The 55,999-nt window shown below is 71.6% G+C and carries 54 protein-coding genes; 30 read left to right on the top strand and 24 right to left on the bottom strand.

The genetic code is table 11. The features are described from left to right. Window positions 1–99 precede the first annotated feature (99 nt). The gene (locus tag IE069_RS06235) at window positions 100–519 is read right to left on the bottom strand and encodes a VOC family protein (protein WP_189349274.1); all 420 of its coding nucleotides are present in this window, start codon (window positions 517–519) and stop codon (window positions 100–102) included. Window positions 520–669: 150 nt separating this feature from the next. Between IE069_RS06235 and IE069_RS06240 the strand changes: the two genes are divergently transcribed. The 4 genes from IE069_RS06240 to IE069_RS06255 all read left to right on the top strand — a co-directional run bounded on the left by IE069_RS06240 (window position 670) and on the right by IE069_RS06255 (window position 5,209). Further along, entirely contained in the window at window positions 670–1,995 is a 1,326-nt protein-coding gene (locus IE069_RS06240; protein ID WP_229790980.1) for a GAF domain-containing protein, read from the top strand. Window positions 1,996–2,113: 118 nt separating this feature from the next. After that, window positions 2,114–3,637 carry an acetaldehyde dehydrogenase ExaC gene (exaC, locus tag IE069_RS06245; protein WP_189349275.1) on the top strand — a complete coding sequence of 508 codons (1,524 nt, stop codon included), beginning with the start codon at window positions 2,114–2,116 and terminating at the stop codon, window positions 3,635–3,637. A 73-nt stretch (window positions 3,638–3,710) separates the two neighbouring features. After that, window positions 3,711–4,736: an alcohol dehydrogenase AdhP gene (gene adhP, locus IE069_RS06250; RefSeq protein ID WP_189349276.1), complete on the top strand. Its 1,026-nt coding sequence runs from the start codon at window positions 3,711–3,713 to the stop codon at window positions 4,734–4,736. 71 nt (window positions 4,737–4,807) lie between these two features. Further along, window positions 4,808–5,209, top strand: coding sequence for a DUF779 domain-containing protein (locus tag IE069_RS06255; protein WP_189349277.1), 402 nt, complete (start codon window positions 4,808–4,810; stop codon window positions 5,207–5,209). Between the two features lie 9 nt (window positions 5,210–5,218). Here IE069_RS06255 and IE069_RS06260 read toward each other — a convergent pair whose 3' ends face one another. Next, a complete protein-coding gene (locus IE069_RS06260; protein WP_189349278.1) occupies window positions 5,219–5,980 on the bottom strand; it encodes a VOC family protein in 762 nt (253 codons plus the stop codon). Between the two features lie 53 nt (window positions 5,981–6,033). Continuing rightward, on the bottom strand, window positions 6,034–7,227 hold the full coding sequence (locus IE069_RS06265; RefSeq protein ID WP_189349279.1) for an MFS transporter: 1,194 nt from the start codon (window positions 7,225–7,227) through the stop codon (window positions 6,034–6,036). Between the two features lie 189 nt (window positions 7,228–7,416). Between IE069_RS06265 and IE069_RS06270 the strand changes: the two genes are divergently transcribed. Beyond that, window positions 7,417–7,908 (top strand): GtrA family protein, encoded by a 492-nt coding sequence (locus IE069_RS06270; RefSeq protein ID WP_189349280.1) that lies wholly within the window; start codon window positions 7,417–7,419, stop codon window positions 7,906–7,908. A 78-nt stretch (window positions 7,909–7,986) separates the two neighbouring features. Here the strand turns inward: IE069_RS06270 and IE069_RS06275 are convergent, their stop codons facing one another. Next, window positions 7,987–9,252, bottom strand: a complete 1,266-nt coding sequence (locus tag IE069_RS06275) for an FAD-dependent oxidoreductase (protein ID WP_189349281.1) — start codon at window positions 9,250–9,252, stop codon at window positions 7,987–7,989. Window positions 9,253–9,419: 167 nt separating this feature from the next. Between IE069_RS06275 and IE069_RS06280 the strand changes: the two genes are divergently transcribed. Then, the gene (locus tag IE069_RS06280) at window positions 9,420–10,325 is read left to right on the top strand and encodes a carbohydrate kinase family protein (RefSeq protein WP_189349282.1); all 906 of its coding nucleotides are present in this window, start codon (window positions 9,420–9,422) and stop codon (window positions 10,323–10,325) included. 9 nt (window positions 10,326–10,334) lie between these two features. On the opposite strand, the gene IE069_RS06285 is transcribed toward IE069_RS06280, so the two are convergent. Genes IE069_RS06285 through IE069_RS06315 form a run of 7 tightly spaced genes read right to left on the bottom strand, consistent with a single transcriptional unit; the run spans window position 10,335 to window position 16,007 of the window. Beyond that, entirely contained in the window at window positions 10,335–10,898 is a 564-nt protein-coding gene (locus IE069_RS06285; protein WP_189349283.1) for a MarR family winged helix-turn-helix transcriptional regulator, read from the bottom strand. Between the two features lie 48 nt (window positions 10,899–10,946). Next, window positions 10,947–11,807 (bottom strand): prenyltransferase, encoded by an 861-nt coding sequence (locus IE069_RS06290; RefSeq protein WP_229790981.1) that lies wholly within the window; start codon window positions 11,805–11,807, stop codon window positions 10,947–10,949. Continuing rightward, window positions 11,804–12,121, bottom strand: coding sequence for a lycopene cyclase domain-containing protein (locus IE069_RS15590; RefSeq protein WP_308425378.1), 318 nt, complete (start codon window positions 12,119–12,121; stop codon window positions 11,804–11,806). Before IE069_RS15590 ends, IE069_RS06290 begins: the two co-directional genes overlap by 4 nt. Next, on the bottom strand, window positions 12,118–12,438 hold the full coding sequence (locus IE069_RS06300) for a lycopene cyclase domain-containing protein (protein ID WP_189349284.1): 321 nt from the start codon (window positions 12,436–12,438) through the stop codon (window positions 12,118–12,120). Before IE069_RS06300 ends, IE069_RS15590 begins: the two co-directional genes overlap by 4 nt. Next, window positions 12,435–14,024: a phytoene desaturase family protein gene (gene crtI, locus IE069_RS06305; protein ID WP_189349285.1), complete on the bottom strand. Its 1,590-nt coding sequence runs from the start codon at window positions 14,022–14,024 to the stop codon at window positions 12,435–12,437. Before crtI ends, IE069_RS06300 begins: the two co-directional genes overlap by 4 nt. Then, window positions 14,021–14,896 carry a phytoene/squalene synthase family protein gene (locus tag IE069_RS06310; protein WP_189349286.1) on the bottom strand — a complete coding sequence of 292 codons (876 nt, stop codon included), beginning with the start codon at window positions 14,894–14,896 and terminating at the stop codon, window positions 14,021–14,023. Before IE069_RS06310 ends, crtI begins: the two co-directional genes overlap by 4 nt. A gap of 1 nt (window position 14,897) precedes the next feature. Continuing rightward, on the bottom strand, window positions 14,898–16,007 hold the full coding sequence (locus tag IE069_RS06315) for a polyprenyl synthetase family protein (protein WP_189349287.1): 1,110 nt from the start codon (window positions 16,005–16,007) through the stop codon (window positions 14,898–14,900). 171 nt (window positions 16,008–16,178) lie between these two features. Here IE069_RS06315 and IE069_RS06320 point away from each other — a divergent pair, with 171 nt between their 5' ends. The 5 genes from IE069_RS06320 (at window position 16,179) to IE069_RS15715 (ending at window position 21,194) form a co-directional block, all read left to right on the top strand. Beyond that, window positions 16,179–16,994 carry a TspO/MBR family protein gene (locus IE069_RS06320; protein WP_229790982.1) on the top strand — a complete coding sequence of 272 codons (816 nt, stop codon included), beginning with the start codon at window positions 16,179–16,181 and terminating at the stop codon, window positions 16,992–16,994. Beyond that, the gene (locus IE069_RS06325) at window positions 16,991–18,451 is read left to right on the top strand and encodes an SDR family oxidoreductase (RefSeq protein ID WP_189349288.1); all 1,461 of its coding nucleotides are present in this window, start codon (window positions 16,991–16,993) and stop codon (window positions 18,449–18,451) included. Before IE069_RS06320 ends, IE069_RS06325 begins: the two co-directional genes overlap by 4 nt. Then, window positions 18,448–18,972 (top strand): isopentenyl-diphosphate Delta-isomerase, encoded by a 525-nt coding sequence (idi, locus tag IE069_RS06330; protein WP_189349289.1) that lies wholly within the window; start codon window positions 18,448–18,450, stop codon window positions 18,970–18,972. The genes IE069_RS06325 and idi overlap by 4 nt, the downstream gene beginning before the upstream one ends. 143 nt (window positions 18,973–19,115) lie before the next feature. Continuing rightward, the gene (locus IE069_RS06335; protein WP_189349290.1) at window positions 19,116–19,979 is read left to right on the top strand and encodes a sulfurtransferase; all 864 of its coding nucleotides are present in this window, start codon (window positions 19,116–19,118) and stop codon (window positions 19,977–19,979) included. 84 nt (window positions 19,980–20,063) lie between these two features. Beyond that, complete coding sequence (locus IE069_RS15715; RefSeq protein ID WP_189349291.1) at window positions 20,064–21,194, top strand: hypothetical protein; 1,131 nt, start codon at window positions 20,064–20,066, stop codon at window positions 21,192–21,194. A gap of 13 nt (window positions 21,195–21,207) precedes the next feature. On the opposite strand, the gene IE069_RS06345 is transcribed toward IE069_RS15715, so the two are convergent. Next, window positions 21,208–21,852, bottom strand: a complete 645-nt coding sequence (locus IE069_RS06345) for a dihydrofolate reductase family protein (RefSeq protein WP_189349292.1) — start codon at window positions 21,850–21,852, stop codon at window positions 21,208–21,210. Between the two features lie 153 nt (window positions 21,853–22,005). Between IE069_RS06345 and rlmN the strand changes: the two genes are divergently transcribed. Continuing rightward, on the top strand, window positions 22,006–23,229 hold the full coding sequence (rlmN, locus tag IE069_RS06350; RefSeq protein WP_189349293.1) for a dual-specificity RNA methyltransferase RlmN: 1,224 nt from the start codon (window positions 22,006–22,008) through the stop codon (window positions 23,227–23,229). Between the two features lie 70 nt (window positions 23,230–23,299). On the opposite strand, the gene IE069_RS06355 is transcribed toward rlmN, so the two are convergent. Continuing rightward, entirely contained in the window at window positions 23,300–24,241 is a 942-nt protein-coding gene (locus tag IE069_RS06355) for a sugar phosphate isomerase/epimerase family protein (RefSeq protein WP_189349294.1), read from the bottom strand. Between the two features lie 141 nt (window positions 24,242–24,382). After that, a complete protein-coding gene (locus IE069_RS06360) occupies window positions 24,383–25,591 on the bottom strand; it encodes an ROK family transcriptional regulator (protein ID WP_189349295.1) in 1,209 nt (402 codons plus the stop codon). Between the two features lie 252 nt (window positions 25,592–25,843). Here IE069_RS06360 and IE069_RS06365 point away from each other — a divergent pair, with 252 nt between their 5' ends. From IE069_RS06365 to IE069_RS06400, 8 genes are all read left to right on the top strand, one after another. After that, window positions 25,844–26,800, top strand: a complete 957-nt coding sequence (locus IE069_RS06365; RefSeq protein WP_189349296.1) for a sugar phosphate isomerase/epimerase family protein — start codon at window positions 25,844–25,846, stop codon at window positions 26,798–26,800. Window positions 26,801–26,849: 49 nt separating this feature from the next. Continuing rightward, window positions 26,850–28,100: an inositol-3-phosphate synthase gene (locus IE069_RS06370; RefSeq protein ID WP_229790983.1), complete on the top strand. Its 1,251-nt coding sequence runs from the start codon at window positions 26,850–26,852 to the stop codon at window positions 28,098–28,100. Then, on the top strand, window positions 28,097–28,987 hold the full coding sequence (locus IE069_RS06375) for an SCO3242 family prenyltransferase (protein ID WP_189349297.1): 891 nt from the start codon (window positions 28,097–28,099) through the stop codon (window positions 28,985–28,987). The genes IE069_RS06370 and IE069_RS06375 overlap by 4 nt, the downstream gene beginning before the upstream one ends. Then, window positions 28,984–30,498: an EboA domain-containing protein gene (locus tag IE069_RS06380; protein ID WP_189349298.1), complete on the top strand. Its 1,515-nt coding sequence runs from the start codon at window positions 28,984–28,986 to the stop codon at window positions 30,496–30,498. Before IE069_RS06375 ends, IE069_RS06380 begins: the two co-directional genes overlap by 4 nt. Window positions 30,499–30,509: 11 nt before the next feature. Next, entirely contained in the window at window positions 30,510–31,388 is an 879-nt protein-coding gene (locus IE069_RS06385) for a TatD family hydrolase (RefSeq protein WP_189349299.1), read from the top strand. Then, window positions 31,388–32,512 (top strand): metabolite traffic protein EboE, encoded by a 1,125-nt coding sequence (gene eboE / locus IE069_RS06390; protein WP_189349300.1) that lies wholly within the window; start codon window positions 31,388–31,390, stop codon window positions 32,510–32,512. The genes IE069_RS06385 and eboE overlap by 1 nt, the downstream gene beginning before the upstream one ends. 56 nt (window positions 32,513–32,568) lie before the next feature. Then, window positions 32,569–33,996: an alkaline phosphatase family protein gene (locus IE069_RS06395; protein ID WP_189349301.1), complete on the top strand. Its 1,428-nt coding sequence runs from the start codon at window positions 32,569–32,571 to the stop codon at window positions 33,994–33,996. A gap of 236 nt (window positions 33,997–34,232) precedes the next feature. Continuing rightward, window positions 34,233–36,425, top strand: a complete 2,193-nt coding sequence (locus IE069_RS06400; protein WP_229790984.1) for a PQQ-dependent sugar dehydrogenase — start codon at window positions 34,233–34,235, stop codon at window positions 36,423–36,425. A gap of 108 nt (window positions 36,426–36,533) precedes the next feature. Here IE069_RS06400 and IE069_RS06405 read toward each other — a convergent pair whose 3' ends face one another. The 4 genes from IE069_RS06405 to IE069_RS06420 all read right to left on the bottom strand — a co-directional run bounded on the left by IE069_RS06405 (window position 36,534) and on the right by IE069_RS06420 (window position 41,680). Beyond that, window positions 36,534–37,823, bottom strand: coding sequence for an ROK family transcriptional regulator (locus IE069_RS06405; protein ID WP_229790985.1), 1,290 nt, complete (start codon window positions 37,821–37,823; stop codon window positions 36,534–36,536). A 93-nt stretch (window positions 37,824–37,916) separates the two neighbouring features. After that, a complete protein-coding gene (locus IE069_RS06410; protein ID WP_189349303.1) occupies window positions 37,917–39,011 on the bottom strand; it encodes a polyprenyl synthetase family protein in 1,095 nt (364 codons plus the stop codon). Between the two features lie 96 nt (window positions 39,012–39,107). Then, window positions 39,108–40,163 (bottom strand): ABC transporter permease, encoded by a 1,056-nt coding sequence (locus IE069_RS06415; RefSeq protein ID WP_189349304.1) that lies wholly within the window; start codon window positions 40,161–40,163, stop codon window positions 39,108–39,110. Beyond that, complete coding sequence (locus IE069_RS06420; protein WP_189349305.1) at window positions 40,160–41,680, bottom strand: sugar ABC transporter ATP-binding protein; 1,521 nt, start codon at window positions 41,678–41,680, stop codon at window positions 40,160–40,162. Before IE069_RS06420 ends, IE069_RS06415 begins: the two co-directional genes overlap by 4 nt. A 152-nt stretch (window positions 41,681–41,832) precedes the next feature. Here IE069_RS06420 and IE069_RS06425 point away from each other — a divergent pair, with 152 nt between their 5' ends. From IE069_RS06425 to IE069_RS06435, 3 genes are all read left to right on the top strand, one after another. Beyond that, on the top strand, window positions 41,833–42,876 hold the full coding sequence (locus IE069_RS06425; protein ID WP_189349306.1) for a substrate-binding domain-containing protein: 1,044 nt from the start codon (window positions 41,833–41,835) through the stop codon (window positions 42,874–42,876). A gap of 87 nt (window positions 42,877–42,963) precedes the next feature. Then, window positions 42,964–44,112 carry a Gfo/Idh/MocA family protein gene (locus IE069_RS06430; protein WP_189349307.1) on the top strand — a complete coding sequence of 383 codons (1,149 nt, stop codon included), beginning with the start codon at window positions 42,964–42,966 and terminating at the stop codon, window positions 44,110–44,112. 64 nt (window positions 44,113–44,176) lie between these two features. Continuing rightward, window positions 44,177–45,178, top strand: coding sequence for a sugar phosphate isomerase/epimerase family protein (locus IE069_RS06435; RefSeq protein WP_189349308.1), 1,002 nt, complete (start codon window positions 44,177–44,179; stop codon window positions 45,176–45,178). A gap of 60 nt (window positions 45,179–45,238) precedes the next feature. Here IE069_RS06435 and IE069_RS06440 read toward each other — a convergent pair whose 3' ends face one another. Together IE069_RS06440 and IE069_RS06445 are read right to left on the bottom strand one after the other, a co-directional pair. After that, complete coding sequence (locus IE069_RS06440; RefSeq protein WP_189349309.1) at window positions 45,239–45,715, bottom strand: hypothetical protein; 477 nt, start codon at window positions 45,713–45,715, stop codon at window positions 45,239–45,241. Between the two features lie 82 nt (window positions 45,716–45,797). Further along, window positions 45,798–46,193: a hypothetical protein gene (locus IE069_RS06445; RefSeq protein ID WP_189349310.1), complete on the bottom strand. Its 396-nt coding sequence runs from the start codon at window positions 46,191–46,193 to the stop codon at window positions 45,798–45,800. Window positions 46,194–46,345: 152 nt separating this feature from the next. Here IE069_RS06445 and IE069_RS06450 point away from each other — a divergent pair, with 152 nt between their 5' ends. After that, window positions 46,346–46,819, top strand: coding sequence for an SRPBCC family protein (locus tag IE069_RS06450; RefSeq protein WP_189349311.1), 474 nt, complete (start codon window positions 46,346–46,348; stop codon window positions 46,817–46,819). A 29-nt stretch (window positions 46,820–46,848) separates the two neighbouring features. Here IE069_RS06450 and IE069_RS06455 read toward each other — a convergent pair whose 3' ends face one another. The 3 genes from IE069_RS06455 to IE069_RS06465 form a co-directional block, all read right to left on the bottom strand. After that, window positions 46,849–47,346, bottom strand: a complete 498-nt coding sequence (locus tag IE069_RS06455) for a septum formation family protein (protein ID WP_189349312.1) — start codon at window positions 47,344–47,346, stop codon at window positions 46,849–46,851. A gap of 107 nt (window positions 47,347–47,453) precedes the next feature. Further along, window positions 47,454–47,702 (bottom strand): PLD nuclease N-terminal domain-containing protein, encoded by a 249-nt coding sequence (locus IE069_RS06460; RefSeq protein WP_189349313.1) that lies wholly within the window; start codon window positions 47,700–47,702, stop codon window positions 47,454–47,456. Window positions 47,703–47,711: 9 nt separating this feature from the next. Continuing rightward, on the bottom strand, window positions 47,712–49,091 hold the full coding sequence (locus tag IE069_RS06465; RefSeq protein ID WP_189349314.1) for a TIGR01777 family oxidoreductase: 1,380 nt from the start codon (window positions 49,089–49,091) through the stop codon (window positions 47,712–47,714). Window positions 49,092–49,185: 94 nt separating this feature from the next. Between IE069_RS06465 and IE069_RS06470 the strand changes: the two genes are divergently transcribed. Both IE069_RS06470 and IE069_RS06475 read left to right on the top strand, forming a co-directional pair. Continuing rightward, window positions 49,186–50,553, top strand: a complete 1,368-nt coding sequence (locus tag IE069_RS06470; protein ID WP_189349315.1) for a cryptochrome/photolyase family protein — start codon at window positions 49,186–49,188, stop codon at window positions 50,551–50,553. A gap of 36 nt (window positions 50,554–50,589) precedes the next feature. Continuing rightward, window positions 50,590–51,408 carry an SDR family NAD(P)-dependent oxidoreductase gene (locus IE069_RS06475; RefSeq protein ID WP_189349316.1) on the top strand — a complete coding sequence of 273 codons (819 nt, stop codon included), beginning with the start codon at window positions 50,590–50,592 and terminating at the stop codon, window positions 51,406–51,408. 66 nt (window positions 51,409–51,474) lie between these two features. Here IE069_RS06475 and IE069_RS06480 read toward each other — a convergent pair whose 3' ends face one another. Further along, a complete protein-coding gene (locus tag IE069_RS06480; protein ID WP_229790986.1) occupies window positions 51,475–52,692 on the bottom strand; it encodes an aminotransferase-like domain-containing protein in 1,218 nt (405 codons plus the stop codon). Between the two features lie 248 nt (window positions 52,693–52,940). Here IE069_RS06480 and IE069_RS06485 point away from each other — a divergent pair, with 248 nt between their 5' ends. The 4 genes from IE069_RS06485 to IE069_RS06500 all read left to right on the top strand — a co-directional run bounded on the left by IE069_RS06485 (window position 52,941) and on the right by IE069_RS06500 (window position 55,968). Then, entirely contained in the window at window positions 52,941–53,351 is a 411-nt protein-coding gene (locus IE069_RS06485; RefSeq protein ID WP_189349317.1) for a four-helix bundle copper-binding protein, read from the top strand. Window positions 53,352–53,380: 29 nt separating this feature from the next. Further along, window positions 53,381–54,076, top strand: a complete 696-nt coding sequence (locus tag IE069_RS06490) for a class I SAM-dependent methyltransferase (RefSeq protein WP_189349318.1) — start codon at window positions 53,381–53,383, stop codon at window positions 54,074–54,076. Between the two features lie 175 nt (window positions 54,077–54,251). After that, on the top strand, window positions 54,252–55,409 hold the full coding sequence (locus tag IE069_RS06495) for an aminotransferase class I/II-fold pyridoxal phosphate-dependent enzyme (protein ID WP_189349534.1): 1,158 nt from the start codon (window positions 54,252–54,254) through the stop codon (window positions 55,407–55,409). A 40-nt stretch (window positions 55,410–55,449) separates the two neighbouring features. Next, window positions 55,450–55,968 (top strand): hypothetical protein, encoded by a 519-nt coding sequence (locus tag IE069_RS06500; protein WP_189349319.1) that lies wholly within the window; start codon window positions 55,450–55,452, stop codon window positions 55,966–55,968. The last annotated feature ends 31 nt before the right edge of the window (window positions 55,969–55,999 follow it).

The raw sequence follows: 55,999 nt of genomic DNA on the forward strand, positions 1-55,999 counted from the left end.
CCGCCTCGCACGCCACAACGCGCGAAACGGACGCCCCGATACCCAATAGTTCAGCAGTCTCCTAGGGCGGCACGCTGCCCCGGCGGCTATCCGGCCTGGTCAGCCCTGCATGGCCTCCGGGTCCATCCAGGCGACCTCCCAGACGTGCCCGTCCGGGTCGGCGAACGCGCCCTGGTACATGCCGGGGAACGGCGCGTCGGCCTCGCGGTAGGCGGAACCGCCGCCGGCGACCGCCTTGGACATCAGCTGGTCGACCTCGTCGGACGACTCGCAGGACAGGGCGTTGAGGACCTCGTGGGCTCCCCGGGCGCCGGGCAGGTGCGGGGCGTCCGACTCGACGAGGAACGTCGCGAAGTACTCCCGCTTGAGGACCATGATGGTGATGACGTCGGAGATGACCCAGCTGGAGGCGTTCTCGTCGGAGAACTGCTCGTTCTTGGTGAACCCGAGCGCGCCGTAGAAGGCATCCGCCGCGGCCAGATCATCGGTGGGCAGGTTGACGAAGATCATTCGACTCATGAGGCCAACTATGGCACCGTGCGACGCGCTTGCCTAGACCCCGGAGACGCTCTGGCCGGGCGGAGTCGGCGGGCATAGACTGCAGTGCGGGCGTGTGACGCGCGCCACGTGTCGAGCCGGCCCGTGGCACCCGAGGTCGAGAGGAACGCGATGAGGATGACGACGCCGGCGCAGCCTGCGCTCCAGCGCTCGGCCCGCGCCGCGCACGGCGTCCTGGGCGACGTCGGCGCCGGCAGCGCCTTGGATCTCCTCCGCCCCGTGGTCGGCGACTCGTGGCGTCGGTCGCTCGGATTTCTGACTCCGGGCCGGATCGAACCGCCCGTCGCCCTCGCCTCCGGCGACCTCGCGGCCTACCTTCGAGACCATCCGCTCTCCGCGGTGCTCCCCGTCATCACGCGCCTGCTCGTCGAGCCGGCACGCGACACCGGACTACTCGTGGCGGTCGGGGACGCGGACGGCCGACTGCTGTGGGTCGAGGGCGACGACGACGCCGTCCGCCGTGCCGAGGCCATGGCCTTCGTCCCCGGGGCCGACTGGTCCGAGCGCGCCGTCGGCACGTCGGCACCCGGCACCGCCCTGGCCACGGGCCGCGGCGTCCAGGTCAGCGGGGCGGAGCATTTCAGCGAGATCGCGCACCGGTTCAGCTGCACGGCCTCGCCGATCCACGGCCCGGACGGGCGCCTGCTCGGCGTCGTCGACATCACGGGTGGTCCGGAGGCCGTCGCCGTCCACTCGCTGAGCCTCGTGAGCGCCGCCGTCGCCGCCGCCGAGGCCGAACTCCGCCTGGCGGCGTTCCGCGGGGACGCGCCGCGCTCGGCTCCCGCGTCGCGCAGCCGCACGGCACCGGCGAAGACGCCGACCCTGAGCGCGCTCGGGCGCGACGACGTCGAACTCGCGTGCGCCGGCGGCACGCTGACGTTGACGGGGCGGCACGCGGAGATCGCCACCCTGCTCGCGTGGCACCAGTCGTCGAAACACCACAGCAGGCATCCGGGAGGCGGGCTCAGCGCGGACGCCCTGGCGGTCGAGCTCCTGGGCGAGGACGCGCGGACCGTGACCCTGCGCGCCGAGATCGCCCGGCTGCGCCACGTGCTCCGAGGATCCGGCCTCGACCTCGAACTCGCGTCCCGGCCCTACCGGCTCGAACCGGCACCCGGGTGCGACGCCCGGAACGTGCTCGAACTCGTCGGACAAGGACGGTATCGGCAGGCCCTCGCGCTATACCACGGGCTCCTCCTGCCCCGTTCGGACGCGCCCGGGATCCGGGCGATCAGGGGCGAGGTCTCCGGCGCGCTGCGCGAGGCGATGCTCGCCGACGCCGGGCCCGAGGTCCTCACCGACTACCTGGAGCTGCCCGAGGCCGCCGAGGACGTCGACGCGCTGGCCACGGCGCTGCGGATCCTGCCGCCGCGATCGCCGCGCCGCGCCGTCGTGCTCTCCCGCCTGGACCGGCTCGACGCGCAGCGCCGCTCCTGACGCGCCGGGATCGGGCCGGTGCAACCCGGCTGCAACGTTGGCCGGCGTAACTTCGGCAGGGCAAGCACGCGAGGCCGGTCGAAGCAGACCGGCGGGCACGCCGACGAAGGAGTCAGCCATGACCGTCTACGCCAATCCGGGAACCGAAGGTTCGCTCATCACCTTCAAGACCCGCTACGACCACTACATCGGTGGCGAGTGGAAAGCGCCAGTGAAGGGCCAGTACTTCGAGAACGTCACGCCGGTGACCGGCAAGGTGTTCTGCGAGGTGGGCCGCGGCACCGCGGAGGATATTGAGGCCGCGCTGGATGCCGCTCACGCCGCCGCACCCGCCTGGGGCAAAACCAGCCCGGCCGAGCGCGCCCTGATCCTGCACCGCATCGCGGACCGCATCGAGGAGAACCTCGAAATGATGGCCGTGGCCGAAACCTGGGACAACGGCAAGGCCATCCGCGAGTGCCTGAACGCCGACCTGCCGCTGGCAGTTGACCACTTCCGCTACTTCGCCGGTGCAATCCGCGCCCAGGAAGGCAGCCTCTCCCAGCTCGACGACGACACCACCGCATACCACTACCACGAGCCGCTGGGCGTGGTCGGGCAGATCATCCCGTGGAACTTCCCGATCCTCATGGCCGTCTGGAAGCTCGCCCCGGCGCTGGCAGCGGGCAACGCCGTCGTGCTGAAACCGGCCGAGCAGACCCCGGTCTCGATCCTGGTACTCATGGAGCTGATCGGCGACCTGTTGCCAGCCGGCGTGCTGAACGTGGTCAACGGCTTCGGCGTGGAAGCGGGCAAGCCGCTGGCATCGAACAAGCGCATCCGCAAGATCGCCTTCACCGGCGAGACCACCACCGGCCGTCTGATCATGCAGTACGCCTCCGAGAACCTGATTCCGGTCACCCTGGAGCTGGGCGGCAAGTCCCCTAACATCTTCTTCGAGGACATTGCCTCCAAGGACGATGCCTTCTACGACAAGGCCCAGGAAGGTTTCACCCTGTTCGCGCTGAACCAAGGCGAGGTCTGCACCTGCCCATCGCGTGCACTGATCCAGGAAAGCATCTACGAGAAGTTCATGGGAGATGTCGTGGCCCGTACCAAGGCCATCAAGCAGGGCCACCCGCTGGATACCGAGACCATGATGGGTGCCCAGGCCTCTAATGACCAGCTGGAGAAGATCCTGTCCTACATGGACATCGGCAAAGCCGAGGGTGCCAAGGTGCTGCTTGGCGGCGGCCGCGCGGATCTGGGCGGGGAACTGTCCGGCGGCTTCTACGTGCAGCCGACCATCTTCGAGGGCACTAATGACATGCGCATCTTCCAGGAGGAGATCTTCGGTCCGGTGGTCGCGGTGACCAAGTTCAAGGACTACGACGACGCGATCTCCATCGCCAACGACACCCTGTACGGACTGGGTTCGGGCGTGTGGAGCCGCAATGGCAACGTGGCCTACCGTGCCGGCCGCGCCATCCAGGCCGGACGCGTGTGGGTCAACCAGTACCACGCCTACCCGGCGCACTCGGCCTTCGGCGGATACAAGTCCTCGGGTATCGGTCGCGAGAACCACCTGATGATGCTGGACCACTACCAGCAGACCAAGAACCTGCTGGTCTCCTACTCGGAGGACAAGCTCGGCTTCTTCTAAGCCGGGGAAGCACCATCCCACCCGAACCGCCCGGTTCGGAGATCCATCCCACGAACTTCAAAGGACAACGAACATGAGTACCATGAAAGCCGCAATAGTCGAGAACTTCAGCGATGACCTGAAGGTAGGGGAGATCCCGATCCCGCAGCCCGGACCGGGCCAGGCCCTGGTCAAGCTCATCGCCTCCGGCGTCTGCCACACCGACCTGCACGCCGCAGAGGGCGACTGGCCGGTCAAGCCGAAGCTTCCGCTGGTCCCCGGGCACGAGGGCGTGGGCACCGTAGTCGCCGTCGGCGAAGGCGTCACCGAGGTCGAAGAGGGCGATGTGGTCGGCAACGCCTGGCTGGCCAGCGCCTGCGGCAGCTGCGAATACTGCCGTACCGGCTGGGAGACGCTGTGCGAATCCCAGTCCAACGGCGGCTACTCGATGGACGGCTCCTTCGGCCAGTACATGCTGGTGGACGCGAAATTCGCCGCCCGCATTCCCGAGGGCTCCGACCCGCACGAGATCGCCCCGGTGCTCTGCGCGGGGGTGACCGTCTACAAGGGGTTGAAGATGACCGGGGTGCGCCCGGGCCAGTGGGTCGCGATCTCCGGCATCGGCGGGCTGGGGCACATCGCGGTGCAGTATGCGGTGGCCATGGGCATGCGCGTGGTCGCCATCGACGTGGCCGACGACAAGCTCGCGCTGGCCACCAAGCATGGGGCCGAGCTGACGGTGAACGCGTTCGCGCAGGACCCGGCCGAGATCATCCAGGAGAAGGTCGGCGGGACCCACGGGGTGCTGGTCACCGCCGTGCACCCGGCAGCGTTCGGGCAGGCCATTGGCATGACCCGGCGCGGGGGAACGATCGTGTTCAACGGCCTTCCCGCCGGCGACTTCCCTGCCCCGATCTTCAATATCGTCCTCAAGGGCCTGACCATCCGCGGCTCGATCGTCGGCACACGCCAGGACATGATCGAGGCGGTGGACTTCTATGCGGCCGGCAAGATCAAGCCGACCTTCCACACCCGTCCACTGGAAGACATCAACGCGGTCTTCGACGAGATGCGCCACGCCAAGATCGACGGGCGCGTCGTCATCGACTACGCTGCATAGCCCGGTGCGCGGCCCGGCGGGAGCTTCCTGCCGGGCCGCGCGCAGCGGCCCACCATGAACAGGAGCAGGCCATGAGCACCGTCACCGAAACGCGCGCCGCCATCGAGGGAGAGGATTTCTCCCGGGTGGCTTTCACCTCCGACGCCCTTCAGCTGCTGCGCAAGCTGTGGGGGATCCATGGCCCGCTGATGTTCCACCAGTCCGGAGGCTGCTGCGACGGGTCCTCGCCGATGTGCTATCCGGCCGGTGAATTCCGCACAGGCGGATCGGACATCCTGCTCGGCGTGCTCGCCCTGGACGATGCCGAGGGTGCCGCTTTGGGCGAGATCGAGTTCTGGATGTCCGCCGAGCAGTTCGCCTACTGGAAGCACACGCACCTGACGGTGGACGTCGTCGACGGCCGCGGGTCCGGATTCTCGGTGGAGGCCCCGGAGGGCAAGCGCTTCCTCATCCGCAGCGAGCTCATGGGCTGACCCGGCCGGCTACCGAGCCGGCGGCATGATGATCTGGAAGGCGTTCCCGTGCGGGTCCGCGACCGTGGCCAGCCGGCCGAACGGGGAGTCGTCCGCGCCGTCGAGCACCGTTCCGCCCAACGTCGTGACCTGTTCCATGGCGGCGTCGACGTCAGCCACCTGGAAGTAGATCCGCCAGTACGGGTCGGTGCCCGACGGGAAGATCTCGGAGGCGTCGCACAAACCGGCGGTCGCGGCGTCCTGCGGCCAGTTCGTCGCGTAGGCGAGCCCGCCGTCCATCATCTGGTTCTCCCAGCCGAAGACGGAGGCGTAGAAGTCGCGGTCGGCGTCGAAGGACGTGGACATCTCCTCGAACCAGACGGGCGTGCCGTCCGTGAGCGGCTGCTCGAAGCCGTCGAACGATTCCGCCTGCCAGATGCCCAGCGACGCCCCGGAGGGTGCGGCCACGATGGCGACCCTGCCGAGCTCGCCGATCTGCATCGGGTCGAACAGGACCCGGCCGCCGGCCGCGGTGGTCCGCTTCACGGCCTTGGCCAGATCGTCGGTGCCGAGGTGCACGGTCCAGTCGGTGGGCACGTTCTCGTCGTCCGGGATTCCGGGGGAGGCCCCGCCGATGATGCGGCCGTCCGCCGAGCGGATCATCCGGTAGTTGCCCAGCTCGGGGCCCTGGTCCTCGAAGGTCCAGCCGAACAGCGTCCCGTAGAACGCTTCGCAGGGCTCGGGGTCGGGGAAGTAGATGTCGATCCAGACGGGGTTTCCGGTGCTGGCCATGGTGCGGTCCTTTCGGGGCGGTCCGGGTGCTGGTCTCCTCATCTTCGCGCGGATCAGTCCGCGGGGCCAGAGGGGCGGACCTGCCGTCTCGCGGCCAGCGGCAGCGTGAGCAGGGAGAAGACCGCGCAGGCGATGAGCGCGGCCGAGAACGACCAGCCCGCCGCGAGTGCGCCGACGAGCACCGAACCGAGGCCCGTGCCGGTGTCGAACCCGACGTTCCAGGCGGCGCTGGCGATCCCGTAGTCGCGCCGGTGCACGGCCGTGAACGCCTCGACGAGGGTGAGGTTCTGCAGCCCGCCGTAGCTGACGCCCACGATCGCCATGGAGACCAGCAGCAGCACGACGGCGGTGCTCTCCTCGTCGGCCACCGCCCACGCGCCGAGGCCCAGGCCGATGACCGTCAGCACCACGAGCGGGAGGATGAAGGCGTGCGCCCCGAACCGGTCCGCCAGATGGCCGAAGCGCCACCGGGCCAGCGCGGCCGTGGCGGTCAGCAGGAGGAGACCGGCCGTCGTCGCGCCCGCGTCGGAGCTCATCTGCGGGGTGAACGTGATGAACGCTCCGCCGGCGAGCGTCACGGCGAGCAGCAGGGCCATGGGCCGGGCCAGCGGCAGGAAGCGCCGCCGGGTCACCGGCACGTCCGTGGCAGGGGCGGGGGCCTCGGGCAGCGCGTGCAGGTGCTTGGCCAGCCGCAGCGCGGGCGGCACGCTCAGCAGCGGCAGCGCCCCGAGGATGAAGACCGGCCAGAAGCCGATGTTGAGGGCCACCCACGGCGCGAGCGGCAGCAGGGCGAGCTGCGGGACGGCGATCGCCAGGCCGTACGCGCCGATCGCCTTGCCGCGGCGGCCCGGCTCCACGAGCTCGGCGACGGCGGTGCTTCCGGCGACCGTCAGGACGCCGAAGCCGAGCCCGCGCACCGCGGACAGCGCCAGCACGGGGGCCAGCTCGGGGGAGAGGGCGAACAGCAGCGGCGGCAGCCCGAGCAGGACCATGCCGGTCGCCAGCACCGGCGCCCACCCGAAGCGGCGCAGGGCCCAGGGGACGAACGGCTGCGCGAGCACCGTGAACAGCATCAGCACGCCGTTGACGAGGCCGGACCCGCCGGCCCCGGCGCCGCCCTCCAGGGTCCAGAGCGGCGCGGTGGGCATGAGGGCGGAGAATCCGGAGAAGCCGAAGCCGGTCATCAGCAGCAGGGCGGGCATTCCGGGCATGCGCCAGACGGGCGGCGGCGACACGTTGTTGCTCATGCTCTGATTGTGTCAGTTCAGGAGGGGAGCGGGAGACGGGCGCCGGCCGTGGTCGGAGCGGCTCGACGCGCTCCCTGTGATCGAATGGGGGTGTACTGGGTCGGAATCGAGCCGGGCTGCTCCGGCCGCCAAGCCGATCAACGTGCCACCCCTTGTCGAAAACCGGGCCCGGGCCCACTGGAAGGAACTGTGCGACAACTGGCGAATCGCATCACGGGTCTCGTCGAGCTCCTCTGGAGGGAAGTGGCGAAGTTCGGGCTCGTGGGCGGCCTGGGCTGGATCATCGACAACGGAATCTACGCTCTGCTCTGGCACGGCCCCATGGCGGACAGCACGATCAAGGCCCGGGTCGTGTCCACGGGACTGGCCGTCCTGTTCTCCTGGTTCGCGAACCGGTACTGGACGTTCCGCCACCGGCGCTCGGAGCGTGTGTGGAAGGAATTCTTCCTGTTCCTGACGATGAACGGGATCGGCCTGCTGATCGTCCTCGTCTGCCAGGTGGTCTCCAGGTATGTCCTGGGGTTCCAGTCGTTCACGGCGGACTTCGTGGCGGGCGGGGTCGTCGGCCTCATCCTGGGAACGATCTTCCGCTTCCTGGCCTACCGGTTCTTCGTCTTCAACGAGGAGCTCGATGAGGACCCCGGGTTCTCGCACGACCACGAGGGGCTCGGCGCCCATTGACCGGACCCCAGCGATGAGGTCTCGACAACCGCCGAGCCGAGCGGCGTCTAGTCCGCCGCCCGGGGCCGCCGCGCGCCGTCAGACATGCGCCCCCGGCTCGGGCCGGTACGGCGGGCGGCGGGCGGCCGCCGGGGCGTGCTCGGGACGAAGCCCCACCGCCGCCGCGTACGCCGGGACCGCCGTCAGCGCGGGGAAGCGCTCGACGAGCCGGGCCAGCGCTTTCGGCGCCGCGAACTCGACGCCGTCGCGCATGATGCGGGAGAGCCCGCGGTGCAGCAGCCGCTGCATGGTCTGGGTGGCGACGGTCGGGGGAGTACGACGGCGCTGCACGGCCGCGACGTCGCGGTTGCCGATGGTCCCCGCGAGCAGCGGTCGCGCCAGCATCCGGGCCGCGGCGACGCCGTCCTGGATCGCCAGGTTGATGCCGACGCCGGCGATCGGGGACATCGCGTGGGCGGCGTCCCCGATGCACAGCAGCCCCTTCGCGTGCCACCGCTCCAGCCGGGTGAGGCGGACGTCCAGCAGCTTCACGTCGCCGAAGTCCAGGGCCGCGGCCGCGTCCGGCAGCTCCGGGTAGGCGGCCGCGACGTCCCGTCGCAGTGCGTCGATGCCCTCGGCGCGCAGACGTCCGTCCGCGCCCTTCGGGATGATCCGGGCCACCTGCAGGTAGCCGCGCCGCGGGATGCCCACGTAGAGCTGGCCGGCGATGCCGCGCGGCAGCAGCGACTCGGCGATCAGCCGGTCCCCGCCCTCCGCGGTGGGCAGCCGGAACCACCAGACGTCGGCGTCGACGGGGAAGTCGCGGACCGGCAGCGACGCCTGATGCGCCGCAGTGGACCACCGGCCGTCGGCCGCCAGGGTGAGGTGCGCGCGGACCTCGCCGGCGCCGTCGTCGTCCTGGAACCGGGCGCCGACCACCTGGTCGCCCTCGAAGACCAGGCCGGTGACCTCGGTGCGCAGGCGCAGGGTGAAGTTCGGCTCGCGCTCGCCGGCCGCGGCGACGAGGTTGAGGAAGTCCCACTGCGGGATCATCGCGATGTAGGGGTGCTTGAGGCGGATCCGGCGCAGGTCGCCCACGCGGACCGTGCCGCCGCCGGCGAGGGGGAGGTTGACCTCCTGGATGCGGCTGTGCGGCAGCTCGTCGAACGCGTCGAAGAGACCCAGCTCGTCGAGCAGTTCGAGCGTGGTGGGGTGGACGGTGTCGCCGCGGAAGTCGCGCAGGAAGTCTCCGTGCTTCTCCAGCACGGTCACCGGGACCCCGGAGCGCGCGAGGAGCAGGCCGGCGATCATGCCCGCCGGGCCGCCGCCGATGATGAGGCACGTGGTGCGCTGTCGAGTCGTCATGGTGGACCTCCGGACCCGACGCTAGCCGCGCGCGCCGGGCGCGGCAAGGCCCGATTGTGACAGGGCGTCGTGACGGCCCCCACCCGCGCTGGGTACCCTTGGGCGGAACTCTCCATCCGACAGCGAGGTCGCTCGGAGGACCCGCTACCTACAAGAGGAGGCCCGGCATGCCCAAGTTTCTCGTCGTCGGCGAAGCCCTGATAGACGTCGTCCACGCCCCGGACGGCACCGTCGAAGAACACCCCGGCGGCAGCCCCGCCAACGTCGCGCTGGGTCTCGGCCGCCTCGGACAGGACGTCGAGCTGGCGACCTGGATCTCCGACGACGACCGCGGCCAGGTCATCTCGGAGCACCTCGCCGACTCGCACGTGGCCGTCACCGACGCCTCGCGCGGCGCGGACGCCACGAGCGTCGCGATCGCCCGCCTGGACGACGACGGCGGCGCCTCCTACGAGTTCGACGTCAACTACCGTCTGCCCGACCTCGGCTCCGTCGAGGCGTACGCGTACGTGCACACCGGGTCCATCGCGGCCGTGGACGACGACGCCTACGAGGTGACCGTCGCGGCCCTCGCGGCCGCCAAGGCCGCCGGCGCCGTCGTCTCCTACGACCCGAACCTGCGCCCGTCGCTCATGGGCGACGTCTCCGTGGTGCGCCCGCGCGTCGAGCGGCTCGTCGAGCTCGCCGACATCGCGAAGGTCAGCGAAGAGGACCTGGCCTGGCTGCGGCCGGGCGAGGACATCGCCACGGTGGCCGCCGAGTGGGCCAAGACGTGCCAGTTCGTGGTGGTGACCCGCGGCGGCGACGGCGTGATCGCCCTGCACCACGACGGGACCGAGATCGACGTTCCCGCCCAGCCGTCCGACGTCGTCGACACCGTCGGCGCGGGCGACTCCTACATGTCTGGGCTGCTCGACGGGATCGCGCGCATGACGGGCCGCGAGACCGCACGCGACCGGCTGGCGGGCCTCGGCCCGGCCACGCTGCGCGGCATCCTGGACCGGGCCGCGCACATCGCGGCCATCACGGTCTCCCGCGCGGGCGCGAACCCGCCGTGGGAGGACGAGGTCTAAAGCCCGGCGTCACCCGTCGGCGGCACCCGGCCCGGCCGCGTCCAGGCTCTCGGCCATGGCGCGGGCCGTCTCCTCGAGGAAGCGGATGACCGTCTCGCGTTCGCCGGCGGACAGCCGGGCCGCCGGGCCGAACCGCGCCGCGTGGTGCTTGCCGACCGAGACCCGGGCAGCCTGCCGGGTCTCGTCGCTGACGTGCAGGCTGACGGCTCGCCGGTCCGTGGGGTGGCTCGAGCGGGAGATGTGGTCTCCGGCCTCCAGCCGGTCGAGCAGCTTGGTGGTCGACGCCGTGCTGACGCCCAGGTGGCGCGCCAGCATCCCGGGCGTGCAGACCGTGCCCGTGTTGGCGCTGGTGATCAGGAAGTGCAGCGCGCGCATGTCCGTCTCCTTGAGCTGCATGTAGCGCTGCGAGGCCGCGGAGATCCTGCGCTCGACCGCGCGGAGCCCGCCCATGGCCTTCATCAGCCGGTCGATCTGCTGCAGATCCCCGGGAGCCAGGTCGCCGCGGTCGATCAGCAGATGCTGGGGGTCGCTGCCGTCGAGGCTGTACATCGCGTCGGACGGATCGGTCGGCATGGGATTCGTGCTCCTGTCGGTTCTGCTGTCCACCGATGGTAGTCCCGCTCAGAATCCGCTGCGAACGTGCGTCCACAGCAGCAGGAGCGTGAAGAGGAACCCGGTGGCGTAGTTCAGCCAGAGGAAGACCCGCCAACCGGACCGGGCCGCAGCCGAGGTCTCGTCGGTGAGGCGGGCGAAACGCAGCGCGTTGACGGCGTACGGCACGCAGAGCAGGCCAGCGAGCGGCCCCGGGGCGGGGACCGCCAAACAGAGTATGCCGGCCGCGGCATAGAGCGCGCCCGACGCGATCACGGTCACGCGGGCGCCGGCGATCGTCGCCACTGATCCCAGGTGCGCGGCCCGGTCGGGGAGGATGTCCTGCACGGCGCCGAAGGCGTGGCTGGCCATGCCCCAGCAGAAGAACGCGGCGAACGCGGCCACCGGCCCCTGCTCGAGGCGGCCGTCGGCGAGCAGCCACCCGTACACGGCCGGGGAGACGAAGTGGGTGCTCGAGGTGATCGAATCGACCACCGGCCGCTCTTTGAAGCGGAGCCCGGGCGCGCTGTAGGCGACGACGGCGGCCAGCGAGACGACCAGCGCCGCCGCGGCCGCGGGCCCGCCGGAGGCGAGCAGCACGGCGGCGATCGGGACGGTGGCGATCCCCGAGGCCCAGAGGATCCGCCGGTGGCGCGCCCGCGGGACCACGGCGCCCTCGACGCCGCCCTTGCGCGGGTTGAGCAGGTCGGATTCGTAGTCGAACACGTCGTTGATGCCGTACATCGCCAGGTTGTACGGGACGAGGAAGAAGGCCGTGCCGAGGAGCAGCAGCCAGTCGATGCCGCCGCCGGCCAGCAGGTAGGCCGCGGCGAACGGGTAGGCGGTGTTGACCCAGGACACCGGGCGGGAGGTCGCGATCAGGTCCTTCACGGCCGGTCCCGCTTCCCGGCGAGCAGGACCCAGAGGGCGGGCAGCAGGATCGCCGCGGCCACCGGGTAGGCGAAGTCCTCCAGCGGCGCGAGCCCGATGCCGTGCCCGCTCAGCGTCTCGGGCGTGTAGCCGAACAGCCCCGCTGCCAGCATGACGTTGTCGAACACGGCCGTCAGGATCACCAGCACGACGACGGCGGCACCCGCCGCCGCGAGCGCGCGCCCGCGCTGCCCGGCCCGGCAGCGGATGATTGCGAGCACGCCGAGAAGCGCGGCAGCCGTCAGGAAGATGATGTTGAGCTCCCAGTAGTTCACGCCTGCTCCTTCCTGCGCTTGATGAGTTGCTCCGCCCCCGTGAACAGGATCAGGGTCTGGTAGCAGAGGAAGACCAGGAAGAAGAGCTCCTCGAGCGGCAACTGGTCGCCCAGCATGATCCCGGTCATCAGCGGGGAGGCGCGGTGCAGGAAGATGCCCTCGTGGATCGCCCAGACGTCCCACGCGAGGAAGAACGCGGTGCCGAGCGCCAGGGTCAGCGCGCCGGCGAGCGGCCGGTTCCAGAGCAGGAGCCGGAAGCGGAAGTCGAGCAGGGCCATGCAGCCGATCAGCGCCACCAGGATGAGGAGGTAGGTCACGGGCGCACCCCCACGACCGGCTCCAGGCCCACCGGGTCGCCGGAGGTGTCCCCGCGGACGGCCTTAAGGACGATCTCCGCACTGATCATGCACATGGGCACACCAATCCCGGGGCGCACCGACGCGCCGGCGAAGAACAGCCCGCCCACGCGGCGGCTCTGGTTCCCGGGGCGGAAGAACGCGCTCTGGGCGAGCGTATGCGCCGGGCCGAGCGCGCTGCCGCGGAATGCGTTGAACTGGTGGGCGAAATCGCCCGGCCCCCACGTCTTGCGGACGACGACGCGGCTGGCCAGGTCCAGCACTCCGCTCCAGCGCCCCACCTGATCCAGTGCGCGGTCGGCCACGGCTTCGACGGCGGGGTCCCCGCCGCGGTCGCCCGCTCCGTGACCGCGTTTCGGCTGGGCCGGCGAGGGGACGAGGATGAACAGGTTCTCCTGCCCCGCCGGCGCCGCGGTCGGATCCGTGGCGCTGGTCCGGCTCGCGTAGATCGACGTCTCCGGTTGCAGCGCCCGCCCACCGGAAATACGTGCGAAGTTGTCCCGCCAGTCCGGCGTGAACAGCAGGTTGTGGTGGGCCAGCTCGGGCAGCTCGCCGTCGATTCCGGCGCAAAGCAACACGGCGCCGGGGCCGGGGTCGGTGCGCTTGAGCCGCGCCTCGGACCGGTCGCGGTCCGCCGGCCGCAGCAGGTTCCGCTGCACGTGGTGCAGGTCCGCGGCGGCCACGACGGTCTCGGCCGCGAGTCGCCGGTTGGCGCCGTCGTGCCCGCGGAAGGCCACCGCCTCGACGCGCGAGCGCTGACGTCCGCGCGTGGCGGCGGCGCGGGTCTCGATCCCGGTGACCGTGGCCCCGGTGCGGATCTCGACCCCGGCGTCGCGGACCACGCGCTCCATCGCGTCCACGAGGGCGGCGAAACCTCCGCGGGGGTAGAGGACGCCGTCGTTGAGATCGAGGTGGCTCATCAGCTGGTAGAGGCCGGGCGCGCGGTAGGGGGTGGTGCCGAGGAAGACGGCCGGGTAGCCGAGCAGCTGGTGGATGCGCTCGTCGCGGAACGCGCGCGAGGCGCCGCCGTGCAGCGACGTGGTGAGGAGTCGGAGGAGCTGGGGCAGCTTCGCCAGGACCTCCGGCCGGAGCAGCCCGCGCGGGGACGCGAAGCCGTCGTAGAGGAACCGCCGCGTCGCGAGGTCGTAGGTGTCGGCGGCGGAGTCCAGGTAGCGGGCGGCGCGCGCGGACGAGCCCGGCTCCAGCTGCTCGAAGAGCGCCAGGGCGTGCTCGCGCCCGGAGCGGACGTCCACGGGGTCGGAATCTGCGCCGAACCAGACGCGATACGCGGGATCCAGGCGGGTCAGCTCCAGCTCGTGCGCCGCGCTGGTGCCCATGAGCCGGAACCAGCGGTCGATCACCTCCGGCATGAGGTACCAGGACGGGCCGGTGTCGAAGTGGAAGCCCCCCGCCGACCAGCGCCCGGAGCGTCCGCCCAGGTCCTCGCGCTGTTCGAGCAGCGTCACGGGGTGGCCGTCGCGGGCGAGGAGACCAGCGGTGGCCAGCCCGGAGAATCCGCCGCCGATCACCACGGCGCGGCCGCTCACGCCGCGCTCCGGGCGCCCGGAGCGCGGGAGAGGACCCGGGCGGCGATCCAGATCTTGCGTCCGGTGCCGACGCGGATCCGCTTCCGCGCGATGGCCGCCGCGGGTGCAGCGTCCAGCCGGTCGACCAGCGCCGAGAACAGCGCGTGGGCCAGCCCGACGGCGCGGCGAGCCCCCGGGTCGAGCAGGGGCAGGGTGGCCGCGGCCGCGGCCAGGTCCGAGCGGATGTCGGCCAGCGCGGCTCGCTTGGTCTCCTCGTTGAACTCCCCGGCGGCGGTGCCCGGGAGGTAGACGCGGCCGAGTTCCTGCTGGTCGGCGGCCAGATCCCGGAGGAAGTTGACCTTCTGGAATGCGGCCCCGAGCCGGCGGGCCCCGGCCTCCAGCTCCCCGGTGCGGTCCCGCGCGGTGCCGGGCAGGTCGAGGAAGACGCGCAGGCACATCAGGCCGACCACCTCGGCCGAACCGTGGATGTACTCGTCGAGGTCGGAGGCGGCGTCGGGTGCGCCGGCGATGTCGGCGCGCATGGAGGCGAAGAACGGGCGCGTGAGGTCCGCCCCGATCGCGTGCCGGCGGGCGGTCTGCGCGAAGGCGTGGACCACGAGGTTGGTGCTGTATCCGGTTTTCAGGGCCCTCTCGGTCTCGCGTTCCAGGTGGTCGAGCTCGGCGCGGACCCCGGACGGGTCCAGGCCCGCCGCGGCCCCGGCGCCGTCGACCGTCTCGTCGGCGACGCGGACCAGGGCGTAGATGGAGGCGATCGCCCGCCGCGTCCCGGCCGGCAGGGCGCGGCAGGCCCAGCCGAACGACGTCGAGTAGATGGTGATGATCTTCCCCGAGCTCCGCTCGGCTGCGCGCGAGTACACGTTCAGGGCGTCCATGTCAGGCCTCCCGGTCCAGGACGCGTCGCCCGATCGACACGACCGCGTCGGCCAGCGGGCCAGCGGGCAGCAGGGAGCCGGCGAGCGAGGCGCCCTCCTCGACGAGGTCCGCCGCGAGGCCGTAGGCGTGGCGATCGGCCCCGGCGTGCCGCAGGGCGGCCCTGGCCGTGGCAGGTGGGAGGCGGCCGTCGCGGACGCCCTCGAGGACGGAGGCCAGGTCCGGATCGCGGGCGAGCCCGAACGCCGTGACGACGGTGACCTTGCCCTCGAGCAGGTCGGAGTCGGAGGGCTTGCCCGTCCGGGTGCTGTCGCCGAACGTCCCGAGCAGGTCGTCGACGATCTGGTAGGCGAGGCCGAACCGGCGCCCGATCGCCCCGAGGTCCGCGGCGTCCCCGGGGGAGGCCCCGGCGAGGAGGGCGCCGGCCCGGAGGGGCGCGTCGAACGAGTAGGCCGCGGTCTTCAACGACTCCATGTCCAGCACGCGTTCGGGCGCGGGGGCCGGGACGGTCGGCAGGCAGGAGAGCAGGACGTCCTCCAGCTCGCCGGCCGCGGAGGCGACGACGGCGTCCTCGAAGCACTCGCCGACGAGGTCCGGGTGCGCGCCCCGTGCCGCGGCCCGTGCGGCCAGGCGGACCGACCCCGCCAGCAGGACGTCGCCCGCGACGATGGCCACGGCATCTCCCGCGTGGGCCGCCGCCGCGGAGTCCACGCCGTCGCGGGCCAGCCGGTCGCGGTAGACGGACCGGATGTTCGGGCGTCCCCGCCGGACGGAATCCCGGTCGATGACGTCGTCGTGGATCAGCAGGGCGCTGTGCAGCATCTCGAATGCGGCGCCCAGCAGAACCGGGGCCTCGGCGTCGGTTCCCCCGAACCCGCGGTAGGCCGCCTCGACGAGGACCGGGCGGAGGCGCTTGCCGCCGTCGCACGCGCGGCCGAGTTGCCGGGCGAACTCCACCGAGGACTCCAGCGCCGGCGCGCAGCGGTGGCCGGCGCGTTCGGCGAAGGCCGCGATCTCGCTCTCGACGCGGGACAGGTAGCCGGGGTCCGGGGTCGCGAGGTCGAACAGCCCGGCGGCCGGAGCGCGCAGGCGGCGCCTGGTGGCGGGGCTCATCGAGCGGTCTCGCAGCGGGCTCCGGTCGCGGACGAACCGTCCGGGCCTCTGGGCGATGGGCGTGTCATTTCGCTTCCAATGGTTGATTGCTAACAAAGCTAGAGACATACTTGCCCATGTGACCGACGTTGTCCAGACGTCGCGCAGTCATCAACAGGCGGAGGATGCACGATGTCCATTGATCATCAGCAGGCCGGGAGCTCGACCCGTCCGCCAGCGCTCCTGGCCGCCGTCGGGGTCGTGTGCGCCGCCGTCGTCACCACGGTGGTGGCGGCGTTCGGCGCCGGCGCCGGGGGAGGGACCTCGGTCTCCGAGGCCGCCAGCGGCTGGTTCGCCGCCGACGCCACCCCGCTCGCCCCCGCCACCACCGCCTTCTCCATCTGGAGCGTGATCTACATCGGCCTGTTCGGCTACGCGATCCTCCAGCTCCTGCCGTCCCGGCGGTCCGAGCCGCGGCAGCGTGGCGTGCGCCCGTGGGCGGTGGCGTCGATGGTCCTGAACGCGCTCTGGCTCTGGGCAGCTCAGGCCGGATGGATCGGGGCGAGCCTGCTGGTCATCATCGCCCTGCTCGCGGTCCTCTGCGTGCTCTTCCGGAGGCTCCGCGCCTCGGCGCCGCGCGACGTGTGGGAGGCCGTGCTGGTGGACGGGACCTTCGGCCTGTACCTGGGGTGGGTGTCCGTGGCCGTGGTCGCGAACACCGCATCGTGGCTCGGGTCGGTCGGCGCCGCGGACTGGGGCTGGCCCGTCGCCGCGGCCGCCGGTGTGATCCTGGGCGTCGTCGCAGTGGTCGGCGTCGTGCTCGCTTCGGCCGGCGGCCGCCTGGCTCCGGGTGCCGCGATGGCCTGGGGGCTCGCCTGGATCGCCGTCGGCCGGCTCGAGGGTCCGGACGCGGATACCGGAGTCGCCGTCGCCGCGCGGGCCGCTGCCGCGGTGGTCGTGATCGCGACCGTCGCGGCGCGCGTGCGCCACGCGAGGGCGGCAGCATGAAGATCGCCGTCGCCGGGGCCTCCGGATACATCGGCGGGCGCATCGTGCCCAGACTGCTCGACGCCGGACACGACGTCGCCGTCCTGACCCGCGACGCGGGCCGGCTCCGGGGACACCCCTGGGCGGAGCAGGTCCGCATCGTCGAGGGCGGGCTCGAGGACCCGTCCGCGGCAGCCGACCTGTGCGCCGAGGCCGACACCCTCTACTACCTCGTCCATTCCATGGGCGGCCCGGGCGACTTCGAACGGACCGAACGCGCGTGCGCACTCACTGCCGCCGTGGCCGCGCGGGACGCCGGGGTCTCCAGGATCGTCTACCTCTCCGGCCTGCATCCGGAAGGGCCGCTGAGCCGGCACCTCGCGTCGCGGCAGGAGGCCGGGCGGATCCTGAAGAGCTCGGGCGTGGCCCTCTTCGAGCTGCAGGCCGGGCTGGTGATCGGCTCGGGCTCGGCGAGCTTCGAGATGATCCGCCACCTGACCGACGTCCTGCCCGTCATGCCCGCGCCGCGCTGGGTGCGCAACCGGATCCAGCCGATCGCGGTCCGGGACGCGCTGCACTACCTGCTGGCCGTGGGGGTGGCGGACCCGGAACGGGCGGGCACCTACGACATCGGCGGCCCCGACGTGCTGACCTACCGCGAGATGATGCGGACCTATGCGGACGCCGCCGGGCTGCGGCGCCCGCGAATCGTGGCGCTGCCCGTGCTCACCCCTTGGCTCGCCGCCCAGTGGGTCAACCTGGTCACCCCCATCCCGCGGGCCCTGGCGATCCCGCTGGTCGAGTCGCTCCAGCACGACTGCGTGGCCGGCGACCGGAGAATCGATCGGATCATCGACCCGCCCGCGGGCGGCCTCACCGGCTACCGCCGTTCCGTCGACCTGGCGCTCGAGCGCCTCGATCTGGACTCCGTGGAGACCACGTGGGCGACCGCGCACGCCGTCGACCAGCCCGCCGAACCGCTCCCGTCCGACCCGGAGTGGGCGGGGCGGACTGCCTTCGTGGACCGCCGGGAGATGCGCTCGTCGGCGTCGCCCGAGGACCTGTGGCGCGTGGTCGTGGCGATCGGCGGCGAGGCGGGCTGGTACTCGCTGCCGCCCGCGTGGCGCCTGCGCGGCCTGCTGGACAAGATCGTCGGCGGCGCCGGGTTGACCCGCGGCCGCCGCAGCCGCAGCGGCCTGCGCGCGGGCGACGTCGTCGACTTCTGGAGGGTCGAGGAGATCGAGGAGGGCCGGCTGCTCCGGCTCCGCGCCGACATGCGGGTCCCGGGGCAGGCGTGGCTCGAGTTCGCGGTGGAGCCCGACGGCACGGGCAGCCGGTGCCGCCAGCGGGCGGTCTTCTTCCCGCACGGGCTCTCCGGGCGGCTGTACTGGTGGGCTATGGCGCCGTTCCATGGGACGATTTTCTCGGGGATGGCTCGGCGCATGGTCGAGCGGGCCGAGCAAGGAGGAGACGCGTGACGGAGCTGGTGGTCCTGCTGGATGAGGACGGTTCGCCCACGGGCACCTTCCCCAAAGCCCGCGTGCACACCCGGGACACGCCCCTGCACCTCGCGTTCTCCTGCCACGTCTTCGATGCCGCCGGCCGCGTGCTGATGACGCGCCGCGCCCTGGGCAAGGTGGCGTGGCCGGGCGTCTGGACCAATTCGTTCTGCGGCCACCCGGCGCCCGGCGAGGCGTCCGCGGCCGCGCTCGAGCGGCGTGCGCAGCACGAACTCGGCCTCGAGATCTCCGGCATCGAGCCGCTCCTGCCCGACTTCCGCTACTGGGCGCGCGACGCCGGCGGGATCGTCGAGAACGAGGTGTGCCCCGTCTTCCGGGCCACCGCGGCAGCGGATCCCGTCCCGCGCGACGACGAGGTGGGCGAGTGGGCGTGGGTCGAGCCCGCCGAAGCCCGGCGGGCCGTGCTCGCGGCGCCCTTCGCGTTCAGCCCGTGGCTGGTGCTCCAGGTGGAGCAGGGCGTCTGGGGAGACGGCGCCTGACTTCGTAACCGGCAGGATTCTGCCGGTGTGCGCCCTGCGGCACCGCCGCGCGGAGCTGCCCGACGACGTCCGGTGATGTGCTCTGAAAGCGGGACGCCGGTGCCGTTAAAGTGCGCGAAACAGCGGCGCGTTAGCATCGTGGGATGGGATTCGAACCGCTAACTCTCCTGCCCGGGCCGCTCGTCGGCGTCGAATGGCTGGCCTGCAACGTCAACCACGTGGTGGTGCTCGACGCGTCGATCGCGCCGCACCTTGCACACGATCGACATATTCCGGGCGCCCGCCGGTTCGACATCGACTCCGAATTCTCCGATCCCGCCTCCGCCCTCCCGCACACCATGCCCGGTGCCGCGCAGCTGCAGGAGCAACTGCGTGCGATCGGCATCAACGAGGCGAGCACCGTGGTGGTCTACGACGCGGCGGGGATCTACTCCGCCCCGCGCGCCTGGTGGATGCTCAAGGCCGCGGGCCTCGAGCGGGTCGCCGTGCTCGACGGCGGCCTGCCCGCCTGGGAGGGGGCCGGCCAGGCCGTCGACCAGGGCCCTGCGGGGTACGACGGCGCCGCCGGTGACGTCGTCGTCCGCCTGGACGCCGACGCGTTCGTCGACGCGGACCACGTGGCCGCGGTGCTGGGCGGCGAGGGCGACGCCGTCGTGCTGGACGCGCGCAGCCGCGAGCGATTCGCCGGGTCCGCGCCCGAGCCGCGCGAGGGCCTGCGCGCCGGGCACATGGCCGGGTCCGCGAACCTGCCGTTCGCCGAGCTGGTGCGCGACGGGCGGATGGCCTCGGTGCCGGAGCTGCGGCGGGCGTTCGAGGAGTCGGCGCCGGGCGTCGTGCTCGGGCGGCGCGGCCTGATCACCAGCTGCGGGTCCGGGGTGACCGCGTCCGTGCTGGCGCTGGCCGCCGAGCTGGCGGGCGAGCCGCGCGTGGCGGTGTACGACGGGTCGTGGGCCGACTGGGGCCGCGAGGATCCGGAGGGTGCGCGGCCGATCCAGACCGGAGCGTAAGCAGGCGCCGGTCACCTTCGATTTGGGCGATGGAAGTCGCTTTTCATCGCCCAAATCGAAGGTGGCGGGCGGCAGGAGGGGCGTATGGAGGCTGAAGAACTGCTGACGGGGCCGCGCGGGCGCCGGTTCGTGGTCGAGGCGGTGTACCGCGCGCGGGTTCGGGCCGAGCCCGCGATGGGTCGCGCCGCGCCACCCTGGCCTTACGCGGGTGCGTCTGCCGCGGCGGATTTCCTGCGGAGCGTCGATCCGGCGTCGCTGCGCGGGCTGTCCGAGCGGGACGTGATGGCGAGCATCGTCGAGTCCGTGTACTCGGCGATGTACTGGCAGCCCCCGCATGCGGAGGACGTGACGGTGGCGGACCCGCAGGTCGTCGAGGCGCTGCGCCCGGCGGCCGGCATCCTGATCGATCACCCGGTGCTCGCCGCGCTGGACCGCCCGCTGCTCGCGGAGCCGGGACGGCTGGCGCACCCGGCGGCGCACATCGACTGGGTCGACCACGTGTACCCGGGGCGCCGCGTCCCTCCGCATCTGTCCCGCACCGACGAGCAGGGCCGGGACAAGCTAGAGCGCTGGCGTCGCCGCACGGACGACGACGTGCGCCGGGCGCGCTCCGATCGACCCGGCGACGTCACGGCCCTGCACGGCGGCGAGTGGTGGGTTCCGCCGACGATGGTCGGCCTGCTCGCGACGACACCGCTGCCCGGCGCCGACGCGCTCGAGCCGGGGGCCGATCTCGGGATGCCCCTGCTGCTCCAGGGCATCGAGGACTCCTTCGACCTGAAGGCCGGAACGGTCAGGTTCTTCGACCTCGAGCCCGGCGTCGCGCCGCGCGTGTACGAGGTCGATTCGACGACCGCCTGGGCGCGACTGGTGGCGGCATTCCCGCTCGACGTCACGCCGGCCCGCCGCCACGAGTACTACCAGGTCACCGGGCTCGACGTCGCGTGGTTCATGCCGGACTGGCAGCGGGTCGCCGAAGAGTACGACGCCGTCCACGTCACCGTGGGCGGCTACCTCACCACGGCGACCCGCGCCATCCGCCTGGACCCGGCGCTGGCCCCGGACGCGCACACGATGCTCGCGGGCTGGAACCCGGACCAGGCGTACTGGTTGGCCGCGCCGCTGGGCGAGGCGGGGCGATACGACGTCGAGCTCGTCGATTCCGGCTCCGGCGACCGCCTCGACGCCGCAACGTGGCGGCGCGCGGCGACCTGACGTCGTCGTGCGCTTATTTGCGCCAGAAGAGGTGGTGGACGATCCCGCTGGGGCTCGGCACCACTTCCAGGTGGAAGCGGTCGGTGAGGTCCTCGGGGCTGTGCCAGAACCGCTCGCCGCGCTGGATCTCGACGGGTGCCATCGCCACGTGCATCGTGTCCACGAGGTCGGCCTCGAGGAACTCCAGCACCGTTGCGACGCCCCCGCCGATGCGGACGTCCTTCCCGTCCGCGGCCTCGACCGCTTCCTCCAGCACCTCCTGCGGGGACGCGTCCCGGAAGTGGAAGGTGGTGTCCGAGAGCGAGAACGACGGCCGGGGGTGGTGCGTGAGCACGAAGACCGGCGTGCGGAACGGCGGGTCGTCGCCCCACCAGCCCTTCCAGTCCTCGTTCTCCCAGGGGCCCCGCTGCGGGCTGAACTTGTTGCGGCCCATGATCTCCGCGCCGATGTTGTTGGCGAAGTCGCGGGTGAAGTAGTCGTCCAGTCCGTAGGTCCCGCCCGGATCCGTCCGGTTGGGCCAGTGCGCCGTGGCGCCCGCCCAGGAGGCGAGATCGGCCGGGTTCGCGTGCCCGAACGGCCGCTCGAGGCTCTGGCCCTCGCCCGCACCGAATCCGTCGGTAGAGAGCATGAAGTTCTGGACGCGCACCAGCGGTGCCATTTCGGTTCCTTCCGTAGTGACGCTCGGTGCTTCGGAATCTACTCCCGGCCACGGCCCGTGTAAACGGATGCGAACGAGCGGTGCGCCGTCGTCGTGCCGGATGTCGGGGAGAACACGTGGTGGCGACTGGACACGCGTGGGACAATCGAAATAATGACTTCTCAAAATCCCTCCAAGGCCGGACTCAACCGACCCCGCCCACAGGTGCGCCCGACCGCCGAAGGTTGGAAGCAGCCGATGGGCCCGGACGGCCGTCCACAGCTGCAGTTCGCCCAGAAGCCGCGCGTCTCCCAGCCGCCCGTGCACCTGGCCGACCTCACGCTCGCCGAGCGGCAGGAGAAGCTCAAGGAGATGGGCCTGCAGAGCTTCCGCGCCAAGCAGCTCTCCGTGCACTACTTCCAGCATTTCACCACCGACCCGGAGCAGATGACGGACCTGCCGTCGGCGCAGCGCGAGCAGCTCGTCGAGGCCATGTTCCCGACCCTGCTGACCGAGGTGAAGCGACTGGTCACCGACAACGGCGACACCATCAAGTTCCTGTGGCGGCTGTTCGACGGCTCCCTGGTCGAGTCCGTGCTGATGCGCTACCCGGGCCGCGTGACGCTGTGCGTGTCCAGCCAGTGCGGCTGCGGCATGAACTGCCCGTTCTGTGCCACCGGCCAGAACGGCCTGACCCGCAACATGTCGGCCGCGGAGATCCTGGACCAGATCGTCCAGGCGAACCGCGTGATCGCCGAGGGCGGGCTCAAGGGCAGCAACCGCGAGGGCGTGCACGACGCCGAGCGCGTCACCAACATCGTCTTCATGGGCATGGGCGAGCCCCTGGCCAACTACAAGCGCGTCATGAACTCCGTGCACCGCATGATCGACGAGGCCCCCGAGGGCCTGGGCATGAGCGCCCGCGGCATCACCATCTCGACGGTGGGCCTGGTCCCGGCGATCAACAAGCTGGCGGAGGAGGACATCCCGATCACGTTCGCGCTGTCCCTGCACGCGCCGGACGACGAGTTGCGCGACGACCTGATCCCCGTCAACTCCCGCTGGAACGCGGACGAGGCCATCGACGCCGCGTTCAACTACTACAAGAAGACCGGGCGCCGCGTCTCGATCGAGTACGCGCTGATCAAGGACATGAACGACCACCCGTGGCGCGCGGCCCTGCTGGCGAAGAAGCTGAACGCGCGCGGCCGCGGCTGGGTGCACGTGAACCCGATCCCGCTGAACCCGACCCCGGGGTCCATCTGGACGTCATCGGAGCCCGCAGTCATGCAGGAGTTCCTCGACGTGCTGAACGACGCCGGCGTGCCGACCACCCTGCGCGACACCCGCGGCAAGGAGATCGACGGCGCCTGCGGCCAGCTCGCCGCGTCCGAATAACCCGCAGAGCAGACCGGGCGTGCGACTCGCGACGAGTCGCACGCCCGGCGCGCGTTGAGGCCCCTCGAGCCTAGAAGCGCAGGGTGCGGAGGTAGTTGTAGCCCACCTCGGCGGTCTGCAGCGGGGTGACATCGGGCTGGTCGTTCTCCACGATGAACTCCTTTGGCCGGTGAGCCGCGAAAATGCGCGAGAAGTCGATGGTCCCGGTGCCGAGGTCGGCGAAGCCGCCCGAGGCGTCGCGGTCCTTCACGTGGTACTGCAGGACCTTCTGCGGCGCCTGGTGGATGGTGTCGATCGCGAACTGGACGGGATCCGCGGCGCCCACGCCGACGCCGCCCGTCACGGCCCAGTAGAGGTCGACCTCGAGGTGGACCAGCTTCGGATCGAGGCGGCTGGTGAAGATGTCCCACGGGGTCTCGCCGCCGCCGAGGTCGGTGGTGAACTCGTGCGCGTGGTTGTGGTAGCCGTACTTCAGGCCCGATTCCTGCGCGACGGCGGCCTCGGCGTTCATCTGGTCGGCCCACCTCCGCCAGTCGTCGCCGTTGCTGGAGGCCAGGTACGGGACGTTCATGTGGGTCTGGCCGAGGGTGAGGGCGTTGGAGATCTTGGCCTCGAGCCCGGCGGGGGAGGAGCTGATCCCGTCGTGGCTCGACGACGGCCTGATGCCGAGCGAATCGAGGGTCGACCGCATCTGCTCCGCCGTCCGGCCGTACAGTCCGGCGAGCTCAACCTTCTTGTACCCGTAGTCGGCGAGGCTGGCCAGCGTCGCGTCCACGCCCTCGCCGCGCATGATGGACCGGAGCGTGTAGAGCTGGATGCTGATCAGGCCCGGGGGTACGCTCCGGCCCGCGGCGTTGCCGGCGGGCGCTGCGAAGGCGGCGGTCCCGCCGACGGTGGCGAGGCCGGCGCCCAACCCGAGGGCGGCGGTCCCGCGGAGGAAGCTCCGCCGGTCGACGCCTTTCTGCTCGAGGGAGGCGCGGAGGGCTGCTGGGGCATTGAATCCGAAGCACATAGTGTTTGCCTTTCTGGCAATTCTGAAAACGCCTGGCTGCACGAGCCCTGACGTCCGGGTGATGTGACTCCCGTTACACTATTTCCGGCTTTTGTTGTCTGTCAAGCAAAACTCGACGAGAATCCCCAGAAGACCGCCGATTCAGCTGGCGGCCTGCCCGGAGAGACCGTTGACCATGGCGTCGATGCGCTGCGGCGACATGGCGTGGTGGATGGCCAGCATGCTCGCGCCGAGGACGCCGGCGTCGAGCCCCGACCCGGACTGGACGATCTGCAGGTGCTGGGTCGCCAGGGGGATGGTCCGCGAGTAGACCATCTCGCGGATTCCGGCGATGAAGTGCTCCCCGGTCAGCGTCATCGATCCGCCGATGACGATCACCGAGGGGTTGATGAGGCTGACGCACGCGGACAGCACCTCGCCGACGTCCCGGCCGGCCTGGCGCACCGCGTGCACCGCCTCGGTGCTGCCGGCGGCGACCAGGCGCACGACGTCCTCGCTGGAGTGGGCGTCCAGTCCGAGCGCGCGCAGCTTGGCGGCGACCGCCGGGCCCGAGGCGACGGCCTCGAGGCAGTCCTGGTTGCCGCAGTGGCACGGGACGCCGTTGCCGCTGTGCACCCGGATGTGGCCGATGTCGCCCGCGACGCCGTCGGCCCCGCGCTGGAGCATTCCGCTGGAGACGATGCCGGAGCCGATGCCCGTCGCCACCTTCACGAAGATGAGGTTGTCGACGCCGGGCCAGGCGACGTTGCGCTCGCCGAGCGCCATGATGTTGACGTCGTTGTCCACCAGCACGGGGACGTGGAAGTGGTCCTGCAGGTGGCCGGGGACGTCGTAGCCGTTCCAGCCGGGCATGATCGGCGGGTTGATCGGCCGCCCCGTGCGGTGCTCCACCGGCCCGGGGACGCCGATGCCGATGGCCAGGAGGTCGCCCGCGGCGCGGTCGGATTCGTCGAGCAGCTCGTTGCCGAGCTCCACGACGCTCTGGAGTACGACGTCGGGCCCCTGGCCGACCTCGATGGTGCGGCCGGCCTCGCGGAGGCGGAGTCCGCTGAGATCCGTGAGCGCGACGCGCAGGTGCGAGGCCCCGATGTCGACGCCGAGGACCACCTTGCTGCCGGCCTTGAGGGCGATGCGGGAGGAGGGGCGCCCGCCCGTCGAGACGGCCTCGTCCACGAAGCCCACGAGCCCCAGCTCCATCAGCGATTCGATGCGGAGCGTGACGGTCGACCGCGCGAGCCCCATCTGCTCCGCGAGCTCGGTCTTGGTGCGGGGCCGCCCGTCGCGGAGGATCTGGAACAGCTCGCTGGCTCCTGAGCCGCCGAGGCCGCTGAAGTTGCTTATGTCACTCATCGACTAATTACAGCATACGTTTCGACGGAACGCCCGGCGGCCCCGCCGCGCACCGCCCGATGCGTGCCTTCTCGATCGAAGAATGGCCGAAAACGACGCGGATATGTCGCTGGTCTTCGTAGATTCGTTGTTCGACGTCATTAGGCGTGCTACGTTCTGTGATCAACGTCTCATGTGGCCCGTCAGGGGCCGCCGCGGGGCGGGCCCGCCCGCTGCGTCGGAACGCAGAACGACTTCGAGGAGGAAGTTTTGATGAGAAGGATCCACCCGCACCCGGAACGCTCCGGACGGAAGGCGGCCCGCGGCCTGGTGGCCGCGGCAACACTCGCCGTCGCGGCCGGCGCCCTGCTCGGCGGTCCCGCGGCAGCGGCACCGGCCACCGCCGCGGCCGCCGGAGATGCCGCCAGCCAGTGCTCCGGCCGTGGCATCCCTGCCAACAAGATCTCCATCCAGATGTTCAGCTACTTCGGCTGGGGCCGGGAGGCCGGCACCGAGGCAGTGCTCGCCGAGCTGGAGGAGATCGGCTACCAGAACATCGAACCGTTCGGCGGCACCTACGAGGGCCGGACGGCCGACGAGTTCCGCGCGCTGCTGGACCAGTACGGGCTGAAGGCGCCGACGTCGCACGGCAGCACCGGCGAGGCGCAGTTCGACGAGACGATCGCCTACGCGAAGACCCTCGGCCAGAAGTACATGGGCTCGGGCGGCTCGGCGTCGCCCGGCATCGGCAGCCTGGAGGACACCCTCGCCACCGCCGAGGCCCTGGACCGGCTCGGCGAGCGGTCGAAGAAGTCGGGAACCGGCAAGATCTTCGTCCACAACCACCAGAGCGAGTTCACCACCCGGTACGCCGACCCGGAGACCGGCGAGTCGAAGAGCGCGTGGGAGCTGCTCGCCGAGAACACGGACCCCCGGTACGTGACTTTCCAGCTGGACGTCCTGTGGGCGGCCGACGCCGGCGTCGACGTCGCGCAGCTCATCGAAGAACACGGCGACCGGATCGAGCTCCTCCACGTGAAGGACGGCCTCCTCAACGGGGCCGAGCGCGCCATCCCGACCGACGTCGGGGAGGGCGAGATCGAGTGGGCGCCGATCCTGGACGCGGCGCACGGGAAGGTCAAGTACTACGTCGTCGAGCGCGACGGGGCGCCGGCCACCGCCGAATTCGCCGAGGACAGCTTCGACTTCCTCACCTGCTACTCCTACTGACCAACGGTCGGGGAGCCCAGATCCACCACACTGCGAAAGGAAGAACGACGTGGGCATTTCAGCCGAACAGACGCTCGGCGGCAACGCGGGCGCAACCGGAGGTCCCGAGGGGACCGGCCGGACCGGCATCTGGCTCATCGGGGCCCGCGGATCCGTCGCGACGACGGCGGCAGCGGGCCTGGCCGCCATCTCCGGCGGCCTGGCCCCCGCCACCGGGTGCGTGACGGTGCAGGAGCCGTTCGGCTCCGTGCGGCTGCCCGCCTTCGCCGACCTCGTCGTGGGCGGGCACGACATCAGCGACGTCTCCATGGCCAAGCGCGCGGAGCTCCTCGTCGAGGCGGGCATGCTCCCGCTGCACCTGATGGAGTCCGTCCGCACGCAGCTCGACGAGGCGGACGCGCGGGTCCGGCCCGGGTACGATCCGGCGGCGGCGTCGGGATCCCAGGCGGACGCCGCGCGCCGGATGGCCCGGGACATCGCGGACTTCAAGGACGCCAACGGGCTCGAGCGCGTCGTCGTCATCGATGTCGCCTCCACCGAGGCGCCCGTCGAGCCGCTGCCCGAATTCACCGACGCCGCCCTCCTGCTCGAGGCGCTGGAGGACCCGGCGCGCGCGGTGCTGCCGCCGAGCTCGCTCGGCGCCTACGCCGCCGTGCTGGCCGGCTCGCCGTACGTCTGCTTCACGCCGTCGGCGGCCCTGGGCGTCCCGGCCCTGGGCGAACTCGCCGCCGGGCACGGCGTGCCGACGGCCGGGCAGGACGGCAAGACCGGGCAGACCTGGCTGCGCTCCGTCATCGCGCCGGCCTTCGCCGCCCGGGGGCTGCGCGTCCTGTCCTGGGCCGGGGCCAACCTGCTCGGCGGCGGCGACGGCGCCACCCTCTCCGACCCGGAGGCGGTCGCCGGGAAGCTGCAGTCCAAGAACCGCGGACTGCAGGAGCTGACCGGCGGCGCGGCGACGCCCCTGCACATCGACAACGTCCAGGACCTCGGGGAGACGAAGGTGGCGTGGGACCACATCAACGTCGAGGGCTTCCTGGGCTCCCGCCTCTCCCTCCAGACCACGTGGACCGCCTTCGACTCCATGCTGGCGGCCCCCATGGTGCTCGATCTCGCGCGCCTCATGGCGCTGGCCCAGGCCGCGGGGGAGACGGGGCACATCGGCGCCCTCGGCTTCTTCTTCAAGGATCCGTGGGGCAGCGACGAGCACTCCTTCGCGGAGCAGACCCGGGTCCTGGCCGAGTGGGCGCAGTCCGCCAGCTCCCGCCTCCCGGCCGACGCGGGGAGCGGGGCCCGCCGGTGAGCTGTGCACGCGACTACCTGGAACTCGTGCGCGCCCCCGCCGTGCTGACGGTCCTGGGCGACACCCTGGCCGGCGGGTCGGCGGCCGGCCACTCCCTGTCCGGCCGCCGGATCGTCCTGCCGCTGGCCAGCGCGTGCCTGTACGCCGGCGGGATGGCCCTGAACGACTACGCGGATCGCGGGGTCGACGCCGTCGAGCGGCCGGAGCGCCCCATCCCGTCCGGGCGCATCAGCGCCGGGCGCGCGCTGGCCGCGGCCTCCGCCCTGACGGCGGCCGGCCTGGGGCTGAGCGCGGTCGGCGGCGGCCGCCGTTCGCTCGCCGTGGGCGCACCGCTCGCCGCGGCGATCTGGTCCTACGACCTCGCGGCCAAACGGCACGCCGTCCCCGCGGCCCTGACGATGGGCGTCTGCCGCGCCCTCGACGTCCTGATGGGTGCCGGCACCGCGCACATCCGCGCCGCCCTGCCCGCGGCCGCGGCCATGGGCGGCCACACGGTGGCGGTCACGGCCCTGTCCCGCGGCGAGGTCAACGGCACGGATACGACGACGGCGTCCGGTGCCGTGGCCGCGACCGCCCTGGTCTCCGCGTCCGTCCTCGCCGGGGCGCCCCGCTCGTGGCAGCGGGCGCTCCCGGTCGTCGCGGCCGTGTCGGTCTACGCCGCACGCTGCGCCCCGGCGCAGCTGGAGGCGGCGCGGGAGCCCGCCGCGCGGCACGCGCTCGAGGCGACGAAGCGCGGCATCCGCGCGATGGTCCCGCTCCAGGCGGCCCTCGCGTTCCGCCACGGGAACGCCGCGGCCGGGCTGGCGGTCGCCGCCGTCGACGTGCTCGGGAAGGTCCTCCGCGCCCGTTCCGCCCGGGGCGCGAACAGGGAGATGAGCGAGTCGTGAGCACCGGCGAGACAGAGCTCCCCTTCGCCCTCGGGTACGGGACCAACGGCTTCACCGACCACCCGCTCCCGGTGGCGCTCGAGCTGCTGGCCGAGCAGGGGTACGGCGCCGTGGCGCTGACCCTCGGGCACCCCCACCTGGACCCGTTCGCCGAGGACCTCGACGCCCGGTTGCGCGGGCTGCGGTCCCGGCTCGACGAGCTCGGCCTCCGCGTGGTCGTCGAGACCGGCACCCGGTTCCTGCTCGACCCCCGGCGCAAGCACCGCCCCGCCCTGGTGGACGAGCACGCCGAGTCGCGGCTCGACTTCCTCCGCCGGGCCGTCGACATCGCCCGCGCCCTCGACGCCGAGTGCGTCTCCTTCTTCTCCGGCGTCCTGCCGGACGGCGTCTCCGCCGAGACGGGCTGGGAGCGGCTCACCCGCCGCCTGCCCGGCGTCGTCGAGCACGCCCGCGCCAGCGGAGTGGTCCTCGCCGTCGAGCCCGAGCCGGGCATGCTCGTGGAGACCGTCGCCGACGCGCTGCGCCTGCGCGCCGCCCTCGGCGACCCCGACTGCCTGCGCCTGACCGTGGACATCGGCCACTGCGTGGTGGTCGAACCCGGCGGCGTCCGCGGCGCCCTGCTGGAGGCCGGGCGCCTGCTGGCCAACGTCCAGCTCGACGACATGCGCTCCCACGCCCACGAGCACCTGCCCTTCGGCGAGGGGATCGTCGACCTGCCGCTCGCGCTCGCCACCCTCGCGGAGCTCGACTACCGCGGTGTGGCCGCCGTCGAACTGCCCCGCCACTCGTTCGACGCCCCGGGGCTGGCGGAGCGGAGCCTGGCGGCCCTCCGGACGGGGTGGGCCGAGGCGGAGCCGCTGCGCCGGTCGGCGGCATGGGTGCGCGAGAGCGCCGACTCCGTCGCCGCCGACCCCGCAGCCCTCGCCCGCGTCTTCGCGGCCGCGGGCCGGCACGTCGGCCGCGCCCCGCTGCACCCCGACGTCGACCCCGCCGGAGTCCTCTTCGGGACCGCGGACGACCGCGCCCGCGCCGACCTGATCCTCCGGCTCGGCCGCACGCTGGAGCCCGGCGACCTCGCCCCCGCGCTGCAGGAGCTCTACACCCGCGGCGACTCCGCCGAGCGGCGCGGCGTCCTCCGCGGCCTCGGCGCGCTCGCCGAGGCCGGCCTGCTGGAGGGCGACGCCGGCGCCGGACTGGTCGGCACGGGACTCGCCGTCACCGCCGACGCCCTCCGGACCAACGAGACGGGCCTCGTCGCCGCTGCCGTCGGGCCCTTCGCCGCCGCCCATCTGGACCAGCACGCCTGGCGCCACGCGGTCCTGAAGCTCGTCTTCATGGGCGTCGGGCTGGAGGCGGTCGCCGGCCTGCGCGACCGGGCCGACACGGAGCTCGCCCGGATGGCGGAGGACTTCGCCGCCGAACGCCGCGCGGCCGGCCGCACCGTCCCCGCCGACCTGGACCTCCTCCTGCGGGCCCACGCCCGCTCCGCCACCCGTACGACGTCGTCATAAGAAGGAACCGCATGCGCATCTTCGACCCGCACATCCACATGACCAGCCGCACCACAGGCGACTACGAGGCCCTCTACGCGTCGGGCGTCCGCGCCCTCGTGGAGCCGGCGTTCTGGCTGGGGCAGCCGCGGACCAGCGTCGGCTCCTTCATCGACTACTTCGACTCGCTCCTGGGGTGGGAGCGGTTCCGCGCCGCGCAGTTCGGGATCCGGCACCACGCGACGATCGCCCTGAACCCCAAGGAGGCCAACGACCCGCGCTGCGTCCCGGTCCTCGACGAGCTGCCGCGCTACCTGGTGAAGGAGGGGGTCGTCGCCGTCGGCGAGATCGGCTACGACTCCATGACGCCGGCCGAGGACGCGGCGTTCAGCCGCCAGCTCGAACTCGCCCAGGAGTACTCGCTGCCCGTGATGGTGCACACCCCGCACCGGGAGAAGCTGGCGGGCACCCACCGGACCCTCGACGTCGTCCGGGAGTCGGGCGCGGCACCGGAGACGGTCCTGGTGGACCACCTCAACGAGACCAACATCGAGATCGTCAAGGACGCCGGGGCCTGGATGGGCTTCTCCATCTACCCGGACACCAAGATGGACGAGACGCGGATGGTCGCCCTCCTGCAGCGCTACGGGACCGAGCGGATCCTGGTCAACTCCGCGGCCGACTGGGGCCGGTCCGACCCGCTGAAGACGCGGCGCACCGCCGACGCCATGCTGGCCGCCGGCTTTTCGGACGACGACGTCGAGCAGGTCCTCTGGCGGAACCCCGTCGAGTTCTACGGGCAGAGCGGCCAGCTGATCCTCGACCCCATCCCCGGGTTCGACGAGTCGGGGTTCCCGGACCCGGGCGCCGGCTTCGAGGGCAACTCCGTCCTGCGCGGGGCGCGCGCCTGATGCTCCTGTCCTACTGCACCAACGTCCACCCCGCCGAGGACCTCGAGGGCGTGGTCCGCCAGCTCCGCGAGTACGCCGGGCCCATCCGGCGCGCCGCGGGACTGGACGCGCTCGGCGTCGGGCTGTGGATCCCCGCCGGGCTCGCCCGCCGGCTCGCCGCCGGCGCGGAGGACCGGGAGGTCCTGCGCGGGGTTCTCGAGGCGGAGGGCCTGGTCCTGCACACGGTCAACGCGTTCCCCTACGGGGGCTTCCACGACGACGTCGTCAAGCACGCCGTCTACCGGCCCACCTGGGCCGAGCGGGCGCGGCTCGACTACACCCTGGACTGCGCCGAGGTGCTCGCGGCGCTGCTGCCCGAGGGCGCCGACGGTTCCATCTCCACCGTCCCGCTGGCCTGGCGGGAGCCGTGGACCGAGGAGGACGACGACGCGGCCACCGCCGCGTTCGCCGAGCTGGGCGCGCGCCTGCGCCAGCTGCGGGAGCGTACCGGGCGGACCGTCCGCGTGGCCGTCGAGCCGGAGCCGGGGTGCGTGCTGGACACCGTGTCCGACGTCGTCGGCTGGCTGGGCGCCCGCGTGGACCGCGGCATCGACCCCGGGTTCGTGGGGCTGTGCGTGGACGCCTGCCACCTGGCGGTCTCCTTCGCGGACCCGGCGGACGCCGTCGCGGAGATCGACGCCGCCGGACTGCGAATCGTCAAGGTGCAGGCGTCGGCCGCGCTGCACGTGGGCGACCCGCGCGACCCGGAGGCCCGTGCCGCGCTCGAGCGCTTCGTGGAACCGCGCTACCTCCACCAGGTGCGCGAGTCCGGCGAATCCGGCGTGCTCGCCGCCGACGACCTCGACGCCGCGCTCGCCGGGCTGCCCGGGGAGGGGCCGTGGCGGGTGCACTTCCACATCCCGCTGCACCACGTGCCCGCGCAACCCCTGGAGACCACCGCCGGCGTGCTCCGCCGCACCGTCGCCGAGGTCGCCCGCCTGTCCTACGCCCGCGACGTCCACCTCGACGTCGAGACCTACACCTGGAGCGTCCTGCCCGGAGCGGCCGTGGGGATCGTCGACGGAGTCGCGGCCGAGCTCGGCTGGGCGCGCTCCCACCTGCTCGCCCCCGCACCGGCCGGGTGACGGCGGACCCGCCGGCCCCACCCCACGACCGCCCCCACCGAACCGGAGGAAGACCCGTGAAACCCGTACTGCTGCTCAACGTCGTCGGACTGACCGCCCGCGCCCTGCGCGACATGCCGCGCCTGTCCCGGCTCGCCGGGCAGGGGTGGTCCGCGGAACTGGCGACCGTCCTGCCGGCGGTGACGTGCTCGGTGCAGTCCACGATGCTCACCGGGCTGTCCCCGGCGCAGCACGGGATCGTCGGCAACGGCTGGTACTTCCGCGACCTGGGCGAGGTCTTCCTCTGGCGCCAGCACAACCGGCTGGTCGGCGGCGAGAAGCTCTGGGAGGCCGCCCGCGCCCAGGACCCCTCCTACCGCTCCGGCAACATCTGCTGGTGGTACGCGATGGGCATGAGCACGGACCTGACCGTCACGCCCCGGCCGGTCTACCACGCCGACGGCCGCAAGTCCCCGGACGCGTACATGCGCCCGCCGGAGCTGCACGACGAGCTGGTGGGGCGCTTCGGCGAATTCCCCCTGTTCCAGTACTGGGGGCCCACCGCCGCCATCCGCTCGAGCCGCTGGATCGCGGAGTCCACCCGGCACGTCATGCGGACCCAGCGGCCGGACCTGCTCATGGCCTACGTGCCGCACCTGGACTACGACCTGCAGCGGTTCGGCCCGTGCTCGCCGCAGGCGACGCAGGCAGCCGCCGACCTGGACGCCGCGCTGACGCCGCTGCTCGACGAGGCCGAGGAGCGGGGCTACTCCGTGGTCGTCGTCGCCGAGTACGGGATCGAGGACGCGCGCCGGCCGGTGGACATCAACCGGGTCCTGCGCGCCGAGGGGCTGTTGGAGGTCTACGTGCAGGACGGACGGGAGCAGCTGGATCCGTGGACGTCCCGGGCGTTCGCCGTCGCCGACCACCAGGCGGCCCACGTGTACGTCTCCGACCCGGCGGACGTGGACCGGGTGGCCGCGCTCCTGCGGTCGGTCGACGGGGTGGACGAGGTCCTCGACCGCGAGGCGCAGGCTGCGTACGGGCTCGACCACGAACGCGCGGGGGAGCTCGTCGTGGTGGCCGAGCCCGGGGCGTGGTTCACCTACTACTTCTGGCTCGACGACGACGCCGCACCCGAGTACGCCCGCGGCGTCGACATCCACCGCAAGCCGGGCTACGACCCGGCCGAGCTCTTCTTCGACCCCGCGGACCGGCTCGCCAAAGCCAAGGCCGGGTTGAACCTGGTCAAGAAGAAGGCGGGACTGAGATACGCGATGAGCACCGTCCCGCTCGACCCCTCGCACGTGCGCGGCACCCACGGCCGGCTGCCCGACTCGTCCGAGGGCACGCCCCTGATCCTCGCCTCCGACCACCGGATCCCCGCCTCGGTCGCGGCGCTCGTCGACGGGGGCCGGCAGGTCCCGGCGGCGGCCGTGAAGGGACTCGTCCTCGAGACCCAGGGGCTCCACAGCCAATCCGGCAGCACACGTGCGTACCGCTGAGAAAGCCACGACTGACCTATTTTAGAGTTTCAAACAACTTAGAGCGCAGGCTGGCGAGATTCCCTCACTGGCTTTTATTGGCGCGCCCACTGGGGCCGGTAACGGGTGGGCCATTCTGGCGATTCGCCTAGTTTGTTCTGTGAAACCACTAGTAATTTGTGGGCTGTCCCACTAGCGTGGCGAGTGACCCCGAATCCGGCTGGCCCGGGTCCTCGACGACGAGAAGAAAGCGAACAATGACAGTCAATAGACATGGGAAAGCAGAGCTTCCCCGGCACCGCACAGGGGCCGCGGGCTCTACCAAGCGACGCGCGTTCCGCGCGGGCGCCGGTCTGGCGATGGCGGCCCTGGTCGCCAGCGCGTTCGCCGTCGTACCGGCCCAGGCCCAGCCCGGCGCCGAGACGGCTCCGCCGGACTCGGCGTTCCAGAAGGTGACCCTCAACGACGGCCCCGGGGAGCCCGTCGATCTGGCGGTACTGCCCAACAACGACGTGCTGCACACCACCCGCGACGGCGAGGTCTGGCTGAACGACGCCGAGACCGGCCTGAACACCCTGGCGGCGAGCCTGGACGTCTACGAGCACGACGAGGAGGGACTGCAGAGCATCGCGCTGGACCCTGAGTTCGGGACCGAGGGCAACAACTGGGTCTACCTGTACTACTCGCCGCCGCTGGACACGCCGGTCGACGACCCGGAGACCACGGACGTCAACGAGGGCGACGCGCCGACCACGGGCACCGCCGAGGACTTCGCGCCGTTCGCGGGCCACCTGACCCTCTCGCGCTTCCAGTTCGACGGCGCCACGCTCGACCTCGCGACCGAGCAGGAGATCATCGACGTCCCCGTGGACCGCGGCCTCTGCTGCCACGTCGGCGGCGACATCGTGTTCGACGCCGAGGGCGACCTCTACCTCTCCACCGGCGACGACACGAACCCGTTCGTCTCCGGCGGCTACACCCCGCTCGACGAGCGGCCGGACAGCAACCCCGGGTACGACGCCCAGCGGACGTCCTCCAACACCAACGACCTGCGCGGCAAGGTCCTGCGCATCACGCCGAAGGACGGCGGCGGCTACACCATCCCGGAGGGCAACCTCTTCGAGCCGGGCACGGAGAAAGCACGTCCCGAGATCTTCGTGATGGGCCTGCGCAACCCCTTCCGGATCGAGCTGAACCAGAGCAGCGGCGAACTGTACATCGCCGACTACTCCCCGGACGCGCGGTCCGCGAACCCCGACCGCGGCCCGGCCGGCACGGGCAAGTGGGCCGTGACCGATCAGCCGGCGAACTACGGCTGGCCGTACTGCGCCACCGCCGAGCTGCCGTACAACGACTACGACTTCGCGACCAGCACCTCCGGTGAGCCCTTCGACTGCTCGGCGCCCGTGAACGAGTCGCCGAACAACACCGGCCTGACCGAGCTGCCCCCGGTGGACCAGCCCGAGGTCTGGTACTCCTACGGCGAGTCCGCCGAATTCCCGGAGCTGGAGACCGGAGGCATCGGCCCGATGGCCGGTCCCGCCTACGACTTCGACGAGAAGGCCACCCGGGGCAACGCCTCCGTGGCCTGGCCCGAGTACTTCGATGACAAGCCGCTCTTCTACGAGTGGACCCGCGACTACATCAAGGGCTTCAGCCTGGACGGCGGCGAACTCGCCTCCATCGAGAGCGTCGTCGACTCCGTCGTGACGGACAACCCGATCGACATGGAGTTCGGCCCGGACGGCGCCCTGTACGTCCTCGAGTACGGCGACGGCTACTTCGGCGAGAACCCGGACGCGCAGCTCTCGCGCATCGACTACATCGGCACCGGAGGCAACCACAGCCCCGTGGCCGTCGCCTCCGGCACCCCGACCGTGGGCGCCGCGCCGCTGACCGTGGAGTTCTCCAGCGAGGGGACCGCGGACGCGGACGGCGACAAGCTGAAGTACGCCTGGGACTTCGATTCCGACGGCGTCGTCGACTCGAAGGAGGCGAACCCGACCTTCACGTACGAGGCGGTCGGCACCTACACCGCGAGCCTGCAGGTCACGGACATCGGCGGCAAGGACCGCGGCCGCCACGCCTCGGCCGAGGTCGCCATCGAGGTCGGCAACCAGGCGCCGGTGATCGAGTTCATCAGCCCGGTCGAGGGCCAGGACTTCCAGTTCGGCGACACCGTGAGCTACGAGGTCGTCGTCACGGACGACCAGCCCGTCGACTGCGCGCGGGTCGAGGTCACCTACATCCTCGGCCACCACACGCACGGCCACCCGCAGACGACGACGTCGGGCTGCACCGGAACGCTGACGACCACCGTCCCGGAGGGCCACGATCCGGCCGTCGACGACCTCTCGGCCGTCTTCAACGCCAGCTACACGGATCTCGGCGACGACACCTCCGAGCCGCTGACCGGCACCGCCGAGGTGGTGCTCGAGGCGACGAGCTGATGCCCCGCCGGTCCGTCCCGGGCGCTCCCCGGGGCTGACCACCCGGAAACCGAGGGCCCCGACCAGCTCCAGCTGGTCGGGGCCCTCGGCGCGTCCGCCTGGGGCCGGTCAGGCGGGTTGCGCCGGCTCCTCCGCGTGGTCGCGCACGGGCCCGGCCTCGCGGCGCCCGCGCAGGAAGCCGGCCGGATCCGCGATGAGCGGCTCGAAGGCCAGCTCGGCCGCTCCGATCAGTATGGGGTCGTCCCCGAGCGGGGCGAGCTCGATCGAGACGTCCTCCCGTGGGCCGCGGGCGCCACCGGCCCGCAGCGTCGCGTCGAGCACGTCGGGAGCAGCCAGGGCGAGGATCCGCAGGAACCCTCCGAGGACGATCATGGACGGGTTCAGGTGGTTGACCACGCTCTTCAGCCCGATGCCGAGCTGCTGCGCCTGCCGGGTGACGACGTCCCACAGCTCGCCGGACTCCGGCTCGTCCCGCAGCTTCGCCAGCACGACCTCCTCCAGGTCATCCGCCTGCCCGGGTGGGAGGGCCGCGGTCCGGATCAGCTCCTCGCGGGTGACCTCGGACTCGAGGCACCCGGTAGAGCCGCACGCGCACTCGGCCCCGCCGGTCCGGACGAGGGTGTGGCCGAGCTGGCCGGCGAACCCGGCGGCACCGTGGAGGAGGCGGCCCCCGCTGATCAAGCCGCCGCCGATGCCGCTGGCGCCGCCGTAGACGTAGACGAAGTCGGGCACCCCGCGGCCCGCGCCGAAAGCGGCCTGCGCCCGGGCGCCGACGACCGCGTCGTTGGCGGCCGTGACCGGCAGGTCCAGGGCCGCGGCGAGCTGGGCGGTCAGGGGCTGCTCGCGCCACTCGAGCTGCGGGGCCTCGATGACGGTCCCGTCCGCCGGGTCCACCAGCCCGGGGACGGCGAGCCCGGCGCCGACGATCCGCTGCCCGGCGGGCAGGGACGTGCGCATTCCCGTGTAGACGGCCGAGACGATGTTGACGACTTCGGCCGCCGAGGGGGCCCGGACGGTGTGGAAGCGGACCGGGTTGACGATCCGGCCGCCGAGGCCGACCAGGGCGACGCTCACGGCGTCGACGTCCGGGTTGATGGCCAGGGCGAGTGCATCGGGGCTCGGCTGGATCATGATGCTGGGGCGTCCGTGCTGCTGCGTCTGGTCGAGATCGCTCTCCCTGACGAGGCCGAGCTGCACCAGTTCGCCCACGAGCGCGGCGATGGTCGAGCGGTTCAGGCCCGTCGCGCGGGTGAGCTGCGCGCGCGAGATGCCGGTCGTCGTATGGACGAGGCCGAGGACCGTGGAGAGGTTGTGCTGCCGGGTGGAGTCCCGGTTGCTCCCGAGCGAGGGCCCCGAGGGGGCGCGCAATCCGGCACGCCTCGACGTCTTGCCTTCCACTCCGGATGGGTCCTTCCTGGCAGATCGTCCCGTGCCTGTCATCCCCCATGGTAACCGCACCAGAGGCGGCGCCAGGGGTGCGGGCCGGCCGGTTCAGGCCGTGCGGACCCCCGCGACGACGGCGAGCAGCAGTCGGCGGAGTCGTCCGCGCAGTGCGGCGGGGACGCCGTCGGACTCCAGATGGGACAGCGCGCGCTGCGCGTATTCGTCCGCGAGGCCGACCGCGAAATCCTTCGCCCCGCAGGTGACGAGGACCGTGCGGATGTGCTCGGCGTCCCGGGCTCCGAGGTCCGGCGTCCCGATCAGCGAAGCGATGCTGTTCCACTGGGGCCGGGTCGCCGCGTAGGCGAGCAGTACCGTTCGTTTGCCCTCCCGGAGGTCGCCCCAGCCGGTCTTGCCCGTGCTGTCCTCTCCGCCGAAGACGCCGAGGATGTCGTCCACGAGCTGGTACGTGATGCCGGCGAACCGGCCGAAGGACTTCAGCGCGGCCACGGCGGAATCCGGGGCGCCGGCCAGGACGGCTCCGGCCTGCAGCGGCGCCTCGAAGGAGTAGACGGCGGTCTTCTGGTGCGCCGTCTTGGTGATGTCCTCCAGCGAGGGCATCCGGGCAGAACGGCTGAACTCCACGTCGAAGACCTCGCCGCCGACCGCGGAGAAGACGGCCTCGTCGAGGATGTCGTGCAGGCGCCGGTCGATGGACTGGGAGACGTCGAGGGACCTGAGCAGCCGGTAGGCGCCCGAGAGGGCGAGGTCGCCGGCCAGGATCCCGGCGGTGGCACCGGCGTGCTCCGCCAGGGCCGGGGCCGCGCCCTCGCGCAGCGCCTTGGTCCGGTAGCTGCCGGAGACGTTCGGGACACCGCGGCGGACGACGTCCCGGTCGATGACGTCGTCGTGGACGATGAGGGCGCTGTGCAGGAGTTCGTAGGAGGCCGCGAGCCGGGCGGCGGTCCGGGTGTCCGTCCCGCCCAGGTGGCGGTAGGCGAGCAGGACCAGGCGCGGTCGGGAGCGGCCGCCGCCCGCGGCGGCGCGCTCGAGCGCCTCCCACAGGGCGAGGTAGGGAGCGCCGACGGCGACGGCCCCCAGCTTGGCGTCCGCGAAGAAGCGTTGGAGCTCGTCCTCGACCAAGCCGGCCTCGGCGTCCGACGCCGGATCGCCAGTCAGCGGCAGGTCCGTTCTCAGGGTCTCCATTGCTCCGTCCTCCGGTTCCTCCGGCCCCGGGACCGGTCAGCGGCTGCTCACTGCGGGTTCTCCGCGCGGGCGCCGGGTGCGCGGTGCCCGCGGGCGTCAGCTCCTGACGGGCTTCGTCTTGGCCTTGCGCTCTTTGCGGACGGCGAACCGCTGCTGGAGCATGACCGCGGTGACGATGATGGCGCCCTTGATCAGGGACTGGACCGACGTATCCATGTTGTTCTGCGTGAACACGTTGGTCAGCGTGCTGAAAATCAGCACTCCCAGCACGGTTCCCATGATGGTGCCGCGGCCGCCGGCCAGCAGTGTGCCGCCGACCACGACGGCGGCGATCGCGTCGAGCTCGTAGAGCAGGCCGTGTGTCGAGGTGCCGGACGTGGTGCGGCCCATCATCATGACGCCGGCGATGCCGGCGGTGAGGCCGGCCAGCACATAGAGGGACACCAGGTGGCGCTTGACCTTGATGCCCGCCAGGCGGGAGGCCTCGATGTTGCCGCCGATGGCGACGGTGCGGCGGCCGAACGTCGTCCGGTTGAGCAGGAACCAGCCGGCGGCGGCCACGACGGCGAAGATCCAGACGAGCACGGGGATGCCGAGGATGTCGTCGCGCATGATGCCTGTGAAGTCGGTGTTGGTCACCAGCAGGGTGCGGCGCTCCGAGATGATCTCGGCAAGGCCGCGGGCCGCCACGAGCATCGCGACAGTGGCGATGAACGCGACCACGTTGCCGTAGGCGATGATGACCCCGTTGATGAAGCCGGCGAGCATGCCGACGACCAGACCGACGGCGACCATGAGCAGCCACGTGGACTGCGTCGCCGCCGACTGGATCACGGCGAGGCTGGCCACGACCGAGGTCAGCCCCATGAGGGAGCCGACGGACAGGTCGATGCCGCCGGCCGTGATGACGAACGTGACGCCGACGCTGACCACACCGATGATGGAGGCGTAGCGGAGGATGACGAGCATGTTGTCGGCGGACATGAATCGATCGCCGCTCGTAATGGCGCCGATGAGGAAGAGGACGGCGAGTGCGACCACGAGCCCGAGGCTGCGGGCGGCGGGTCCGTGGAGGAGGTTCTGGACGACGGCCTTGCCGCCCGAGGCGGGGCTGGCCGCGGGGGCGGCTGCCTGGGTCTTCTGCTCGCTCACGCGGCACTTCCCTTCATGATGAGATCGAGCACGCCGTGCTCGTCGATGTCGGTTGCTTCGGTCTGGGTGAGGACGTTCCCGTCGTCGACGACGAGGACGTTGTCCGCCAGACCGAGGACTTCTTCGATCTCGCTGGAGATCACGATGATGGCGGTGCCGGAGTCCGCGAGCCGTCGGATGAGCGCGTAGATCTCGGCGCGGGCGCCGACGTCGACGCCGCGGGTCGGCTCGTCCAGCAGCAGGACCGACGTCCCGTGGACCAGCCAGCGGGCCAGCAGGATCTTCTGTTGATTGCCGCCGGAAAGGGTCCTGGCCGGGCGGTCAGGGTCCGCCGGGCGAAGCTCGAGGGCGTCGATCTGCTCCCGCGCGGCCCGGCGCTCGGCAGCCTCGTCGAGCAGGCCCGTGCGCGCGAAGCGCGCGAAGGTGGAGAGCGTGACGTTCTTGTAGATCGGCTCTTCGAGGATGAGGCCCTGGCTCTTGCGCTCCTCCGGGGAGAGCCCGATCCCGGCGTCGACGGCCGCGCTGACCGAGCCCGCAGCAAGTCTCTTGCCGTTCACGGACACCCGGCCGGAGGTTGCTTTCCGCGCGCCGTAGATGGTCTCGATGATCTCCGAACGCTGCGAGCCGACCAGTCCGGCGAAGCCGAGGATCTCTCCGGCGCGGACCGTGAAGCTGAGCTTCTCGAAGTGCCCCGCCAGCTCCACGCCGTCGACGTCGAGGACCACGGGGGCGTCGGCCGCGACGGGTGTCCGCTCGGGGAACACGTTGGCGACCTCGCGGCCCGTCATGAGGCGGATCAGCTCCGCCTTGGGGGTGTCGGTGACATGGAGGCCGCTCGCCGTGCTCTGCCCGTCCTTGATGACGGAGATCCGGTCGCCGATCTGGCGGATCTCCTCGAGGCGGTGGGAGATGTAGACGACGGCGATGCCCTGCGCCGTGAGCTCCCGGACCACGCGGAAGAGGTTCTCGACCTCGCCGGCATCCAGGATGGCGCTGGGCTCGTCCATGATGATCAGTTTGGTGTCCCGCGACAGGGCGCGCGCCATGCTGACGATCTGCTTGTTGGCGGCGGAGAGCGAGCCCACCTCGCGCGACGGCGACAGGCCGCCGTGTCCGAGCCGCTGCAGCAGGGCGCGGGCCGTCGCGTTCGTCTTCTTCACGTGGAGCACGCCCCGGCTCGCCCGTTCGTGCCCCAGGAAGATGTTCTCCGCGACGGTCAGCCCGTCGACGACGTCGAGCTCCTGGTACATCGTGGCGATCCCGAGGTCCAGCGCCGCGGTGGGGCTGTGCAGCTCGACCTTCCCGCCCTCCCAGAAGATCTCGCCTTCGTCGGGCTGGTGGACGCCGGAGAGCGTCTTGATGAGGGTGGACTTCCCGGCACCGTTCTGGCCCATCACGCAGTGGACCTCCCCGGCGCGCACGTCGAGGTCGACCCCCTTGAGGGCCTGGACGGCGGCGAAGCGCTTGGAGAGTCCCCGAACTCGGAGCAACGGCCGTGGCTGATCATCTTCCAACATGTGGCGAACCTAACACATTATGTCGGCGATCAGTAGAAGGGCGTCGATTTTCTTCGCGCTTCTGTTATTGTGACAACAGTCACGCAAACTTCGGTCTTCGGAAACCGGGTTCGAATCTGGCGTAGACGCACCTACTCACTGAGGAGAGAGACATGCTCGCAGTTCGCAAGGGACGGAAGTTGCTCGTCACCACCGGTGCCCTCCTGGCCATCGGCGCACTCGTCACCGGCTGTTCGTCGGAGACGGGCGGCGACAGCTCGCAGCCCACCAACGCCTCGGTCGACGGCAACGCGGCCGAAGGCGAGACCGTGGTCATCGGCTTCTCGGGGCCGGCGGCCGACCACGGATGGCTGGGTGCCATCAACTCGGCCGCCATCGCGGCTGGCGAGAACCTCGGCGACGTCGACCTCCGAGTGGCGGAGGGCACCAACGACGCCAACCTGCAGATCAGCCAGGTCGAGCAGTTCATCAACGACGACGTCGATGCGATCGTTCTTCTGCCGACCGACGGAGCAGCTCTGACGGCCGTCGCCACCAAGGCCATGAACGCCGGCATCCCGGTCGTCAACGTCGACCGCGAGTTCTCCAGCCCGGCCGCGGCCCGCACGACGGTCCTCGGCGACAACTACGGCATGGGCCAGAGCGCCGGAAACTACATCTGCGAACGGCTCGGGGACACCCCGGACGCCGTCGTCGCGGAGATCGCCGGTGTCGACTCCCTGCCCCTGACCACGGAGCGCAGCGAAGGATTCGCCGACGCCCTCGAGACGTGCGGACTGGACGTCGACAACCGCGTCGCCGCCGACTTCACGGTCGCCGGCGGCGAGGCCGCAGCCTCCCAGCTGCTCGCGGCGGCCCCCGAGATCGACGCTATCTGGAACCACGACGACGATCAGGGCCACGGCGTCCTGTCCGCCATCGACACCGCGGAGCGGGACGAATTCTTCATGGTCGGCGGCGCCGGCTCGGCCAACGCCATGGAACTGATCAAGGCCGGCGAGAGCGTCCTCGAGGCCACGGTCGTCTACCCGTCGACGCAGGCCGCCGACGGCGTCCGTCTCGCCCGTCTGATCGCCCAGGACAAGGCGATGAGCGACCTGGTGGAGGTCGAGGTCCCCAAGCGCATCGTCCTGAACGCCCCGGTCGTCACCAGCGACAACGTCGACCAGTACCTGCCGACCGCTTTCGCGTCCTAGGACACCGCGAGGCGCGGAGCCCGATGCGGGCGCCGCGCCTCCCGCGACCCACCCCACCAACCAGCCCCGCCGGGTGCAGGAGGAAACATGCCGAACGATGTACCGCCGTTGAGAGTCGCCCTGGTCGGGCACGGCTTCATGGGCGCCGCCCATTCGCAGGGATGGAGGGTGGCCCCGCGGTTCTTCGACCTGCCTGCGCGGCCGGAGATGGCACTGCTGGTGGGGCGCAACGCGGCCGCCGCCGAGTCGGCGGCCGACAAGTGGGGGTGGGCGGAGACCGGGACCGATTGGCGGTCCGCAGTCACCCGCGACGACATCGACGTGGTGGACATCGTCACCCCCGGCGGCTCGCACGCCGAGATCGCCATCGCCGCACTGGAGGCGGGCAAGCACGTGATGTGCGAGAAGCCGCTCGCGAACACGCTCGAGGAGGCCGAGGCCATGGCCGCGGCCGCTGAGCGCGCCGGCAAGGACGTCTTCGCGATGATCGGTTTCACCTACCGCCGCGTGCCGGCCGCGACGTTCGCGCGGGATCTGGTGCGCTCCGGCGCGATCGGTGAAGTCCGGCAGGTGCGTGCGGCCTACCTCCAGGACTGGTTGGTCGACGCCGAGGCGCCCCTCTCCTGGAGGCTCCAGAAGGAGCACGCCGGCTCCGGCGCCCTCGGCGACCTGGGCGCCCACGCGGTCGATCTGGCGCAGTTCATCACCGGCCAGCGGGTCACCTCGGTCAGCGGCATCCTGAACACCTTCGTCGACGACCGCCCGCTCCCGGACGCGGCCGCTGGACGCGGGCGCGTCACCGTGGACGACACCGCCCTCTTCACGGGCCGGTTCGACGGCGGTGCGATCGGCTCCTTCGAGGCGACCCGCATGGCCACGGGCCGCAAGAACGCGCTGCGCATCGAGGTGTCCGGCTCCACCGGCGCGGTCTCGTTCGACCTGGAGAAGTACAACTCGCTGGGTTTCTACGACGCGACGGCCCCGAGCACCCGCCAGGGCTTCACCGACATCATGGTCACCGAGCCCGAGCACCCCTACCTGTCCGCCTGGTGGCCCACCGGGCACGTCCTCGGCTACGAGCACGGCTTCGTGCACCAGGCCAAGGACTTCGTCGAGGCCGTCGCCGGGAGCCGGCAGCCGGAACCCTCGTTCGCCGACGGCTTCCAGGTCCAGCGGGTCCTCGGCGGCGTCCAGCACAGCGCAGCGCAGGACAGCGCCTGGACCAGCACCCTCTGAGCTCTACCGCACCGCCAACGGGGCCGGCGCACCGGCCCGATCCATCGACGCAAGGAGAAACCACGTGGGACGAAACTTCACCCTGTTCACCGGCCAGTGGGCCGACCTGCCCCTCGAAGAGGTGGCCCGCCTTGCGGCGGGCTGGGGCTACGACGGCCTGGAGATCGCGGTCGCGGGCGAACACCTGGACGCATGGAAGTGGGACGACGACGACTACATCGCCGAGCGCCTGGGCATCCTCGAGCGGCACGGCCTGAAGGTCTGGGCCATCTCCAACCACCTCAAGGGACAGGCCGTCTGCGACGATCCGATCGACTTCCGGCACCAGGCGATCGTCGGGGAGCGGGTCTGGGGCGACGGCGACCCGGAGGGTGTCCGCCAGTGCGCGGCCGAGGAGCTGAAGAACACGGCGCGGCTCGCCAAGCGCCTGGGAGTGGACACCGTCGTCGGATTCACCGGATCGAAGATCTGGCAGTACGTGGCGATGTTCCCGCCGGTGCCGGGCGAGGTCATCGAGGCCGGCTATCAGGACTTCGCCGACCGCTGGAACCCGATCCTGGACGTCTTCGACGAGTGCGGCGTGCGGTTCGCGCACGAGGTGCACCCGTCGGAGATCGCCTACGACTACTGGTCTACCGTCAAGACGCTCGAGGCGATCGGGCACCGCGAGGCCTTCGGCCTGAACTGGGATCCGAGCCACATGATGTGGCAGGGGATCGACACGGTGGCGTTCATCTCCGACTTCGCCGACCGCATCTACCACGTGGACTGCAAGGACACCCGGATGCGCATGGGCAACGGCCGCAACGGCGGTCTCGGCTCCCACCTGCCCTGGGGCGACCCGCGGCGCGGCTGGGACTTCGTCTCGGCCGGGCGCGGCGACGTGCCTTGGGAGGACGCATTCCGCGCGCTCGCGGCGATCGGCTACGAGGGCCCCATCTCGATCGAGTGGGAGGACGCGGGGATGGACCGCCTGCATGGCGCTCCTGAATCGCTTGCGGCACTGAAGAAGCTCGACTTCCCGGCCTCGAAGATGTCCTTCGACGCGGCGTTCTCGCAGGACTGAGCGGAAGCGCCCGGCTCTTCGGACGTCGACGGGACCGGGCGTCGTCGCGCCTTCCGGGTGTCAGCCCGTGTAGGGGTTGTCGATCCGGCGGGACACCGCGCGGTCCGCGCCGTATCCGGTGTCCGCATCGTACTCGACGACGGCCATCTGGACCCAGCGGACCTTCTTGCCGTGGTTGTGGTACTTTTTCTTCCACTCGAACCTGGTCCCGCAGCCATTCGTGTCCCTGCCGCCCCAGTAGCCGACGGTGCTTCCATCCATGTAGCGGACTCTCACGGTGCTGTAGGCGCCGAACCCGTCGCCCTTGCCGGTGGACGCGCAGAGGTCGCGCACGCCGACGTTGGCGGTGAACGCCCACTTCCCGTGGAAGTTGATCGTGCCCTTGGCGTGGGCCTTGCCGTCGTTGGCCATGTACTTCGAGAAGCTGGTGGCGATATTGAACCCGTAGGACGCGCCGGCGTGCGCCGGGACGCTCGCGCCGAACAGGAGGCCGGCGCTCATGGCGCCGACCAGGGTTGCCTTCAGGATCTTCCTCATGATGATTCTCCAGTGATGAGCCGAATCTTCTTCTGACCTCCCGAAGATATGCAGGGGCGGTGAAGGAAGTCGATGGGCAGAACTACCCGTCGGCTCCGTGCGGGACGGCAACCACCTGGACGTCGTCCTCGTAGATGATCCGCCCGGGGTCGCCGGATCGGATGACAGCGCAGTCTTGGCCGTATTTGTTGAGCAACACGAGATATCCGCGGGTGTAGCTGATGAGGTGCGCTGCCGACGTCTTGAACCATGCTCTGGCCTCGGGGTTCTCCCGGTAGATGCCCGGGACAGCGGCCTCCGGGTCCGGGTACGCTCCGTTGCCGAACGTATTGGCGGCTCTCCACCAGACATGGTCAGAGGCTGACAGTCGTCCGTCGTTGCCCAGCCCGTTGGCCAAAGCGAAAACGCCGACCTTCCGGTTCGGGTCACTGGGATGCGGTCCTTCGAACCGGATATAGCGGGCCGTCGTCAAGGTCATGCAGGACTCCTCTGTCAGCCAATCAGCTCCTGATTCTATGCTGAAGCCGCTCAAGACACTGAGCCGGAAAGCGATGCGGCCCTCCGCGGGCACGAGGGAATTCATGGGACGTCGCTTGGCGGTGAAACCGGTTCGTCACTAGGCTCGCCTGCATGAACACAGCGACCCGCACCCACTCGGAATCGATTATGGTCGGAGCCGCCCCGGAGGCGCTCTATGCGATGCTCTCAGACGTCACGCGCACCGGGGAGTGGTCGCCCGTCTGCAAGGAGTGCTGGTGGGATGAAGGCGACGGCCCCCGCGTCGGCGCCTGGTTCACGGGCAGAAACGTGCTGCCGGACCGGACGTGGGAGACGCGGTCGCAGGTGGTTGTGGCGGAACCCGGCCGGGAATTCGCCTGGCTGGTCGGCAAGGGCTACGTGCGCTGGGGGTACACCTTCGATGCTGGCGGCGAACCCGGGACGACGATCCTGACCGAGACGTGGGAGTTCACCGGTGCCGGGCTCGAGTTCTTCGCCGAGCGTTTCGGCGCCGACGCCCCGTCGCAGATCGAGGAGCGGACGAGGCAGGCCCTCGAGGGCATCCCGAAAACACTCGTCGCGATCAAGGCGGCGGCGGAAGCCTGACGACGGGTCCGCCGTCGTGGGGATCTTCCCTAGCTGGTCGCGAGGTCCTGCGCGCTGCCGACCAGCGGAGTCTCGTCGATGCTCACGAGCAGGCACTGGTACAGCCGGTCGCCTTGCTCCCACGACTCCTCGGTGGGGAAGAACGACGTCACCTTCAGGGCCGCGGCCGCGCTCGGGTCGTCGGTTCCCACGTATTCGGTGAACGAGTCGACGCAGTGCTCCTCGAACAGTTCGGTGAGCCGCGCCGCGTCGGGCGGCCCGTCGCCGTCGATCTGCACGTCGACGTACACCTCCGCGATGTGCGGTTCGGAGCACGGGACCAGCGTGATGTCGGTCAGCTGGAGCTCCGCGGCGTCGACCACCTGCGAGTCGTTGAGGCAGTCGCCCTTCTGCAGGTCGAAGACATCAGCGGCCGTCTCCCGCAGGACCTGGCCGTCCTCGCCGCGTTCGATCTCCCAGATCGAGCATCCCGATGTCAGAAACAGCGCCGCCAGCAGCGCGGCGGGCATCATGCTGCGAAGCCTCATGGCCTTCTTCTCCCCAACGTCCGGATCCGCCGGGCGGACCGATCGACCGGGCCCGCGTCCTCGCGGGCCACTCTGCCGCAATCATAAAGACATTAGGGCCTTTGGGCCTAGGTTGTGTCTTCGCGTTCCTTCTGGGTCGCCGCGTGGTCGAAGATGAACCAGCAGATCGCGCCGAGGACCGGCAGGCACAGCACGACGACGGCCCACCCCAGCGTGCCTACGGCATCGCGGCGGTGTTTGGTCTTCTCGATCCGGATCATCGCCCACACGAGGGCGATCAGCCAGGCCAGCAGGGCGGCGGAGGCGACCCATTCCCAGGTCTGCGGGCCGGTGCCGGCGACTGCTGCGGTGATCATGGTTCCAGTCTATTCGCCGCGGGCCCCCGCCTTTCCCAGGAGGTGGCGGAGCGCCGGCTCCAGGTCGGGGTGCCGGTACCGGTGTCCGGCCTGGCGCAGTCTCAGGGGGACGACGTGCTGGCAGGCCAGGGCGAGTTCGTCGGCTCCCTCCTCGCCGAGGAGCAGCGCGGGCCCGAACCGGGGGACCGGGACCAGCGCCGGCCGTCGCAGGACACGGGCGAGGGACTTCGTGTAGGCGGTATTCCGCACGGGCGCCGGCGCCACGGCGTTGACGGGCCCGGAGAGCTCCTCGTCCCAGAGCGCCCGGTGGTAGACGTCGACCAGGTCGTCGAGGCCGATCCAGGACATCCACTGCTGCCCGTGCCCGAGCCGGCCGCCGACTCCGGCGGCGAAGAGCGGCCTCAGCAGTGCCAGCGTGCCGCCGGCGGGCGACTGGACGATCCCCGTGCGGATGTTCACCACGCGCATGCCGTGCGGGCCGGCGGACTCGTCGGCCCCCGCATGCGCCGCGTCCTCCCAGTCGGCGACGACGCCGGAGAGGAAGTCCGACTCCTCGGGCCCGCCGCTGTCCTCTGTCAGCACCTCCTCGCCGCGGTCCGCGCCGTAGACGCCGACCGCCGAGGCGCTGACGAACGTCTCAACGCCGCTCGCGGCGGCCGCCTCGGACAGCTTCCGCGTCGGTTCGATCCGGCTGTCCCGGACGGCCCGCTTGTGCTCTTCGGTGAAGCGCCCGGCGATGGACGCGCCGGCCAGGTGCACGACGGCGTCGCACCCCTGCAGCAGGTCGGGCGCCGGGTGCGCCGTGTCCCACCGGCGCTCGTCGGGGCCGGTCGGCTCGCCGCGGACGAGCCGGATGACGCGGTGCCCGCCCGTGGTGAGGAAGGCGGTCAGCGCGGATCCGACGAGGCCCGAGGCGCCGGAGACGGCCACGGTCAGGCGGCCCAGCCCGGCGTCGGAGGCGCGGCGGTGGGCCGCGAGGTCGCCGGCGAGCTGGCGGTGGCGGTAGGCCAGCATCGGGTCGAGGAGGGCGGCCGGGACGGGCGTCTCGATCCGGTCGATCACCAGCGTCCGGTCGTCGCCGACCGCCTCGAACTCGTGGGTGTGCCGCCACGGCACGCGCCCGGCGAGGGCCGACCGGGGTCCGGCGGCCACGGATTCGTCGACGAACCGGCGGCCCTCGGCGAAGCCCGCCGGGTCGTGCCGCGACACCCACCGCAGGCCGGCGGGCAGGGAGAGCTCCGCCGTCCCGTCGCGCAGGGAGGCGGTCTCGCGGTCGATGGCGACCGGCTGCCACGGGGGCGCGAGCCGCTGGAAGGCGCCGGGGCGCGAGAACCAGGCGAAGACGTCGTCGACCGGTGCCTCGACGACGAAGGAGCGTTGGATAGCCATGTCTCAGGTTCCCCCGGTGCGGCTCCCGGCGCAAGCACCGACGTGGCGGGGCGGGTCCGGCGTCGGCTCCGGGGTGCGCCCCTACGATGGGGGCATGAGCACTCTTGTCTGGTTCCGGGACGACCTGCGCCTCGCCGACCACCCCGCACTGCGTGCGGCCCTCGAACGCGGCGAGCCCGTGGTGTGCCTCTACGTCCTCGACGAGGAATCGCCCGGCGTCCGCCCGCTCGGCGGGGCCGCCCGGTGGTGGCTGCACCACTCGCTCGCCTCGCTGGGGCAGCGGCTGCGGGAACGCGGATCGGAGCTGATCCTGCGCCGCGGACCGGCGGGGGACGTCGTGCCGGAGGTCGCCGCCGGGGCCGGGGCGTCCGCCGTGCTCTGGAACCGCCGCTACGGCGGCCCGGAACGCGACGTCGACGCCGCCGTCAAGGACTCGCTGCGCCAGGGCGGGGTCGAGGCGCACTCGTACGCGGGGAGCCTTCTGTTCGAACCGTGGACCGTGACCACCAAGCAGGGCGGGCACTACAAGGTGTTCACCCCGTTCTGGCGGGCGTGCCTCGAGGAGCCGCCGCCCCGCGCCCCTCTGCCCGAACCGCGCGAGGTGCCGGGGCCGGCGTCGTACCCGGAGACGGACGACCTGGCGGACTGGGGCCTCACGCCCGCCGCCCCGGACTGGGCCGGCGGGCTGCGCGAGGCGTGGGAGCCCGGCGAGCCGGCCGCCCGGCGGCGACTGCGCGAGTTCCTGGAGAACGACGTCGACGCCTACGACCGCGCCCGCGACGAACCGGCCGGCGGCTCCACCTCGCTGCTGGCCCCGCGCCTGCGCTGGGGCGAGCTCAGCCCGCACGCGGTGTGGCAGGAGGCGGTCGCGTCGGGACGGAGCGTGGGCGGGTTCCTGTCGGAGATCGGCTGGCGCGAGTTCGCCTGGCACACGCTCTTCCACTTCCCAGCGCTGGACGAGGACAACCTCAACGCGCGCTTCGACGCGTTCCCCTGGCCGGAGCTCGACCCGGACCACCTGAGGTTCTGGCAGCAGGGGCGCACGGGGGTGCCGCTGGTGGACGCCGGCATGCGCGAGCTGTGGGAGACCGGGACCATGCACAACCGGGTACGGATGGTGGTCGCGTCCTACCTGGTGAAGAACCTGATGATCGACTGGCGGCACGGGGAGCGCTGGTTCTGGGACACGCTGGTGGACGCCGACGCGGCGAGCAACCCGTTCAACTGGCAGTGGGTCGCCGGTTCCGGGGCCGACGCCGCCCCGTACTTCCGCATCTTCAACCCGGAGACCCAGGCGAAGAAGTTCGACCCGGGGCGCGAGTACGTCGGCCGCTGGGCGCCCGAGTACGTCACGGGCGGCGAGCTCCTGCCGGAGCCGCTGGTGGACCTCCGCGCCTCGCGGCAGGCGGCGCTCGACGCCTACGACGTCGTCAAGGCCGCTGCCGATCCGGGCCGGGGCTGAGTGGGCCGCGCAACGGGGCCTGAAACAGGAGTAGACGTGAAGACGATTGTCCTGACTGGTGCCAGTGATGGCGTAGGCGCGGCTGCGGCGAGGCAACTCGCGGAACTGGGGCACCGCGTCGTCGTCGTGGGTCGCTCGCCAGAGCGGACCGCGGCGGTGGCGGCGGAGATCGACGCCCCCTGCCATCTCGCCGACTTCGCAGTCCTGGGGCAGGTGCGGCGACTGGCCGCGGAACTGCGTGAGGCGTATCCGCGCATCGACGTGCTCGCGAACAATGCCGGCGGGATCATGGCTCGGCGCGAGCTCACCGCAGACGGCCACGAGAAGACGTTCCAGGTCAATCATCTGGCGCCCTTTCTCCTCACCACGGAGCTCCTGCCGGTGCTGACTGCAAGCGACGCGACGGTCATCCAGACGTCCAGCCGGGCGGCCCGAGTGTTCGCGAAGTTCGACATCGACGACCTGCAGAATGCGAACAGATACCGGCCGCAGACCGCCTACGGCAACGCCAAGCTCGCCAATATCCTCTTCACGCGGGAGCTGCAGCGACGCTCCGGAGACGCCGGGATCTCGGCGGTCTCTTTCCATCCGGGCATTGTGGGCACGAGCTTCGCCGCCGACACCACGCACTTCATGCGCTGGGTCTACCACGGCCCCCTCAAGCGCCTTCTGACCATCACCCCGGAGAAGGCGGCGGAGGACCTCGTCTGGCTGGCGACGGGCACTCCCGGGGAATCCTTCGAGCCGGGGGAGTACTACGAGTCGCGGGAACTGCCGGCGAAGATCAACCCGGACAGCGTCAACCCGGTCCTGGCCGACCAGCTGTGGGAGCGTTCGGCGGCACTTGGCGCTTGAAGAGGGCGCGCCTCTGGCGCGCGGCCTCCTGGATCGGAGGCCTGGGCCTTATGGCCCGGACGGGCATCAGGTCCTCGCCACGTTCAGGGCGCTCCCGTAGGACGCCAGCGCGCGGCCCAGGCGGCGCGCGCCCTCGTCCAGCCGCAGGGGGTTTTCCAGGGAGTACGCGAGGCGGAACTGGCGCTCGCCGTCGTCGTCCGCGTAGAACGAGGCGCCGGGCACGAAGACCACCTGCTCGTCGACGGCGTGGTCCAGGAGGCCGGCGGAGCTCCACCCCTCGGGCAGCGTCAGCCAGCTGAAGAAGCCCCCGGCCGGGGTCGTCAGCTCGGCCCCGGCGGGCAGCAGTGGCCGCAGCGTCCCGTTCAGGGCCTCGGCCCGCCGGGCGTACTCGGCGGCCGCGGCGGAGACGGTGTCGCGCCACCGGCCGCCGGCCACGAAGCTGCGGGCCAGTTCCTGGCTCAGCACGGACGCGCAGATGACGGCCGACTCGCTGGCCAGCTGCAGGGGGCGGCGCAACCAGGTCGGGGCGCAGGCCCAGCCGACGCGCAGGCCCGGCGCCAGGATCTTGGAGAAGGACCCCAGGTAGATGACGAGCTCCGGGTCGAGGGAGTGCAGCGAGGGCACGTCGTACTCCCCGAACGAGAGCAGCCCGTAGGGGTTGTCCTCGATGATGGGGATGCCGGCCGCACGGCAGATGTCCACGATCTCCGCGCGGCGCCCGGCGGCGAGGGACACCCCGGTGGGGTTGTGGAAGTTGGGGATCGTGTAGAGCGCGCGCGGACGGCGCCCCTGCCCGGCGAGCCGGTCGATCGTCTCGCGGAGCGCGTCGGGCTGCAGGCCGTCGTCGTCCATCTCGACGTGCTCGACCCGCACCCCGGCGCCGCCGAACACGCCCAGGGCGCCGACATAGGTGGGCCCCTCGGCGAGGATCGTGTCCCCGCGCGCGAAGAGCAGTTTGGTGATCAGGTCGAGGGCCAGCTGCGACCCGGCGGTGACCTGGATGGAGTCCGTAGATGCGGAGACGCCCTCCGCGGACATGACCTCGACGACGGCCTCGCGCAGGGCCGCGAAGCCCGTCCCGGAGCCGTACTGCAGGACCTCGTCCCCCTGGTCGGTGATGGCGCGCGCGGCGGCCTCGGCCATCCAGCCGGTGTCGGACAGACGGAGATCGGGATTGCCGCCGGCCAGGGAGACCATGCCCGGCTGCATCGAGAGCTCCCAGACGTCGCGGACGGGGGAGGGCAGGAAGCCGACGGCGGCGTCGGAGAGGAACGGATGGGACACCGGGGTCTCCTCGGGGACGGGGCGGCGCGGCGGCAGCCCGGCGGGTCAAGTCCCCACAGCATAGGTTTCCCGTCTTGGAATTATCTACAGGCGGCAGGCCCGGCGGCGCCGAGGCACCCGCCAACCTCATGCAAGGGTTCATTCGGAGCCGAACCGGCGCTACCGTGGGCGGTGTGGCGGGCTCGGCTGCCCGCCGGCACCAGATCGATGAATCGCAGCAACTGCAGTCAGGGAGAAGGAGCACAACCATGACACACCACGTGACGTCCATGCTCGACACCCATCCCGCGGTCGATGCGGCGGTGGACCGGCAGAAGCTGGCCGAGTGCATCGCGGCCTGCTTCGAATGCGCCCAGACCTGCACGGCCTGCGCGGACGCCTGCCTGGCCGAGGACTCGGTCGAGCAGCTGACCGGGTGCATCAGGAGGTGCACGGACTGCGCCGACATCTGCGCCGCCACCGGCCGCGTCTTGACAGGGCAGACGGGTGAGAACGCCGACGTCGTGCGCGCCCTTCTCGAGGCCTGCCGCGCTGCCTGCGCCAGCTGTGCCGAGGAGTGCGAACGGCACGCCGACCACCACGAGCACTGCAGGATCTGCGCCGAGGCCTGCCGCCGGTGCGAGCGCGCGTGCGCCGACCTGCTCGCCGCCCTGAACTGACCGAGACTTCGCTGCCGCCGAGGAGCCCCATGACCGCCCACTACGACTCTTTCGCGGAAGCCTACGTCGCCGAAAACGAGACGAGCATTCTCAACGCCTACTACGAGCGGCCCGCCATGCTGGACCTGGCTGGCGACGTGGCCGGGCGGCGGATCCTGGACGCAGGTTGCGGTGCGGGCCCGCTGTCCGAGGCCCTGCGGGAGCGCGGTGCCGAGGTCGCCGGGTTCGACGCGAGCGCGGCCATGATCGAGCTGGCCCGCCAGCGCCTGGGGCAGGGCGCTGACCTGCGGGTCGCGGATCTGGGCGATCCGCTGCCGTACGTCGACGGGGAGTTCGACGACGTCGTCGCTTCGCTCGTCCTGCACTACCTGCGTGACTGGGGCCCGCCGCTGGCGGAGCTGCACCGGGTCCTCGCGCCCGGCGGACGGCTCATCCTGTCGGTCAACCACCCCTTCGCGTTCCACCTGAGCACGGGCGGCAGCTACTTCCCGGTCGCGGAGTGGCCGATGGAGGTCGAGCTCGCCGGGCACCAGGCCGTCCTGAACACGTGGCACCGCCCGCTGCAGGCGATGACCGAGGCGTTCAGCGCGGCCGGCTTCCGGATCGCCTCCGTCAGCGAACCGCCCATCGCGCCCGACACTCCGGAGGCGCGCGTGGAGTCGGAGCTGGGCGGCCGGCGCCGGTTCGTCTCCTTCATCTTCTTCGTCCTCGAGGCCGCCGCCTGACGGGCGACCGCGTCGCCCGCGGTGGGCGGAGCGGGCCGGGTGTGAAATTCTGAGGTGAGCTACGACGGCGGCCCCGGCGCCGGCGTCGTCCGTCCGCCCCGACCAGCCGCCCACCCTTGGAGATCCCGTGCCGCAGCCCCCGTCCAGCCGTTCGCAGGTCCCCGGATTCAAGGTGATGCAGGTGCTCGCCCGCGTCGCCGAGCTCCGCGCGGCCGGCCGCGACGTCATCTCGCTGTGCGCGGGCGAGCCCTCCGGCGGCGCCCCCGCGCCGGTCTCCGCGGCGGCGGCCGCCGTGCACGCGTCGGGGACGCCCCTGACCTACACGCCCGCCCTGGGCATCGCGTCCCTGCGCGAGGCGATCGCCGGCCACTACCGCCGCTGGTACGGGCTCGACGTCGACCCGCGCAACGTCGCCGTGACCACCGGCTCCTCGGGCGCGTTCACGCTCCTCTTCCTGACGGCGTTCAACCCGGGGGACCGGGTCGCGCTCGCCAAGCCCGGCTACCCGGCGTACCGGAACATCCTCAAGGCCCTGGGGATCGAGGTCGTCGAGATCGCCTGCGGGCACGACACCCGCTACCAGCCCACCCCCGAGCTGCTCGACGCCGCGGCCGAGGCGCACGGGCCGCTCGCCGGCGTCGTGCTGGCCTCGCCCGCGAACCCGACCGGCACCATGGTGGACCGGGCCGAGCTGACCGCGCTCGCCGACTGGTGCCGCACCAACGACGCGCGCCTGGTCAGCGACGAGATCTACCACGGCATCACCTATCCCGCACCGGGCGCGGCGGACCCGGCGGGCGTGTGCTCGTGGGAGCTGGACCGGGAGACGATCGTCATCTCCAGCTTCTCCAAATACTGGGGCATGACGGGGTGGCGGCTCGGCTGGGCGCTGGTGCCGGACAGCCTGATCGGCGCGGTCGACGCGCTGGCGTCGAACGTGGCGCTGTGCCCGCCGGCGCCGGCGCAGATGGCGGCCGTCGCGGCGTTCTCCGAGGAGTCCTACGCGGCCGGCGAGCGGTTCGTCGCCGAGTTCGCCGCGACCCGCGAGGCGCTGCTCGCGCGCGTGCCCGAACTCGGCTGGGGCGAGTCGGCACCCGCCGACGGCGCGTTCTACCTCTACGCGGAGCTGGGGGAGCAGATGGCCGGGTTCGCCGACTCGGGTGAGTACTGCACGGCCCTGCTGGAGGCGGAGGGCGTCGCGCTGACGCCGGGATCGGATTTCGACGACGAACGCGGACGGCAGGCGGTCCGCCTGAGCTTCGCCGCGTCGCAGGCGGACGTGCTCGAGGCCGTCGAGCGGATCATCCGGTTCCAGGCGGGCCGCAACAGCTGACGCGCCCCGGCGCCGGCCCGCGGCCAGTAGGCTGGACCCCATGCCGCACGACGAATCTTCCGCACCAGCACGCCTCCCGAGCGATGCGGCCTACGCCGGCCGTCTGATGGCGGTCTTCGGCGCCGGGATCGCCGTCACGTGGGCGTTGATCGCGGCCGCCTTCTCGAATCTCCTGCCGCTGAACTCCCTCGGCCTCAGCCTGACGATGGTCCAGCTGGCCGTGAACCTGCTGGTCGCGGCCGCCGCGTTCCTGGTGGTGCGCGCCCGCAAGGACCTCTCCGGGATCGCCGTGCTGCAGGTGATCGTCGCGCTCGTCATCTCCTTCGTCGAGATCAGCGTCGACGCGACCTTCACCTGGTTCTTCGCCGCGGGCCTGCTGATCTGGGCGTTCAAGCTCAAGGATCTGCTCGTCGCGCTCGCGGCCTCGGCGTCCGTCGCGGTGGCCGCGTTCGTCGTCGCGATGCCCACCCAGGTCATGCTGCTGCCGACCGTGGTCGCGGTCGCTGCCGCCGTCGTCGTTCTCGCCTCCGCGGTGCGGCTCGCGACCGCGCGCCGATAGCACGACGACGGCGCCGGCCGGCGGGTGCCGG

Source organism: Zhihengliuella salsuginis (assembly GCF_014651715.1).
GTDB lineage: Bacteria > Actinomycetota > Actinomycetes > Actinomycetales > Micrococcaceae > Zhihengliuella > Zhihengliuella salsuginis.

Excerpts from the sequence above, each read along its gene's own strand:
- exaC (WP_189349275.1), top strand. The coding sequence starts at position 2,114 with ATGACCGTCTACGCCAATCCGGGAACCGAAGGTTCGCTCATCACCTTC.
- IE069_RS06320 (WP_229790982.1), top strand. The coding sequence starts at position 16,179 with ATGTCCATTGATCATCAGCAGGCCGGGAGCTCGACCCGTCCGCCAGCG.
- IE069_RS06240 (WP_229790980.1), top strand. The coding sequence starts at position 670 with ATGAGGATGACGACGCCGGCGCAGCCTGCGCTCCAGCGCTCGGCCCGC.
- IE069_RS06360 (WP_189349295.1), bottom strand. The coding sequence starts at position 25,591 with ATGAGTGACATAAGCAACTTCAGCGGCCTCGGCGGCTCAGGAGCCAGC.
- IE069_RS06315 (WP_189349287.1), bottom strand. The coding sequence starts at position 16,007 with ATGAGCCCCGCCACCAGGCGCCGCCTGCGCGCTCCGGCCGCCGGGCTG.
- adhP (WP_189349276.1), top strand. The coding sequence starts at position 3,711 with ATGAGTACCATGAAAGCCGCAATAGTCGAGAACTTCAGCGATGACCTG.
- IE069_RS06365 (WP_189349296.1), top strand. The coding sequence starts at position 25,844 with ATGAGAAGGATCCACCCGCACCCGGAACGCTCCGGACGGAAGGCGGCC.
- IE069_RS06465 (WP_189349314.1), bottom strand. The coding sequence starts at position 49,091 with ATGGCTATCCAACGCTCCTTCGTCGTCGAGGCACCGGTCGACGACGTC.
- IE069_RS06470 (WP_189349315.1), top strand. The coding sequence starts at position 49,186 with ATGAGCACTCTTGTCTGGTTCCGGGACGACCTGCGCCTCGCCGACCAC.
- IE069_RS06325 (WP_189349288.1), top strand. The coding sequence starts at position 16,991 with ATGAAGATCGCCGTCGCCGGGGCCTCCGGATACATCGGCGGGCGCATC.
- IE069_RS06285 (WP_189349283.1), bottom strand. The coding sequence starts at position 10,898 with ATGCCGACCGATCCGTCCGACGCGATGTACAGCCTCGACGGCAGCGAC.
- IE069_RS06280 (WP_189349282.1), top strand. The coding sequence starts at position 9,420 with ATGCCCAAGTTTCTCGTCGTCGGCGAAGCCCTGATAGACGTCGTCCAC.
- IE069_RS06490 (WP_189349318.1), top strand. The coding sequence starts at position 53,381 with ATGACCGCCCACTACGACTCTTTCGCGGAAGCCTACGTCGCCGAAAAC.
- IE069_RS06385 (WP_189349299.1), top strand. The coding sequence starts at position 30,510 with ATGCGCATCTTCGACCCGCACATCCACATGACCAGCCGCACCACAGGC.
- rlmN (WP_189349293.1), top strand. The coding sequence starts at position 22,006 with ATGACTTCTCAAAATCCCTCCAAGGCCGGACTCAACCGACCCCGCCCA.
- IE069_RS06455 (WP_189349312.1), bottom strand. The coding sequence starts at position 47,346 with ATGAGGCTTCGCAGCATGATGCCCGCCGCGCTGCTGGCGGCGCTGTTT.
- IE069_RS06460 (WP_189349313.1), bottom strand. The coding sequence starts at position 47,702 with ATGATCACCGCAGCAGTCGCCGGCACCGGCCCGCAGACCTGGGAATGG.
- IE069_RS06310 (WP_189349286.1), bottom strand. The coding sequence starts at position 14,896 with ATGGACGCCCTGAACGTGTACTCGCGCGCAGCCGAGCGGAGCTCGGGG.
- IE069_RS06450 (WP_189349311.1), top strand. The coding sequence starts at position 46,346 with ATGAACACAGCGACCCGCACCCACTCGGAATCGATTATGGTCGGAGCC.
- IE069_RS06355 (WP_189349294.1), bottom strand. The coding sequence starts at position 24,241 with ATGTGCTTCGGATTCAATGCCCCAGCAGCCCTCCGCGCCTCCCTCGAG.
- IE069_RS06495 (WP_189349534.1), top strand. The coding sequence starts at position 54,252 with ATGCAGGTGCTCGCCCGCGTCGCCGAGCTCCGCGCGGCCGGCCGCGAC.
- IE069_RS06420 (WP_189349305.1), bottom strand. The coding sequence starts at position 41,680 with ATGTTGGAAGATGATCAGCCACGGCCGTTGCTCCGAGTTCGGGGACTC.
- IE069_RS06440 (WP_189349309.1), bottom strand. The coding sequence starts at position 45,715 with ATGAGGAAGATCCTGAAGGCAACCCTGGTCGGCGCCATGAGCGCCGGC.
- IE069_RS06485 (WP_189349317.1), top strand. The coding sequence starts at position 52,941 with ATGACACACCACGTGACGTCCATGCTCGACACCCATCCCGCGGTCGAT.
- IE069_RS06335 (WP_189349290.1), top strand. The coding sequence starts at position 19,116 with ATGGGATTCGAACCGCTAACTCTCCTGCCCGGGCCGCTCGTCGGCGTC.
- IE069_RS06275 (WP_189349281.1), bottom strand. The coding sequence starts at position 9,252 with ATGACGACTCGACAGCGCACCACGTGCCTCATCATCGGCGGCGGCCCG.
- IE069_RS06260 (WP_189349278.1), bottom strand. The coding sequence starts at position 5,980 with ATGGCCAGCACCGGAAACCCCGTCTGGATCGACATCTACTTCCCCGAC.
- IE069_RS15715 (WP_189349291.1), top strand. The coding sequence starts at position 20,064 with ATGGAGGCTGAAGAACTGCTGACGGGGCCGCGCGGGCGCCGGTTCGTG.
- IE069_RS06400 (WP_229790984.1), top strand. The coding sequence starts at position 34,233 with ATGACAGTCAATAGACATGGGAAAGCAGAGCTTCCCCGGCACCGCACA.
- IE069_RS06500 (WP_189349319.1), top strand. The coding sequence starts at position 55,450 with ATGCCGCACGACGAATCTTCCGCACCAGCACGCCTCCCGAGCGATGCG.
- IE069_RS06265 (WP_189349279.1), bottom strand. The coding sequence starts at position 7,227 with ATGAGCAACAACGTGTCGCCGCCGCCCGTCTGGCGCATGCCCGGAATG.
- IE069_RS06430 (WP_189349307.1), top strand. The coding sequence starts at position 42,964 with ATGCCGAACGATGTACCGCCGTTGAGAGTCGCCCTGGTCGGGCACGGC.
- IE069_RS06425 (WP_189349306.1), top strand. The coding sequence starts at position 41,833 with ATGCTCGCAGTTCGCAAGGGACGGAAGTTGCTCGTCACCACCGGTGCC.
- IE069_RS06410 (WP_189349303.1), bottom strand. The coding sequence starts at position 39,011 with ATGGAGACCCTGAGAACGGACCTGCCGCTGACTGGCGATCCGGCGTCG.
- IE069_RS06445 (WP_189349310.1), bottom strand. The coding sequence starts at position 46,193 with ATGACCTTGACGACGGCCCGCTATATCCGGTTCGAAGGACCGCATCCC.
- IE069_RS06255 (WP_189349277.1), top strand. The coding sequence starts at position 4,808 with ATGAGCACCGTCACCGAAACGCGCGCCGCCATCGAGGGAGAGGATTTC.
- eboE (WP_189349300.1), top strand. The coding sequence starts at position 31,388 with ATGCTCCTGTCCTACTGCACCAACGTCCACCCCGCCGAGGACCTCGAG.
- IE069_RS06235 (WP_189349274.1), bottom strand. The coding sequence starts at position 519 with ATGAGTCGAATGATCTTCGTCAACCTGCCCACCGATGATCTGGCCGCG.
- IE069_RS06345 (WP_189349292.1), bottom strand. The coding sequence starts at position 21,852 with ATGGCACCGCTGGTGCGCGTCCAGAACTTCATGCTCTCTACCGACGGA.